We start from the raw sequence: 54,996 nt of genomic DNA on the forward strand, positions 1-54,996 counted from the left end.
TCCGGAGCCCGGAGCCCTACCCTGAGGCTCTTCGCGCCGCGCCCCTGTCGTCGGCGCCCCGCACCGGACATCCCGAGGAACGGCCGTGGCCCAACCGTCGAACGAACGCCGCCGCGTGATGCTGCTCACCGGCGCGAGCCGGGGCATCGGCCACGCCACCGTCAAGCGCTTCTCGGCGGCGGGCTGGCGCGTCATCACCTGCTCGCGCCACCCCTTCCCGGAGAACTGCCCGTGGGAGATGGGACCGGAGGACCACCTCCAGGTCGATCTCGCCGACCCGGAGGACACGGTCCGCGCCGTCAAGGAAGTGGCCGGGCGGCTCGAGGCCGAGGGCGGGCTGCTGCACGCGCTCGTCAACAATGCCGGCATCTCGCCGAAGGGGTCCGGGGGGGCGCGGCTCGGCTCGATCGACACCCCGTTCTCCGACTGGACGCGGGTGTTCCAGGTCAATTTCTTCGCCCCCATCCTGCTCGCCCGCGGCCTGTGCGAGGAGCTGACCCGGGCGCGCGGCTCGATCGTCAACGTGACGTCGATCGCGGGGTCGCGCGTCCATCCCTTCGCGGGGGCGGCCTACGCCACCTCGAAGGCCGCGCTCGCCGGCCTGACCCGCGAGATGGCCTCGGATTTCGGCCCGCTCGGCGTGCGGGTGAACGCGATCTCGCCGGGCGAGATCGACACCTCGATCCTGTCGCCGGGCACCGACAAGCTGGTGGCGCAGATCCCGCAGCGTCGCCTCGGCACGCCCGACGAGGTCGCCAAGGCGATCTACTTCCTGTGCACCGAGGCCTCGTCCTACGTGAACGGCGCCGAGTTGCACATCAACGGCGGCCAGCATGTCTGAGCGGCGGGCGCTCACCCTCCTGCTTCCTGCCGCCCTCGCCCTCCTGCTCACCGGCCCCGCCGCCGCCGCGCCGCGGGTCAGCCTCCTCGACCTGCCGTTCCGGGTGACGCAGTTGCGCGACGCGGGCAGCGAGGCGGCGCTCGCCGTCACCACCGCCGGGCTGCCGCAGCTGCCGCGCAAGGCCGGCCCGGTCGCCGTGGTGTGGGGCGAGAATGGTGCGGCGGTCCTCACCCTGTCGGGCGATACGGTCGCGGTCGTGCCGCTGCCCCTCGACGCGGTCGAGGGCCTCACCGCCGGCGAGACGCCGAAAGGCGCATTGCCGGGCACCCGCCGGGTGCTGGCCGGGCCGGTCAGCGCCTACCTGTCGGGCCCGAGCCGGGCCCCGGACGGGCGCCCGGGCGCCGCCGGCGTGACCGTGCGCGAGCGCCAGAAGGTGACGATGAGCGCCGATCCGAAGCCCGTCCCGGTGGCGACCGCGACGGTGCCGCCGGGGGCCGGCGCGGTGTTCGCCGCCGACACCCTGCGGCCGGTCGAGATCGACGGGTCGCTCCACCTGCTGGCGCTGGGCGAGCACCCGGAGGGCACCGGCCTCGCGCTGATCGGGCGCCAGGACGGCAATTGGCGGGTACGCGCCGAGACCCCGCCGGAGCCGGGTCCCCTCGCCCTCGCGGCCGACCTGCCGGGCCAGCCGCCCGCCGCATTGCTGGTGCGCGGCGAGGAGGGCCGGCTCGAGCACTGGAGCCTCGCCGGGGGTAAGCCCGCCCGGCAGGCGCAGGGCGCCGAAGGGTTCTCCGCCCCTGGTGCCGCCCTCGGGAGCGAGTGGGTGGTGGCGACCCGCGACCGCGCCGCCCTCGCCTACCTCTCCCTCAAGGACCTGTCCGAGCGGGCGCGGGCGACCCTGCCGGCGCCGGTCGGGCCCGGCCTCGCGGTGCTCGGCAACCGGATCGTGGTGGCGCTCGCCGACGGGCGGCTCGCCGTGGTGCAGGACGGGGATGCGCGGCCTTGAGCGCGGATGCCGAAAATCCTGCCTGCAAGGATGCGGCCTGGCGCCGCCGCTACCCGCTGCGTCCCTTCATCGCCGCCTCCGCGGCGGTGGTGCGGGACGGCCGGGTGCTGCTCGCCGCCCGCGGCCAGGCGCCGATGCGCGGGATCTACACCCTGCCGGGCGGACAGGTGGAGGTCGGCGAGACCCTGGCCGAGGCGGCCCTGCGCGAATTGCACGAGGAGGTCGGGGTGGTGGCCGAGGTGGTGGCCAACCTCGATCCCCTCGAGGTGATCGAGCGCGACGCCGACGGCGCGGTGATGTTCCACTTCGTGATCCATCCCCATGCGGCGCGCTGGCGCTCCGGCGAGCCGACGACCGGACCGGAGGCCCTCGACTTGCGCTGGGTGACGCCCGACGAGGCGCGCGACCTGCCGACCACGCGGGGGCTGCACGGGGTGATCGCCCAGGCCCTCGCGGTGTTCGGAGGCGAGAGGTGAGGCACGCCGTCATGCTGGCGGCCGCCTGCCTCCTCGCGGCGGCCCCCGCCCTCGCCCAGAGCCGGCCGAAGCCCGCCCCCAAGCCGGCCGAGAAGGAGGCCCCCGCCCCTCCCCCGCCGGCCGACACGCCGGCGCCCTACGACCGCGACCTCCTGCGCCTGTCGGAGATCATCGGCGCCCTGAGCTTCCTGCGCGAATTGTGCGGCAACCCGGACGCACCGGAATGGCCCGCCCGGATGAAATCCCTGCTCGATGCCGAGGGCACCAGCCAGGGCCGGCGCGACCGCCTCGCAGGAGCCTATAACCGCGGCTATGGCGGCTACGCCGTGACGTACCGGGTCTGCACCCCCTCGGCGGTCGAGGCCGCGACCCGCTACATCGGCGAGGGCGAGCGCCTGTCGGTGGCTCTGGCCGGAAGATTCGGCGGCTGACCGGCCCTCTGTTGCATGGACGCCACTCTGTGGCGTCCGTGTCGAAGAGAGAGGCATTCTCGTGGCGCCGTTAACCTCTTCGCAATTCCTTGCTGGCCCGCCGCCGGGCGAGGGCCTATGAATCGGGGCATCACACGAGGCCGCTGCGGATCCGAGACCGCCGTTCTCACCAGAGACCCGATCTCAAGGCTGTCGATGACCGAGTTCGAAACCCACGACCCCGCGCTCGAATCCGATCAGGATGCGAAGCGCGCCGCCCTGAGCTACGTCTCGGAGGCCTTCGCGGAAGGTTGCCTGGACGGGATCGACGGCGACTGCATGGCCCAGGCCGCCCTGTTCGCGGCCTTCCAGGAGCTGGTCCAGACCTACGGCGAGGAGGCCACCGCCCGCTACGCCGAGGGCTTTCCCGAGCGGATCCGCGGCGGCACCTACACGGTGCGGCCGCAAGGCCGGCATTAACGCCGTCGCGCTCCCTCGTTAACGATCGGGACCTGCCGAAGCGCCCGCGCGTTCGCCTGGCATGACATTCCACGATCCCGCTCCCGCCCGCGCGGCCCGCCTCTGGCGCCCGCGCCGGGTCGTCATCACCGCGGCGGCGCGGGAGCACGCCCATGGGCGGGCGATCGCGGCCCGCGCCGAGGCCCTCGGGCTCGCCGTCGAGGCTCTGCCCGGCAACCGCCTGACCGGCCTGCGCCACCCCGATCCGCGCCGGGCCTATATCGAGGCCAAGAACACCCTCGCGGTGGTGGTGGCCCCGCCGACCAAGCTGAAGCTGCAGCCGATCCCGCCGAGCGCCGACTGGCGCGTCGACCTCGCCGAGGGCTGCCCGGCCCATTGCCAGTACTGCTACCTCGCCGGTTCGCTCTCGGGGCCGCCGGTGACCCGGGTCTACGCCAACCTGCCCGAGATCCTGGACAACCTCGCCGCATACGTCGGCCTGGGCGGCGTCACCTCGACGAGCGCGGACCGCGCACACGAGGGCACCACCTTCGAGGCCTCGTGCTACACCGATCCCCTCGGCATCGAGCACCTGACCGGCTCGCTCTCGGCGGCGATCCGGCATTTCGGCGCCTGGGACGCCCCGGTGTCCTTGCGCGCCACCACCAAGTTCGCGGCGGTCGAGCCCCTGCTCGGCCTGGAGCACCGTCGCCGCACCCGGCTGCGCTTCTCGGTCAACGCCGCCTCGGCCGCCCGCTACGAGGGCGGCACCGCCCCCTTGCGCGACCGCCTCGCCGCGATGGGGGCTTTGGCCCGCGCCGGCTATCCGGTCGGGCTCACGGTCGCGCCGATTCTTCCCGTGCCGGAGTGGCGCGCGGCCTATGCCGACCTGTTCGCCCAGGCCGCCGACGCGCTCGACGGGGTGCGCGACCTCGACCTCGCCGCGGAGCTCATCACCCACCGCTTCACCCCCGGCTCGAAGGAGGTGCTGACGGGCTGGTATCCGGGCTCGGACCTGCCGATGCGGGAGGACGAGCGCAGCCGCAAGCTCACCAAGTTCGGCTCGGTGAAGTACGTGTTTCCGGCCGAGCTGATGCGGGACATGCGGCAGAGCCTGACGCAAGACCTGGCGGAGCGGCTGCCGGCGGCGCGGGTGCTGTATTGGACGTGATACCGAGGCAACATCGTCAAGATACTTACATCCCACCCACACCCTCATCCTGAGGTCGCGGGTGGGAGATGACCGACGAATCGGGCAGCACGCGATCGAGCGACTTTCGCCGCCCCCGGCGCCCCCACCATGACCGCCCGCTTCGCCTTGGTCGACGTGTTCCACGACGGCACCTTCACCGGCAATCCGCTCGCAGTGGTGAGCGGGCCCGAGCCCGACACCGCGACGATGCAGGCGATGACGCGGTGGTTCAACCTGTCGGAGACGGTGTTCCTGCTGCCGCCGACCGATCCGGGCGCCGATTACCGGGCGCGCATCTTCACCCTCGCCCACGAGTTGCCCTTCGCCGGCCACCCCACCCTCGGCGCCTGCCACGCCTGGCTGGCCCTCGGCGGGACGCCGCGGCAGCCCGGGCGCGTGGTGCAGGAATGCGGCGCCGGCCTGGTGCCGATCCGGCAGGATTCCGACCACCTCGCTTTCGCGGCGCCGCCGCTCCTGCGCGCAGGGCCGGTTGACGCGGCTACCTTGCGGGAGGTCGCGACGGTGCTGCGGATCGCGCCCGAGGCCATCGTCGAGGCGCGCTGGGCCGATAACGGTCCGGGCTGGATCGGGGTGATGCTGGGTTCCGCCGAGGCAGTGCTCGCGGTGGAGCCGGTGCGCCGCCACGAGGGCCGGATCGATATCGGCCTCGTCGGGGCGCATCCTCCCGACGCAGAGGTGGCCTGGGAGATCCGCACCCTGTTCAGCGACGGCGCCGGCGCCCTGGTCGAGGATCCGGTGACCGGCAGCTTCAACGCCGCCGTCGCCGGCTGGCTGCGCGAGACCGGCCGCGCCACCGGTCCCTACATCGCCGCTCAGGGCACGCGGCTCGGCCGCCGCGGCCAGATCTTCGTCGATTACGACGGCGCCGACTGGGTCGGCGGGCGTACCCTCACGGTGGCGGAGGGGACGATCCCCCTCGACCTCGCGTCGCTCGGGCCTCAATTGGCGTAGGTGAAGACCCCGTCGCGCCAGACGTAGAGCACGTAGCCCGGCGCCGTCACGTCGCCCTTCTGGTCGAACCCGACATTGCCGAGCACCAGGGTGAACCGCTCGGCATGCAGGGTCTCGGCGATGGCCTTCGGGTCGGTGGACTTGGCGAAGTTGCCGGCCTCGACGAGGGCCTGGAGCGCGGCGTAGCCGTAGAGGGTGAAGCCGGCGGGATCGATCCCGTCGGCCTGCAGCGCCTTCACGGCGGCGGCGGCCTCCGGCTTGCGGCGCAGGTCCGGGTTGAAGGTCATCAGCACGCCGTCGCTCGCAGGACCCGCCAGCGTTCCGAATTCCTTGGTGGCGATGCCCGAGGTGCCGAACCATTGCGGGCGGTAGCCGGCATCCGCCGCCTTGCGCACCAGCTTGCCCATCTCCTGGTAGTGGCCGCCGTAATAGACCACCTCGATCCCCGCCCCCTGCAGGCGCTTGATCAGCGCGGCGTCGTCGGTCTGGCCGGGGACGATTGCCGAGAACAGGGTCTCGTTCTGGCCGATCTTGTTCAGGTTGGCCTTGGTCGACTCGGCGAGGTTCCGCGACAGGGGCGTGTCGTCGTAGAGGATCGCGATCTTCTTGTCGCGAAACCGCTCGGCCAGGATCGTGGCCGAGAGGCGGCCCTGGTCGTCCTCGCGGCCGGAGACCCGGAAGATGGTCGGCAGGCCACGATCGGTCAGGCGCGCGGCGTTGGAGGCCGGGCTGATCATCACAGCGCCGGCCGCCGCGTAGACGTCCGAGGCGGCGAGCGAGGCGCTGGAGCAGACATGCCCGATCACCAGCCGCACGCCGGCGCGCACGAAGCGCTCGGCCACCGCCATCGCCTGGCCGGGGTCGCAGGCATCGTCCTGCACGTCGAGCACGATCGGCTCGCCAGCGATGCCGCCGCGGGCATTGGCGTCCCGGACGGCGGCCTGCACGCCCTGGAGCACCTGCTCGCCGATGCCGGCGACCGCGCCGGTGCGCGGCACCGCGACCCCGACGGTCACGTCGGCGCGGGCGGTCCCCGCCCCGGTCAGCAGCGCTCCGATCGCCAGCCACAGGGCGGCGACGGCCCTGGTGCGCGTCATCCCCGGCGCTCCCGCATCGTTCGAACCACTCCGACCTCCGGCCTCGCTCGTCCGGCCGCTTAGCACGGCCGCTGCCACCTGTCCGTGCGAAGCACGGCTATCAGTCCCTTCTCCGCGCGGACCCAGCGAGGCGCCCGCTCTATCGGGCGCGAGCCCACGGGGGCGCAAGGGGGGCGTGGCGCGTCAGGGTGCTGCGGCGAGCATAGCACGGACGCCTCGGCTGGAACGCCCGTCCGGCGCCGGATATGGAGGGATTCATACGATTTCCGACTGATCGCTTCGCAATGCGGAAATCGGCTTCGCTCAAGCATGTGGAGCCGGAGGCTCCACCGCGCAGGCTTGTCATACGATGGGCGGAAGTAATTTTCCGTCGATCGGATCAGGGAGGAAACCGCGTGACGACACACGATGACGGCATCCGGGTCGCGGTGCTCGACGATTACCAGGGCGTGGCCGCGGGGCTCGCCGCGTGGGGCGGCCTCGGCCCGGAGGTCGCGGTGGAGTTCTTCTCGGAGCCGGTGCCGCGGGCGGACGCCGCCGCGCGGCTGGCGCCCTACACCGTGCTCTGCCTGATGCGCGAGCGCATGCCGCTCGACGCCGAGTTGATCGCGGCCCTGCCCCATCTGAAGCTCGTGGTGTTCACCGGCGGGCGCAACCCGTCGGTCGACACCGCGGCGCTGACCGCCCGCGGCATCACGGTCTGCAACACCCGCAACGGCGAGGGCGGCATCGCCACTGCGGAACTCACTGTCGCGCTGATGCTGGCCTGTGCCCGCAACCTGCCGCGGGAATTCGCCAACATGGCGGCCGGGCGCTGGCAGGAGACGGTGGGCGAGGGTCTGGAGGGCCGCACCCTCGGGCTCCTCGGGCTCGGGCGCATCGGGGCCCGGGTCGCGGCGGTGGGCCGGGCCCTCGGCATGCGGCCGACGGCCTGGAGCCCCAACCTGACGCCGGAGCGGGCCGAGGCCGGCGGGGCGGCTCTCGTCACGCGCGAGGCGCTGTTCGCGGAGAGCGACGTGATCAGCCTGCACATGGTGCTGGCGCCCTCGACCCGCGGCATCGTCGGGGAGGCCGAGATCGCCCGGATGCGGAGAGGGGCGATCCTGATCAACACCTCCCGCGGCCCGCTGATCGACGAGGCGCCCCTGGTGGCGGCCCTGGCGGAGGGCCGGATCCGGGCCGGGCTCGACGTGTTCGATTGCGAGCCCCTGCCCGCCGACCACCCTTTGCGGCGCTTGGCCGGCGCGGTGCTGACCCCGCATCTCGGCTACGTCACGCAGAGCACGTTCCGGATGTTCTACGAGGACACCGTCGAGGCGATCGCGGCCTGGCGCCGGGGCGCTCCGGTGCGGGTGGTGACGCCCTGACACGAACGGGGCGCTCGGCGCCCCGTTCGCCCTTACCGCACGCCGGAATAGACCGAGGCGCCGGCCGCGACCGGTGCCGTGATGGTTGAGAACACGCTGAGCACCTTCTGGACCTCGGTGAAGGGCGCGTTCGAGACGTAGACGAGGTCGCGGTTGCGCATCCGGAACGCCTGGGAGACGAACAGGCTGTTGGGATCGCGCATGTTGATCCGGTAGACCACCGGCACGAAATTCGAGGTCAAGAGCGGGCTGGTCGGACGGATGCGGCGCACCACCGAGGCCGGCTCGAACCGGAACAGGAACACGCCGGCCGGGTCGGCCTGGACGTCCGAGAGGCCGCGGGCCTTGGCGAGCGCCTGGGCCAGCGTAATGCCCTCAGCGGCGAACGGGATCTCGGATTGCGCGCCGAGCGCGCCCACCGCCAGGAAGGTCTGGGGGTCGCGCACCAGGGTGAGGGTGTCGCCCGGACGCAGGAAGATGTTCTCGCGCGGGTTGGAGACGATCGCGGTCAGCGGCACCGTCGCGGTGGTCGAACCGCGCGACAGCCGCACGAAGGTCTCGGAGACCGGCGCGCGCACGCCGCCGGCGGAGGCGACCACGTCGAGCAGCCGGTCGCCCTTGGTCGAGAGCGGCAGGCGGGCGCCCGCCGTCACCTCGCCGGTCACCGTCACGGCGGTGCTGGTCGGCTGGACCACGGTGACGATCACCTGCGGCTCGATCGCCTTGCCGGCGAGCTCCTGCTCGATCTGGGTCTGGACGTCCTGGACGCGCTTGCCCGCCACCTGGATGCGGCCGGCATACGGCACCGTGATGGCGCCGTCGCGGGTGACGGTCTGGGGCGGGATGGTGGCCGATTTCGAGCCGGAGGAGAACCGGTCGACCGACAGGGAGCCGGAGAACAGGCCTCCGGTGCTGGCCTCGTAGATGGTCACCGCCACGGTGTCGCCGACGCCGATCACCGGCTCGACGGAGGGGCGGCGGTCGCCGAAGGAGGCGAGCAGGCTGTCGAGGGGACGGCCGCGCAGGGCCTCGACCACGGCGGCGTTGACGTCGACGATCTCGTAGCGGGCGAGCAGGCCCTGGTCGGTGGCGACGTCGGCGCCCGACGCGACCGCGCTGGCCGTCGGTCCGGCCGCCGGCAGGAAGTTGGAGCAGCCCGAGACCGCGAGCGCGGTGCAGAGGGCGATCGGGAGTGCGCGCATCGGCGAGATTGCTCGTCCTTACCTTGAGAGTGGTCCCTAGCCTGAGTCGGGTCCCCTGTCCGTGGCCCCCGTGTCACAGTGCCTTCGGGAGCCCTCCCCCGGCGCCGCCTTCCCCGTTAGACACAGGCCCGCGGAACCGGCGCGCGGCCTTCGGCGTGTCGTGAAAGCACGACAAGAGTTACCAAATCGCGGCGTCAGGATGGCACGGCGCGAATGATGGCGCGGATGACAGGGCAGAGATGACCACACAGATCGGCTACACGCCGCCCGACGCCGCCGCACAGGATCCAGGGCCCGTGCGCCGGCGGCACGTCGTCTACCTGCCGGGCTACGATCCGGAATCGAACAAGCGCTACAGGGCCTTGTTCGCCCGCGAATTCACCCGCTACGCCAAGCGCTTCGACATCGGCAGGAAGGCGATCACCCGCGCCGAGACGCGGCCCGACGGCCTGGTGCAGACCTGGACCGTGGAGACCGGGCAGCCCGGCCGGGAGACCCGCACCACCTACGAGGTGCTGCTGTGGGACGACCTCGTGCGGGCGGATTTCCGCCGGCCGCTGATCGCCTCGATGGCGCTCCTCACCGCCGGCATCCTGCACAGCCTCGTCACCGGCAAGCTCTTCCGGCTCTACGGCCTGAACTGGAAGTACGGCAACGTCATCCTCTACCCCTTCGGCATGACGCTGATCCTGGGGGCGCTCGCCGCCCTCCTCGGCACCGGGGTCGCGCGGCTCCTCGCCGGCTGGCTGCCGAATCTGGCCGCCGGCGCCCTCGGGGCGCTCGCAGGGATCGGCCTCGTGCTGGCCGCCACCCCGCTCCTCGACCGGATCTTTCTGCGCCAGCTCATCAACGACTGGGTGTTCAACTGGCAGCACAGCAACGGCTGGCGCCCCGACTACGAGGCGCGGCTGGCGCTCTTCGCCGACCACGTCGCGGAGATCTGCCGGGCGGGCGAGGTCGACGAGGTCCTGATCGTCGGCCATTCCTCGGGCGGCCTCACCGCCGCCGAGGTCGCCGCGCGGGTGCTGGAGCGGGATCTGCCGGCGACCCCGCGCCTGTCGCTCCTCACCCTCGGGGCCGGGCTGCCCCTCGTCACCATCAACCCGCGGGCGCAGCCGGTGCGGGCCGACGTGATGCGCCTCGTCGCGAGCGCGCGGCTGGTCTGGACCGACTACCAGGCGCCGCAGGACTGGATGAACTTCCCGGGCTTCAACCCCGCCCGCGACCTCGGCGAGACGCCCGCGGGGCCGGTGCGCAACCCGATGATCCGCTCGACGAAGTTTCGCGAGATCATCGTCCCGGACGTCTACCGGCGGATCTCGTTCCGGCCGTTCCGGATGCATTTCCAGTTCCTGATGGCCAACGACCTGCCGGGCGAGTACGACTTCTTCGCCCTGACGCTCGGACCGCAGCCCCTGCGCGAGCGGGTCCTGCACCCCGAGATCGTCCCGCTGCGGCCCGAGGCCGCCCCCGAGCCGGTACCGGTGCACCGGGAAATCTGATTCCGAGATCTGGCTCCGAGATCCGAGGAGGCCGCCCCTTGCCCACAGCTCCCATGTCCCTCGTGGTCACCGACGTCGACGGCACCCTCGTCACCGGCGACAAGCGGCTGACGGAGCGGGCGATCCGCGCCGTCGCGGCCCTGCGCGAGCGCGGCATCGCCTTCACGGTGGCGTCGAGCCGCCCGCCGGTCGGCCTGCGCCCCCTGGTCGCGCCGCTTGGGCTCACCCTGCCGATGGGCGCCTTCAACGGCTCCACGGTGGTGCGGCCCGACCTCTCGCTCGTCGACGAGACGCTGATCCCGGAGGCAGCGGCGCGGACGGCCGCCGCGCGCTTCTCCGCGGAAAAGATCGACCTCTGGGTCTTCGCGGACGGCGCGTGGCTCCTCACCGATCCGGACGGGCCCTATACCGACCTCGAGCGCCGCACCCTCCAGGCCGCGCCGCGCGTGGTCGACGACCCGGCGCCGTACCTCGCCCGCGCGGCGAAGCTCGTCGGCGTCTCCCGCGACCACGCCCTCCTCGCCGCCCTCGAACCGCGGCTGGCCGCCGAGATCGGCGACGGCGCGGCGGTCCACCGCTCGCAGGCCTACTACCTCGACGTCACCCCGCCCCACGTCGACAAGGGCCATTTCGTGGCTCGCCTCGCGGGCGAGCTGGGTGTCCCGCTCGATCGGGTGGCGGTGCTCGGCGACATGGCGAACGACACGGCGATGTTTTCCCGCGCCGGCCTGTCGATCGCGATGGGCAACGCCAGCGAGGCGGTGAAGCGGGCAGCGACCGAGGTGACGGGGACGAACGAGGCGGAGGGGTTCGCGGAGGCGATCGAGCGGTTCGTGCTGGTTTAGCGTGTCCCGATTTTGTTAGACATGAAGGCATCTTGTTCCCACCAGCGCTCGTTCTAAGGTCGCGGGTCGGATAGGCCGTCCAAGATGCGCTTTTGCTTGCCGTTGCCATCCACATGGCCAACGACCATACGCGTGTCGTTCACTACCGCAGCCGTCAGTGCAGCTCGATATGGTAGCGCACCCGCCGCACATCCCCCAGAGATCCGACCAGCTCGACCGCGAATTGATCGTCATCCGCCGCACCAGGGGGTGCGGCGTAGATCAGCCGAGTCGCCGGGACCTTGCGCTTGTTGCAAGCCGATCGCGGGTTCGCAGGGTGGAACCCAGGATATTCCAGCCCCTGCTCGATCATGATCTGTCCCTTGCCCGGCGGCTCAATCAGGTTCACAGTGATCGGACCCATCGAATGGCAGGTCGGATCGAGGGCCACGAACCATCCGATCTTCTGGGTGTGCCCGGGCTTGACGACTTTCTCGATAGTCGGCATCGGCTGCGGCCAAGCGAAGACGCCCGTCGGAACCAGGCAGAGCAACGCAGCGCCTAAAAGAATCGCATGACCACGCATCGATGATATCTCGCGTGCTGATCGCGTCGATGGTCGTTTACAGATCGGAAATGCCGCCGAGGTGACACTTATATGCAAACATCAGAGCATTTTCCGACGAAGTGGATACCGGTTCGTCTTAGAGAATGCGGCAAAATCAAAGACCTAGAGCGCCTCGCGATTGCAGCGCGATCGTGAAGCGCTCTAGACCACGCGAAACAACATTAGCTCTCGCGCCGACATGCCGCAAGGATAATCGAAGATACGACAGCCGACCCCGCGCGCTTCGAGGCAGCGGGTGGCCATGACACAGGCCGACTCAGGCCAGCGCCGCATCCACCTCTCGCCCTCGTCCCAACCCCCGCATCAGCTCGGCGAGGTGCGGCCGCACCCGCAGCTGCTCGGCATGGAGCCGCCGCACCGCCTCGGTCAGGCTGCCGTCGTAGCCCAGGGCCTCGTCCGCGAAGGCGATCATCCGGGCATTGGGCCAGGCCTTCTCGCGCAGATCGTGGACCTTGGTGACGACGGCCTGCGCGTCGAGGTCCGGATGGGCCTGGCCGAGCAGCATCGTCATCGCGGCGGTGGAGCGGGAGATGCCGGCATGGCAGTGGATCAGGAGATGCGTCTTGCGCCGCTTGGTCTCGGCGGCGAGCTCGTCGCCGAAGCGCAGAATCGCCTCGACGTCCCGGCGCTCGGGCAGGATCTGGCCCTCGACCGGCTCGATGATGTCGTGGAAGCGCAACGTAGTGCGGTGATGCGCGTCGTAGGTGCCGAAGGCCTCGGGCTCGGGCCAGGCCGGATCGAGGATCGACAGCACGTGGGTGACGCCACGGGTCGAGTGGTGGCCCAGTTCCTCCAGGCCGCAGACCGTGTGCAGGGAGATCGGTTCGGGCTTCACGGTCGGGTCGCGCTCCGGCAAGGGGCGGGGCGCCGGGCGCCGCCGCGGGATTGGTCCGGGGTAGCATAGCCCTCACCCCCGCACGAGCGGTTTCCCGGGCGGCAGGGCGCCGGCCCCGGTGCGCTTTCGCGGAAAGCGCGCTACCTGTGGTCCCGTGGGGAATCTGAAGCGGTGGGCATTCGCGCCGATGGGAAGAGCATGAAGCGTCGCGACATCCTGACGGCCGGCATTGGCCTCGCCGGCAGCGCCGCCGTGGCGGCCCCGGCCGTGGCGCAGGGCGCGCCCGAGCTGCGCTGGCGCCTGCACTCCGCCTTCCCGCGCAACCTCGACGCGCTCTATGGCGCCGCCGAGCTTTTTTCCCGCCTCGTCGCCGAGGCGACGGACAACCGCTTCCAGATCGAGGTCGCAGCGGCGCCCGCGGGCGAGTCCCCGGCATTGCTCGATTCCGTCGGGGCCGGCACCCTGGAGATGGCCTACTCGGCCGCCTATTACGAGGCCGGCCGCGACCCGACCTACGCGCTCGCCACCGCGATCCCCTTCGGCCTCAACGCCCGCCAGCAGAATGCCTGGATGCTGCAGGGCGGGGCGCTCGACCTGTTCAACGAGATCTTTTCCAAGAACAAGCTCTACGCCCTGCCCGGCGGCAACACCGGCACCCAGATGGGCGGCTGGTTCCGGCGCGAGGTGAAGTCGGTCGCCGACCTCCAGGGCCTGCGCTTCCGCATCGCCGGCCTCGGCGCGCAGGTGCTCGCCCGGCTCGGCGTCGCGACCCAGACGACGCCAGGCGCCGACCTCTACGCCGCCTTGGAGGCCAAGACCCTCGACGCCGCCGAGTGGATCGGCCCCTATGACGACGAGAAGCTCGGCCTCAACAAGGTGGCGCCGTTCTACTATTATCCGGGCTTCTGGGAGGGCGGCGCGATGCTGCACTTCTGGTTCAACGCCCAGAAATGGGCCGAACTGCCCAAGGCCTACCGGGCGATCGCGACGGCGGCGGCGGCGAGCGTCAACGGCGACCTGCAGGCCAAGTACGACGCGCGCAACCCGGCCGCCTTGCGGCGCCTCGTCGGCGGCGGCGCGCAGCTGCGCCCCTTCCCGCAGGAGGTGATGGAGGCCGCCCTCAAGGCGGCGAACGACTTCTACGCCGAGCTCGGCGCCAAGAACCCGGACTTCAAGCGCATCTACGACGCGCTGAAGACGTTTCGCAACGAGGAATATCTCTGGTTCCAGGTCGCCGAGTATACTTACGACAACTTCATGATCCGGGCGCGGGCCCGGGGCTGATCTGCACCGCGCCCGAGCTGGGCGAGCCTTATTCGGCCGCCTCCTCTCCCGGGAGGGTGCCGCGCCCCTCCTCGCGCATCAGCGCCCGCACCACGCTCGGCACCGCCTCCAGCGCGCCGGCGAGCGTCTCGTCGGCCACGAACAGGCTTTTGATCTCCGGGCTGGTGATGCAGACGAGGCCTTCCCCGCTCTCCTCGACCCGCAAAGTGAATTGCCGCATCGCTCGACCGCTCCCTCACGCTCGGCTCCGATCGCCCCGCGATGCACGAGGCGGGCCAGCACGTGGGAGGACAACGCGGAGCGCGGCTATTCGCTCCACCGGACGCAGAGGGACGCCGGAGAAATCTCTGCTGCGAGAGATGAGCCCAAGAAAAAAGGCCACCCTCGCGGGCGGCCCGAAGTCTAGGGAGGAAACGCCCAAGGAGGGCAACGGGAGCGCGACGCCATCGCGCTCCCGCACTGCAATAACATAAGTGTGCGCTGCCGGATGGCAAGGCGCGATTAGCGGCAGCGTTGCCGCTTTCGCGAGCAGCCCCGGCCCGCCGCTGGACCGCGCCCTGCCACGGCCTAGTTCTCCGCCCGTGACGGGGGTGCGGGCGATGGCGATTCAGGCGGGGCGGATCCGGGTTCTGAAGGACGAGGAGCCGCGGGACGGCGCCTACGTGCTCTACCTGATGCAGCAGGGCATGCGCAGCCGCGACAACCCGGCCCTCGAATACGCCGTGGAGGAGGCCAACCGCCTCGGGCTGCCGGTGGTGGCCGGATTCGGCCTCCTCGACGGCGGCGCCCACTTCCCCGAGGCCAATGCGCGCCACTACGCCTTCCTGCTGCAGGGGCTGGCCGACGCCAAGGCGGGCCTGGAGCGCCGCGGCATCGCCTTCGTGCTGCGCCGGGCCACCCCGGCCAAGGCTGCCCTGACTTTGGGCAAACAGGCCGCGATGCTGGTCCTCGACCGCGGCTACCTGACGATCCAGAAGAGCTGGTACGCCGAGATCGAGACAAAGTTCGACGGCCGCTTGGTCCAGGTCGAGGGCGACGTGGTGGTGCCGGTCGAGGTCGCGTCGGGCAAGCACGAATTCGCCGCCCGGACCCTGCGGCCGAAGCTGCACCGGACCTGGGAACCCTATCTCGCGCCGCTGCGGGCGCGGAAGGTCAAGCACCCGGCCGACGACCTGACCCTGAAGAGCGACATCGACGTCTCGGACCCCGACGCGGCGCTCGCCGCGATGACGCTCGACCAGGACGTGACGCCGGTGCGGCGCTTCCGCGGCGGCGAGACGGAGGCCTATCGCCGGTTGGAGGCCTACCTCGCCGGGCCGTTTTCCGATTACGGCACGGTGCGCAACCGGCCGGAAGCCGGCGCCGCCTCGCATCTGAGCCCCTACCTGCATTTCGGCCAGATCTCGCCGGTGGCCGCCGCCCTCAAGGTCCAGGCGGCCAAGACCGGCGGGCCGGAGGACCGGGCGGCGTTCCTGGAGGAGCTGATCGTCCGGCGCGAACTGGCGATGAACCACGTCCACACCAATCCGGGCTACGACACTTACGCGAAGGCGGTGCCGGACTGGGCCCGCAAGGCCTTGGCCGAGCACGAGGACGATCCCCGCCCGCACCTCTACGACGAGGAGGCGCTGGCGCAGGGGCGGACCCACGACGAGTACTGGAACGCCGCGATGCGCGAGATGCGCGTCACCGGCTACATGCACAACCACCTGCGCATGTACTGGGGCAAGAAGATCCTCGAATGGTCGCCCTCACCGGAGGAGGCCTTCACGGTGACCTTGGCGCTCAACAACCGCTACTTCCTCGACGGGCGCGACGCGAATTCCTTCACCAACGTCGCCTGGCTGTTCGGCCTGCACGACCGGCCGTGGGGCCGGCGCAAGGTGTTCGGCACCGTGCGCTATCTCGGGCAGAACACGCTCAAGAAGTTCGACGCGAAGGCGTACCTGAAGGCGGTCGACGAGTTGTGCGCGGCGGAGGAGGAGTGAGGCCGGAGCCGGGTCTCGCCTCAGGCCGCCGCCCGCCGCTCCGGATACAGCCCGAGCAACCCGTCCGGCGTCGCCTCCGCCACGCCGCGCTCGGTGATGATCCCGGTGACGAGCCGCGCCGGCGTCACGTCGAAGGCCGGATTGGCCACAGGGCTGCCGGGCGAGACCACCGCCACGGTGGCGAAGGCGCCGTCGTCGGTGCGGCCGGTGAGGTGGGTGACCTCACGGGCGTCGCGCTCCTCGATCGGTATGCCGGCGACGCCGTCGGTGAGCGTCCAGTCGATGGTCGAGAACGGCAGCGCGGCGTAGAACGGCACGCCGCAATCGCGGGCGGCCAGCGCCTTCAGGTAGGTGCCGATCTTGTTGCAGACGTCGCCGGTCGCGGTGGTGCGGTCCGAGCCGACGATGCAGAGATCGACCTTGCCGTGCTGCATCAGGTGGCCGCCGGCATTGTCGGCGATCACCGTGTGGGGCACGCCGTGGGCGTTGAGCTCGTAGGCGGTGAGCGCCGCGCCCTGGTTGCGCGGCCGGGTCTCGTCGACCCAGACGTGGACGGGCAGGCCGGCATCGTGCGCGACGTAGATGGGTGCGAGCGCCGTGCCCCAGTCGACCGTGGCGAGCCAGCCGGCGTTGCAATGCGTGAGCACGTTGACCGGCCCGGACTTCTTGGCGGCGATGTCCGCGATCAGCGCCGCGCCGTGCTCGCCGATCGCCCGGCAGCTCGCCACGTCCTCGTCGGCGATGCGGGCGGCCTCCGCGAAGGCGGCGGCCTCGCGCCCGGCCGGCGGGAGGGGCTGGAGCAGGCCCGCGACCCGATCGAGGGCCCAACGCAGGTTGATCGCGGTCGGCCGCGTCGCGGCGAGCCGGGCCCGCGCCCCATCGAGATTCCGGTCGGACGGGTCCTCGCGCATCGCCAGCGCCAGCCCGTAGGCCGCGGTGGCGCCGATGAGCGGCGCACCGCGCACGATCATCGTGCGGATCGCGACCGCTGCCTCCGCCTCGGTCCGGAGCGTCTTCGTCTCGAAGGCGAAGGGCAGGCGGGTCTGGTCGATCACGCAGATCCCCTCGCCGTCGGGCGCGGGGAAGATGGTGCGGTAGTGGCGGCCGTCGATCTTCATGGCGGAGGGTTTAGCACGAATGGCAGGAAGGTGGAGACCGGCACGTCAGGCTCAGCGCGTGTTGGCGCGCAGCCAAGCTGCCACCGCGGGCTCTCCGATCTCGCCCGCGGCGATGGATAACCAAGTCCTTACGACGTCGGTCTCCAATGCGGCAACGCAAGGACCATTCAACTGTAGAAATATCGCCGCGACGACAAAAGAAACGCGCTTGTTGCCGTCGACGAAGGGGTGGTTGCGGGCGATACCGAAAGCGTAGGCCGCGGCTAGATCGAACAGATCCGTCGAGCCGTATGCGGCTTGCTGGCGTGGTCGAGCAAGTGCCGAGTCGAGTAGAGCGTCATCACGCAGCCCTGGCAGCCCGCCATGCTCTGCGATTTGATTGGCGTGGATCGCGAGAACGACGTTTCGCGCGATCCAAATCGGCGCCGTCACGCCTTACTTCGCCAATTCCCGCAACGCGTTTCGATAGCGCTGCATCACGTCGCGCGCCACTTCCATCTGAAGCTCTTCCGAGGGGTCCTGCGGCGTGATCTGATAACCGTCAGGAGTTTCAGTAAGATGGAGCGTCGACCCATCTGTCAGAGCAAGACGCGTTCTCACATCGTCTGGCAGTACGACCGCGAGGGTGTCGCCGATTGCTTTGACCTTCAATGCAACCAAGATAGCCTCCCGACCGCCGAACGGACCTCTGGCCGAATCGGATATGCGGTTTCCTGGCAGCCTTGCAAGGGAGGAGTGGGCCGGCCCACCCCTCCCTCATACTCTCAGAACCGCACCGCCCGCGCCCGCTTCACCTGCGGGATCGCCTCGATCGCCCGCAGCAGGTCGGGCGAGACCGGCTCGTCGACGGCGGCAAAGCAGATCGCGTCGCCGCCCGGCCGGTCGCGGCCGAGGTGGAAGGTGGCGACGTTGACGCCGGCCTCGCCCATCAGCGTGCCGAAGCGGCCGATGAAGCCGGGCTGGTCGGCGTTGCGGATGTAGAGCATGTGCGGCGCCACCGCGGCTTCGAGGGCGATGCCGCGGATCTCGACGAAGCGCGGGCGGCCGTCGCCGAACACCGTGCCGGCAGCGTCGCGGGGCATGTCCTCGGCCTCGACCGTGACGTGGAGGCGCGAGGCGTAGGGGCCCTCGACGGTCGTGCGGGTCGCGGTCTCGACCTGGATGCCGCGGGCGCGGGCCACCTCGATCGCCGAGACCATGTTGACGCCCTCCAGGAACGGCCGCAGCGCGCCGGTCACCGCGGCGGCGGTCAGCGCCCGGGTGTTCAGCTCCGCCGCCTCGCCCTCGTAGACGAGGCGGATGCCGCGGATCGGCGCCTCGGTGAGCTGGCCGAGGAACGAGCCGAGCTGCTCGGCGAGGCTGACGTAGGGCCGCAGGCGCGGCGCCTCCTCGGCGGAGATCGACGGGAAGTTGACCGCGTTGCGGATCGCGCCGTTCAGCAGGTAATCGGCCATCTGCTCGGCGACCTGGAGCGCCACGTTCTCCTGCGCCTCGGTGGTCGAGGCGCCGAGATGCGGCGTGCAGACCATGTTCGGGTGGCCGAACAGCACGTTGTCCTTGGCCGGCTCCTCCGTGAACACGTCGAAGGCGGCGCCCGCGACGTGGCCGGAGTCGAGCGCGGCGCGCAGCGCCACCTCGTCGACGAGGCCGCCGCGGGCGCAGTTGACGATGCGCACGCCGGGCTTCGTACGCGCCAGCGCCTTGGCGGAGAGGATGTTGCGGGTCTTCTCCGTCAGCGGCACGTGCAGGGTGATGACGTCGGCCCGGCGCAGCAGCTCGTCGAGCTCGACCTTCTCGACGCCGAGCGCCACGGCGCGCTCGGGGGTCAGGAACGGGTCGTAGGCGATCACCCGCATCCGCAGGCCGATGCCGCGATCGGCGACGATCGCCCCGATATTGCCGCAGCCGATGACGCCGAGGGTCTTGGCGGTGAGCTCGATGCCGAGGAAGCGGTTCTTCTCCCAGCGCCCGGCTTGCGTCGAGGCGTCGGCCTGGGGGATCTGGCGGGCGAGCGACAGCATCAGCGCGATGGCGTGCTCGGCGGTGGTGACCGCGTTGCCGTGCGGCGTGTTCATCACGATCACGCCGCGGGACGTGGCGGCGGGCACGTCGATCGTGTCGACGCCGATGCCGGCCCGGCCGATCACCGTGAGGTTTTTCGCGCGCTCCAGCAGGGCGGCCGAGACCTTGGTGGTCGAGCGGACGGCGAGGCCGTCATACGCGCCGATGGCGGCGGCCAGCGCCTCCTTGTCCTTGCCGAGCTCCGGGCGGAGATCGGCCTGGATGCCGCGCTCGCGGAAGATCGCGACGGCGGCGGGCGAGAGGGTGTCGGAGATCAGGACTTTTTTGGGCGTGGTGGTGGGCATGGCGGCCTCGAACGGGGGTCGCGCCATCGCCCCGCGGGGGAGCGGGTCGGCCGGGGGCTGTCCAACACGGATCGCGGTGTCACACGTCTCCGCCCGCGCCGACCTTATCGAGGAAGCGCGCTTCCCCTCTCCCGTGTGGGAGAGGGGTCAGGGGTGAGGGTGCTACGGTTCTGATCGAAGCTCAGACCGTGGTGCTGGCAGCGGAACGGTTCAGCCTTCTTGCAGCACCGTCTCCACCCTCACCCCTACCCCTCTCCCACATCTTGCAGCGATACCGGGCAAGCCCGGCATCGCCAGGAGAGGGGATCCCGCGCTTGCCCGGCAAGCGTTCACGCGGATGGGAGATGTTGATCGAACGCGGCCCGTCGGGGAGTGAGGCCCGGCCGACGCCAGCCCTGCGGGGTTCCGGCGCCGATCATGACGACGATGGGTGCTCAGGCCGCCTGGGTCAGGCGGGCCTTCTCCTGGGCGAAGGCCCAGTCGAGCCACGGGGTCAGCGCTTCGAGGTCGGAGGCCTCGACGGTGGCGCCGCACCAGATCCGCAGGCCCGGGGGGGCGTCGCGGTACGCGCCGATGTCGAAGGCGACGCCCTCGCGGTCGAGCGTCGTGGCGATGCCCTTGGCGATTGCGGCCACGGCCTCGGGGCCGCGCCCGACCACGTCGGGATCGCTCACCACAAGGCAGACGCTGGTGTTGGAGGCGGTCGCCGGATCCTCGGCCAGGCTGGCGATCCAGGGGGTACGGGCGACCCAGTCGGCGATCACGCCGGCATTGCGGTCTGCGCGCGCCCGCAGGGCCGGCAGGCCGCCGATCCGCTCGGCCCAGAGCAGCGCGTCGATGTAGTCCTCGACCGCCAGCATCGAGGGCGTATTGATGGTCTCGCCCTGGAAGATGCCCTCGATCAGCTTGCCGCCCTTGGTCATGCGGAAGATCTTCGGCATCGGCCAGGCGGGGACGTAGGTCTCCAGCCGCGCGACGGCGCGAGGCGAGAGGATCAGCATGCCGTGCGCCGCCTCGCCGCCGAGCACCTTCTGCCAGGAGAAGGTGACGACATCGAGCTTGCCCCAGTCGAGGTCCTGCGCGAAGGCCGCCGAGGTGGCGTCGCAGAGCGTCAGGCCCTCGCGGTCGGCGGCGATCCAGTCGGCGTCCGGCACGCGCACGCCCGAGGTGGTGCCGTTCCAGGTGAACACCACGTCGCGGGTGCGGGTGTCGACGGTCGAGAGGTCGGGCAGGCGGCCGTAGGGCGCCTTGATCACGCGGGCATCGAGCTTGAGCTGCTTGACCGCGTCGGTGACCCAGGTCTCGCCGAAGGATTCCCAGGCGACCATGTCGACCGGGCGCGGGCCGAGCAGCGACCACATCGCCATCTCGACGGCGCCGGTGTCGGAGGCCGGCACGATGCCGATGCGGTAATCGGCCGGAACCTGCAGCACCGTGCGGGTGAGGTCGATGGCCTGCTTGAGCTTGGCCTTGCCGAGCTTCGCCCGGTGCGAGCGGCCGAGAGCCGCATCGGAGAGGGCCTCGGGCGTCCAGCCGGGGCGCTTGGCGCAGGGTCCGGACGAGAAGAAGGGCGCGCGCGGGCGCGCCGCGGGGCGGGTCGTCATGCTGGTGTCCATCCTTTCAGATGGGCGCCTCTCGGTGGGGAGAGGTGTCCCGCCGTCTCGCTTGCGCCAGGCCGGACGCGGCGTCAACCCTGCGGCTTCGGCATCAGGCGCGCGAGGTGGGTCCGATGAGTCTCCAGCGTCGCCTGGAACTCGGCGAGCAGCACCTCGGCCAGGGCGGCGGTCTCGCCGCCCGACCGCGCGAGGCGGGCCGCCAGGGCGCGCTGGCGCACCACCCGGCGCTCGCCTTCGACGACGTGGCGCAGGGCCATCTCGAGGTCCGTCTCTCGGAGCGGATGAGCCGCTGGCATGGCGGCGCCCTCCTCGACATCATTCGCCGAAGTGGTCCCCGGTTCGGCGACGAAAATGATGCAAAAACAAGAAGCCAAGCAGCGCTGCCCCTTGCAGCTCTGCTTGGCTCGGAGCCGACGGGCGCACCCGGGTGACCCAAGGCGCGCGAGCCGGCTCCTGCGAATGTCCGCCACTCTGGCACGGACCGGTCCGCCCGGATAGGACGGGCACGAGACGAGGGTGAGACGGGGGTGACATGGACGAGTTCGGGCGCGCCCTGGGTCTGGCGGTCGCGATGATCCTGCGGGCGGATGCCGATCTCGTCGCCATCGTCGGCCTGTCGCTGCGCGTCAGCCTGACCGCGGCCGGGCTCGGCTTCGTGCTGGGCGCCCCCCTCGGCGCGCTGCTCGCCGCGGCGCGCTTTCCCGGCCGGGCTGCGCTCCTCGTCCTCGTCAACGCGCTGCTCGGCCTGCCGCCGGTGGTGGTGGGGCTGGTGCTCTACCTGCTCGTCTCGCGCTCGGGGCCGCTCGGGGGGCTCGGCCTCCTGTTCACCCCCGGGGCGATGGTGATCGCGCAAGGCGCGCTCGCCCTGCCGATCGTCGCGGCGCTCTCGCACCGCACCTGCGAGGCTCTGTGGGCGGAGTACGGCGATGCCCTCCGGGTCGACGGGGTCGGCACGGGACACGCGGCCCTGATCCTGCTCGCGATGGCGCCCGCCCCCCTCGTCACCGCCTTCCTGGCGGCATTCGGGCGGGCGATCGCCGAGGTCGGCGCGATCCTGATGGTGGGGGGCAACATCCGCGGCTACACCCGCACCATGACGACCAGCATCGCGCTCGAGACGAGCCGCGGCGACCTCGCCCTGGCGCTGGGCCTCGGCCTCGTCCTCGTCAGCCTGACCCTGGTGGTGAGTGCCGCCGCCTTCGGGATCAACCGGGTGGCGGCCTCGCCGAGGACTTGATCGCACACAACGCCCATGCGGCTACGCGTACCGCCCGGGCTCATAGATCTTCGCAAGCCTCGCCCTTTCCCGGACGACTGGAACGAAGTGGAAGGAGATCCGGGAAAGGGAGAGTGGCCTGTTACGGATCGCCTACCAAGCATCATGCCCGCCATGGTAGTACACCATGACAGCAGACGAACCGGGACGATCATTGGCTCGGCGTCGTGCCGGCCGGGAAGAATAGCTGCTCGCCGTTGATCTTGAACGAGGCGATCGCCGCCCGGCCGCGCTCCGAGGTCAGCCATTCGTGCCAGATCTTCGCGTCGGCGGCGTGGATCTGCGGGAATTTGGCCGGATTGACCAGGATCGAGCCGTAGGGGTTGAACAAAGCCGGATCGCCCTGGACCAGGATCACGAGGTTCTGGCGGTTCTTGAAGCTCGCCCAGGTCGCCCGGTCGGTCAGGGTGTAGGCGTCCATCGCGGCCGCCGCGTTCAGGGTCGGGCCCATGCCCTGGCCGAGCTCGCGGTAGCCGCTTCCTAAGCTCCGCGCCTCGATCCCGGCCTTCTTCCACAGCCGCAATTCGGTGCGGTTGGTGCCGCTGTCGTCGCCGCGGCTGGCGAAGGGCGCCTTGGCGCGGGCGATGCGGGCGAGCGCCTCGGTCGCGTCGCGCCCGCCCTTGAGGCCGGCCGGGTCGGCGGCGGGGCCGACGATCACGAAGTCGTTCGCCATCACGTCGCGGCGGTCGAGGCCGTGGCCCTCGGCGACGAACTTGTCCTCGCCGGGCCGGTCGTGGACGAGGAGCGCGTCGGCGTCGCCCTTGGCGCCGATGGCGAGCGCCTGCCCGGTGCCGACCGCGACGACGCGGACGGTGATGCCGGTCTCGCGCTGGAAGATCGGCAGCAGGTGGCCGAACAGGCCCGATTGCTCGGTGGAGGTGGTCGAGGCCAGGGTGATCGCCCGTTCCTGCGCGGCGGCGGACCGGCCGAGGGCGGGCGCGACGGCGAGAAGCGCGAGGAGGACGAGGCGGCGCGGAATCAGGCGGCTCACGGGCTCAAGCTCCGGTGATCGGTTTACGGGCCAGCGATACCCCGCGCTGCGGGCCCGACACCAGGGTGCAGAGGCCGGCGCGGGCTCAACCCTTCGTCGCCGGCCCCGCCGCCGCGAGGCTGTTGGCGATGGTGGCGAGCATCGCGGCGGCCCGGGCCGCGACCGCCGGCTCGTGCCCGTCCTCGACCAGGCGCCGCTTGGTCTCGATCACGGTCTCCACCGCCTCGATCAGGTCGTCCGCCGGGACCACACCGCGCTCGACGAGGGCGAGCATCAGGCTCTCGACCAGCATCAGGGCGGCCTGACCGGCGGCGGCCTGGTCCTCGCCCATCCCGTCCCGGTCCGGTCCGTCGTCAGCGGCCGGCATCGGTACCACCTCTCCCCGCATCTCCGGCTTCCGGCTCGCGCCCTCCGACGAATTCGGGCCGGCCGCGCTCGGACAGGTCGAGGAGCGGGGCGGCGATCCGCACCAGGGCGTCGAGGTCGCCGATCGTCACCCGGCGCCCCCGCATGGTGACGATGCCGTCCTCCCGGAACGCCCGCAGCACCCGGTTGACGTGCACGTTCGAGATGCCGAGATGGTCGCCGATCTGCTCCTGGGTCATCGGCAGGTCGTAGGCCGTCGCGTCGGGCGGCAAAGCCCCCGAGCGGATCAGGCGGCCGCGCAGTTCGACCAGCAGCATGGCCAGGCGCTCGTCGGCGCTGCCGCGGCCGAGCCCCACGACCCAGTTGTGCAGCCGGCGCTCCTCCTCGATCACCTGCCACATGCAGCGGGTGGCGAGGTCGGAATCGCGCTCGTAGGCCTCGCGCAGGATGCGGTGGTCGACCTGCTCGACCAGCACCTCGGACAGGGCCTGCACCGCGTCCGGGCTGTGGGTGACGAACAGGCTCTTCACCGCGAAGAGGTCGCCGGGCAGGAAGATCAGGATGAACTGGCTGCGCCCGTCCTCCAGGGTGCGCAGGCGGCCGACCCAGCCCTTGCGCAGGCGGAAGATCGCGGTGTTCGGGCTGTCGGCCTCCACCAGCAGCCGGCCGGCCGGGTAGAGGCGGCCTGAGCCCTCCATCACCCGGTCGAGGGCCGCCTCGCCCCGGCGCAGAGACTCCAGGATTTCGGGCCTGTGCAACAGGTAGCGGGCGGAATCGGACATGGCGGGCGGGCGGAGATCCGAGGGAGGCGTCGCGGAAGGCGGCGCGAAGGGCGCCGGGCGACGACAAGCGGTCTAGGAAGGCCCGCCCCCTCGGACATTTACCTGGGTTGTCTTTTCGACATCCCGCCGCGGCCGGTCATCGATTCCGGTCCCGTGCCACGGGGTCGGCCCTCAGGCCTGCCGCGAGGTCCGGGCGCCGCTCGCGGGTGAGCCGGGCCGATTCCGCCGCCCGCCAGCGGGCGATCGCTGCGTGGTTGCCGCCGGTCAGCACCTCCGGGATCTCCCGCCCCTCCCAGTCCCGCGGCCTCGTGTAGTGCGGGTATTCGAGGGCGCCGCTCTCGAAGCTCTCCTCGACGCCGGAGGCGTGCTTGCCCATCGTGCCGGGCAGGAGGCGCACGCAGGCATCGAGCAGCACGAGCGCCGCCGGCTCGCCGCCCGACAGGACGTAGTCGCCGACCGAGACCTCCTCCAGGGCCCGGGCCCCGATCACCCGCTCGTCGACGCCCTCGAACCGGCCGCAGACGACGATGACGCCCGGCCCCTCGCTGAGCGCCCGGACCCGCGCCTGCGTGAGCGGCCGGCCGCGGGGGCTCATCAGCAGGCGCGGGCGGGCATCGTCCGCGGGCGCCGCCGCGTCGATCGCCGCGGCCAGCACGTCGCAGCGCAGCACCATCCCGGCGCCGCCGCCGGCCGGGGTGTCGTCCACCGCCCGGTGCCGGCCGAGGCCGTGGTCGCGGATGTTGCGCGCCTCCAGGCTCCAGGCGCCCCGCGCCAGCGCGTCGCCGGCGAGCGAGAGCCCGAGATGGCCGGGGAACATCTCGGGGTAGAGGGTCAGGATCGTGGCGCGCCAGGGCGAGAGGGGCGCGGGCGCGGGGGCGGTGGCGGAGGTCATGCGGGTTGATGGCCCCGGCGGGCCGGACCGGTCAACCGGGGGCCCGTGTCACCCGGCCCGGCTCGGCGCCAGCCAGGCCCCCGCGAAGCGGAAGACCGGCTCCCCGCGCTGGTTGGTGCCGGTCGCGGTGTGGCTGACGATGCCCCAGCCCGGCCGGGTGCGGGACGGCCGCGCCTCGGTCAGGGTGACGTCGTAGCGGATGACGTCGCCGTCATAGACGGGCTTCAGCCATTGCAGATCGCGAAAACCCGGCGAGGGACCGCCCTCGACGATCGGTTCACCGCGCTCCAGGGCCAGCGCCCGGCCGCGGTCGCGCGCCGCGACCATGCGCTTCATCCAGGCCGCGGCGGTGTGCCAGCCCGAGGCGCACAGGCCGCCGAAATGGGTTTGTTCCGCCGCCGCCTCGTCGACGTGGAAGGGCTGCGGGTCGAAGGCGCGGGCGAAGCGCAGGATGTCGTCGCGGGTGAAGAGATGCGCGCCGAGATCGAAGGTCCGGTCGAGCGGCATGTCCTCGAGATGGACCGAGGGCAGCGCCTCGCCCTCGGGCAGGTCGGCGGGGGCCGGCGCCTCCGGCGGGCGCGGCCGGGGCGGCAGCGGCGGCGTGCCGGCCTTGCCGAACATCGCCCAGAAATCCTGGGTCATCACCGGCTGGCCGGCGCCGTTCGCGATCTCCAGCAGGAACCGCACGAAGCCGCGGTCGGGCTTGCTGCCGGAGGGCCGGCTCTCGGTGACGCTCATGCGCATCGACAGGGCGTCGCCGGGGCGGACCGGGCGCAGCCAGCGCACCGCCTCGATGCCGGGCGAGCCCATCGAGCTCGATTGCAGGATGAAGCCGTCGGCGACGAGCCGCATGCCGAGCGCGCAGGTGTGCCAGCCCGACGCGATCAGCCCGCCGACGAAGCTCTCCTTCGCCGCTGCTTCATCGGTGTGGAAGGCTTGCGGATCGAATTCGCGGGCGAAGCCCACGATGTCGTCGCGGGAGACCGCCAGCGGCCCGAAATCGAGCCGGAGCCCGGGCGTGAGGTCCTCGAAGCAGTAGCGGGGCATGGGGCGCGTCCGGCGGCGGTGACGGGCCGCCGGGCTAGCACGGCGAAGGTCTGACGCGAAAGCGCCCGCGAGACGAAGAGCCTATCGGGGCCACCGGCCGGGGTCACACCCTCGATGTCATCCCGGGGCTCGCCGAAAGGCGAGAACCCGGGATCCATAACCGCCGACAGTTCAGGAAGAGGTGGACCGCTTCCCGCTTGGTCCGGCACCGTCAGCGGTCATGGATCCCGGGCTCCGCTACGCGGCCCCGGGATGACCCGGAGGGTTGCAGTTCGGTCCGCCGACTCGAACAGAAGGCCCTACGAAAACGCCCCCGCCGCCTTGTGGGCGAGGCGGATCGGCTCGGGCAACCGGAATTTCGGCGCGCAGGCGAGCACCAGGGCGACGCTCGTCGGGATGTCGGCGAGGTGGCCGGGCGAGATGAACAGCGGGTGCTTCCCCGTGCGCGTCCGGACGACCGCGCCGATGGTCTCGCCCTTGTCGATCAGCGGCTGGTGCGCGCCCTTCTCCTCGTCCAGCGGCGCGTTGCGGCCGCAGAGCCGGGTCTTGCCGACGCCGATCGTCGGGCGCTGCAGCCACAGGCCCATGTGGCTGGCGATGCCGATGCGGCGCGGATGCGCCGTGCCCATGCCGTCGAACAGGAAGACGTCCGGCTCGGCGGCGAGCCGCCCGAACGCCTCCTCCAGCACCGGGCCCTCGCGGAAGCTGAGCAGGCCCGGCACGTAGGGGAACGGCGTCGGCATCAGGGCCGTCACGGTCTCGACCACCCGGAAATCCGGATAGGTCGCGACCACGACCGCCGCGTGCGAGCGGTCGTTCTTCACGCTGACGTCGACGCCGGCGACGAGCCGCACGGCGTCGAGGTCCAGGGCTCGGTCGGCCACGACCTCCGTGGCGAGCCGGCGCTGGAGCGCGACGGCTTCCGTCGGCGTCAGGTCCCAGCCGTGGCGCCGGACGAGGTCCATCAGGTGTTGAAGCGGAAATGCAGCACGTCGCCGTCCTGCACCAGGTACTCCTTGCCCTCGAGCCGGAGCTTGCCGGCCTCGCGGGCTCCCGCCTCGCCCTTCAGCGCCGTGTAGTCGGCGTAGGCGATGGTCTCGGCGCGGATGAAGCCCTTCTCGAAGTCGGTGTGGATCACCCCGGCGGCGGCCGGGGCGCGGGTGCCCTTGGTGATCGTCCAGGCCCGGGCCTCCTTCGGCCCGACGGTGAAGTAGGTGATGAGGCCGAGCAGCTCGTAGCCGGCGCGGATCACCCGGTTGAGGCCCGGCTCGGTCAGGCCGACCGCCTCCAGGTACTCGACCTGGTCGGCCGGCGGCAGCACCGCGATCTCGCTCTCGATCTTGGCCGAGACCACGACCGCCTTGGCGCCTTCCTCCTTCGCGCGGGCGAAGACCGCGGCCGAGTGGGCGTTGCCGGAATCGGCCGAGCCTTCCTCGACGTTGCAGACGTAGAGCACGGGCTTGGCCGTCATCAGGCCGAGCTGCGAGAACAGGCGCTCCTCGTCCGGCTTGCGCTGGACGAGGCGGGCGGGCTTGCCGTCGCGCAGGAGCGGCAGCGCCCGCTGGACGAGGTCGAGGACCTCCTTGGCTTCCTTGTCGGCCCCCTTGGCCTTCTTCTCGAGCGCGACGACGCGCTTCTCGAGGCTGTCGAGATCGGCGAGCATCAGCTCGGTCTCGATCGTCTCGATGTCGGCGATCGGGTCGACCTTGCCCTCGACGTGGGTGACGTCGCCGTCCTCGAAGCAGCGCACGACGTGCGCGATGGCGTCGACCTCGCGGATGTTGGCGAGGAACTGGTTGCCGAGCCCCTCCCCCTTCGAGGCGCCGCGCACCAGGCCGGCGATGTCGACGAAGGTCAGCCGGGTCGGGATGATCTCCTTCGAGGAGGCGATCCGGGCGAGCGCGTCGAGGCGGTCGTCGGGCACGCCGACCTCACCCACGTTCGGCTCGATGGTGCAGAACGGGTAGTTCGCCGCCTGTGCCGCCGCGGTCTGCGTCAGCGCGTTGAAGAGCGTCGACTTGCCGACGTTCGGCAGGCCGACGATGCCGCATTTGAAGCCCATCAGATCGTTCCGTTCAGTTCAAAGCAGAGCGCCGGCCCGCGGCGTTGTCGGGTGGTTCGGGAGTCCGGGTCAAGCCGGCTTCTCGCCGACGCGCTTCACCTCGTCCCAGCCGCGGCCCGCCATCGCGACGTGGACCTTGTTCTGGAAGCGGGCATCCTCGCCCGCGGCCATCAGCTCGGCGGCGTCGGCCATCGCGTCGCACAGGTCCTCGACCCACGGCATCTCGGCCTTGGCGAAGTCGTTGAGGACGTAGGCGTGGACGAGGGCCTTGTCGCCCGGATGCCCGATGCCGAGGCGGGCGCGCCAGTACTCGTTGCCGCATTGCGCGGTGATCGAGCGCAGGCCGTTATGGCCGGCATTGCCGCCGCCCCTCTTCACCCGGAGCTTGGCGGGGCTAAGGTCGAGCTCGTCGTGGAACACCACCACGGCCTCGAGCGGGATCTTGTAGAAGCGCTGCGCCTCGGCCACCGCCCGGCCGGATTCGTTCATGAAGGTCAGCGGCTTCAGGAGCAGCACGCGCTCAGGCCCGATCACCGCCTCGGTGCAGTCGCCCTGGAACTTGCGCCGCCACGGCGCGGCGCGGTGGCGACGCGCGATCGCGTCGAGCGCCATGAAGCCGATATTGTGCCGGTTGCCCGCGTAGCGAGGCCCGGGATTGCCGAGGCCGACGAACAGACGCATGGCGAAATCAGGCTCCCCGAGAAAAGGGAAACGCCCCGGGTCTCGCGACCGGGGCGTCTCGTGGCTGTCGAGAGGTGAGCCGGTAGCGGCTCAGTCCTCCTTGGCCTCGTCGTCCTTGGCGGCCTCTTCGGCAGCCTCGGCCTCGGCCTCGGCGGCCGACTCGGCGCGGGCGGCCTCGGCCACCGCGGCCTCCTCGGCCTCGACCTCGGCGCCGAGCACCGTCGGCGGCACGACCGTGGCGACGACCTCGTCACCGGCGAGCGCGAAGGTGACGCCGGCCGGGGCGGGCAGGTCGGAGACGTGGACGGTGTCGCCGATCGCCTTGCCGGTCAGGTCGACGGTGATCGCGTCGGGGATCGACTCGGGGGCGACCTCGACCGTGACGGTGTGGTGCACGACGTTGAGTGTGCCGCCCTCCTGCTTGATGCCGGGGGCCGCGTCCTCGTTGGTGAAGTGCACCGGCACCTCGACCTCGATCGACTGGCCGGCGACGACGCGCAGGAAATCGACGTGCAGCGGCACGCCGGTGACCGGGTCGAGCTGGAAGTCGCGCGGGATCGCCCGGACCTTGCGGCCGCCGGCATCGATCTCGAACACGGTGGTGCGGAAACCGCCGGCGTAGATCAGGGTGCGGGTGCGGATGAGGTCGATGGCGATGGCCTGCGGCGGCTTGTTGCCCCCGTAGATGACGGCCGGCACCTGGCCCTGGCGACGAACGGCCCGGGCGGCCCCCTTGCCGACCCGGTCGCGTGCCACGGCCTCAAGCGGCTTCACGGCGCTCATGGCGTGATCCTTAAATCTCTGGTGTTACGGATGGCTCAAACGCCGAAGGCCGCCCCCTCGAGGACGGCCCTGTGAACCGGCGTCGCCACGCCCGTTCCCATGACGGGACGATCCGGCCTCCAAGGGTGTCCGGCGGGCGGGGGTGCAGCTAGCAGAGACCGGCCGCGATGGCAAGGTCGCGGTGCGGACGGGACAAGGACGAGGATACCCGCGGGTTCCGGGCATCGGTCCGACGGATCCTTAACCCCCGGGGCGCGAGCCTCGGGCCCGTCTTCCCCGATCCCGGAGATTGTTCGTGACGCGCCCGATCCTCTGGGCCCTCGGCGTGCTTGCCGGCGCCGCCGTCACCGGCGGGTCGATGACCGAGCGCTTCGCCCGGATCGGCCACGGCCAAACGCAGAGTCAAACCCAAGGCCAGACTCGAGCGCCGGTCCAGGCTCCGGCGCACACCCGCGCTCCCGCCGAGGCGCCCCGGCTCGCGTCGGGCTTCGACGCGAGCGTGACCCTGTCCCAGGACCCGTCCGGCCATTTCCGCGCCCACCCGCAGGTCGAGGGGCAGGTCCTGCGCATGCTGGTCGATACCGGCGCCACGCTCTGCGTCTTCACCCGCGAGGATGCGGACCGGATCGGGCTCGCCGTCGCCGAGCGCGACTTCACCGCGCAGGTCGGCACCGCCAACGGCACCGTGCCGGCGGCGCGCGTGCGGGTGCGCGAGATGCGCCTCGGCGGGATCGCGGTGCGGGACGTCGAGGCCCTGGTGCTGCCGCGGGGGCGCCTCGAGACCAGCCTGCTCGGCATGTCGTTCCTGCGCCGCCTGCGCGGGTTCGAGGTCGCGGCGGGCCGGATGATCCTGCGGGGGTGAGGCCGGTTCGTAACACGCCCTACCTGCTCGGGCAGGCCCCGCCGTTGCTGTTGGAGACGACGGTCGGCAGCACCACCTCCGGGCTCGCCGTGACCGAGGCATTGTAGACCTTGCCGTTGCGCACCGGCCAGATCACGGTCTCGGTCAGGGTGCCGAGGTTGAACCGCCGGGCGAAGCTGGCGGCGAAGACCGGCCGGTAGGCCATCGACAGTTCGACGACGACGTAGCGCGCGCCCGCCCTCTTGAAGACGTCCGGCACCGGCGGCAGGTCGGTCGGGCGGGTGGGTCCCGGCACGGCGGCGTTGCCGGCATCCACCGCGTAGGAGCAGACCCTGGCCCGGCCGCCCGCATCGTAGACCCCGACCGCCTTGGCGGCGATCCGTGCGCCGGCCCCGTCATAGGGTGCCAGCACCGCCCGCCCGGCCTTGACGATGAGGGCGAACTGGCTCGCCGGAATGTCGCCGCCCTCCCGCGCCACCAGATCGGCCATGGTGCGGGCCGCCAGCGTCACCTTCCGGTAATTGCTGATGTAGCCGGCCAGATCCGTCGTGCCGAAATAGAGCAGCAGCAGGAGCGGCAGCACCAGCGCGAATTCGACCGCGGCGACGCCGTCCTGCCCGCACCGGAAGCGCGCGAGCGCGTCACGCACAGGTTCCGAGCGCGCGAGCGCGTCACGCACGGATTGCGAGGGCGCGAGCCCGTGACGCCTCCATCCCGAGCGCGCGAGCCCGGGCCGGACGGCGCCCGGACGGCCCGGGGCCCGACGGGCGATCACTGGAACGGCTCGGTGCGGAAGGCCACGGTGCTCTGGAGCACCCGCCGGCCGTTCGCCAGCGTGTGCGGGTTGAGGAAGCCGAAGAAGACCGGGAACTCCGCCGCCGCCTGAACGATCACGATCTGGCTCGGCCCGGGCTTCTGGTACTTGGTGCCGAAGTCGCTCCGCCAGGACCGCGCGTGGGCGTCGACCGGGCTCGCCGGCGTGAAGCTGGCGCCGTCGGCCAGAGCCAGCACGTCGACCTTGAGGGTGCTGCACGAGAAGATCGCGACCCGGCTGGCGCAGATCGCGTCCCTGAACTTCCGCAGGGCGACCTGCTGGGTCGTGGCGTCGGGCGGCGGGGGCGGATCGGCCGCGCGGGCGGCCTGGAACTGCCCGGTATAGAGCTGGCGGGCCGCGCCCGAGACGGCGTTGTCGAGGACCTGGCCGGCGAAGAACGCGAGGGCGGTCTCGGTGATCGCCGCGATGAGCAGGAAGAACGGCAGCCCGATCAGCGCGAACTCCACCGCGGTCGCCCCCTCGCGGGCGGACGGGAAGCCGGCAATCCTCGAGCGGATCGCGGCGATCCTGCGTCGGATCGCGATGCTCCGGGACCGGAATCCCACCGGGGCGGTCCGCGGCGCGGGCGGGCGGCGACGGAGCATGGCGCGGCTCAGGTTCGGACCGGCGCTGCGGGCGGGGGCCGGGGCGGGCCGGCGACGGGCCCGGGACCCTGGACGGTCATGCGCAAAGCCGTCGCTCAGCGCGTCGGGGCCGTTCCGCCGGCCGTCGCGAGCGAGTTGCGCTGGCCGGCCTGTCCGCTCACCTCGGAGAAGTAGCGCTGCGCGTCGCCGAGCTGCACCGCCGGCTGGCAGGCGGGCGTGCAGGAATAGGATTCGCGTTCGAGCCCGCGCTGCACCGTGATCACCGACGGGTTGCCGGCCCGCACGCTGATCGCCGATTCGGCCAGCATCGTGCCGGCCGCGTCCAGGGCGATCAGGTTGGTGCTGCCGAAGCTCTTGCCGGTCAACACCACGATGCCGTTCCGCTGCAGCGACACGTCGGCGATGATCGGGTTGCCGACGATCACCGTCGCGGTGCGCTCGGGCAGGCGGATCACCTTGGCGTTGTCGACCGAGACGGTGACCGTGGCGCCGTCGCTCGCCGGCGCCGCGGCGGCCGGCAGCGCGAGGAGCAGGAGGCCCGCGGCGAGGCGCGCGGCGCGCGGGACGCTCGGGCGGCGGGGCGGGCTCATCGGCGCGGGCTCATCGGCGGAGAGGTCTTTCGGACGCGATCGGGGCTCCCGGCCATCAAGCGTCGGATGGGTTGACAAACCGCTAAGCCGGCTCGGCTGACCTGCCCTTGGGGAGGGCCGGCACGCGCCGCCGGCACACAGTCGTTAACCACGGCCGTGATTTCGGATCGGCAGCCCGGGATCCACGACCGTTTTAACCCAACCTCAACGGCCGCGGCCTAGCTTGTCGTCAGTCCCGATCGGCGCCAGTCGATTGTCGACGGACTAACCGATACCACTCAGGCGGGAACACAGTTATGATCACCAAGCTGAAGCGTTTCGTCAGCGACGAGTCGGGCGCCACCGCGATCGAGTACGGCCTGATCGCGACCCTCATCGCCATCGCGGTGATCGCCGCGGCGAGGGGCCTCGGCAACGGCCTGGGCGCGACGTTCAACAACATCGCCGGCAACCTGAAGTAAGACGCGCCGGGCCGACCCGCACCGGGCGGGTCGGCGCGCTCCTTATCGCGGCGCGGGGCATCGAACCGGCCTTCGCCTGGCGGCTCGGTCCGCGCGTCGCCGCACGGCTCGCAATCCGCGAAAACCGCCCGGCCGGTCTCCGCGCGCGCGCCGGAGCGGCCGCGGACGGCGGCTCCCGACGAGCCGGCCGACGGGCATCGCGCTCTTCGCCTGCCTGCCTCCCCGCCTGTGCCGCGAGCCCGCATGGTCAGCCTCTGCCTCCTCGTCGTGTTCCCGTTCCTGATGGCCTACGCGGCGGTCAGCGATATCCTGACGATGACGATTCCCAACCGCATCGGCCTCGCCCTGATCGCCGCCTTCGCGGTCCTGGCTCCGGCCTCCGGGCTCGGCTGGCTCGAAATCGCGAGCCATGTCGGCGCCGGCACGCTTGTGCTCGCGGTCGGCTTCGTCATCTACCTGCTGGGTGCGATGGGAGCCGGCGACGTCAAGCTGGCGGCGGCGACCACCCTGTGGCTCGGGATCGGGGCGGTACCCGACTACCTCGTCGTCACCGCCCTATTCGGCGGCCTGATGGCCCTTGGGCTGGTGCTGATGCGCGGTTACCCCCTCCCCGGTTTCGCGGCGACCTGGCCCTTCGCCCTGCGCCTGCATGACCAGCGCGTCGGCATTCCCTACGGCGTCGCCCTCGCAGCCTCCGCCCTCGTCACCTGCCCGTCCGCGCCGCTGTGGCGGCTGGTGCTGGCGGGCTGAACGCATCCGTCTCGTCGATATTGCCGGCCCGTCGACATGACGGCCGGGCCGATCCGCGGCAGGGCATGGGCTTGAGGCCTCCCGGCCGCGCGCGCGCGTCCGCGCCCCTGCTCCCGGTTGCGGTCGCGCGCCGCGTTTCCACCCAGGGGTAATCCGGACGCCCGCCCGGCCGGTACCGCTTCGTTAACCCTAAGGGCGATTAACCTTAATTTGAGGAATCCGTGGTGGAGTCCGGTCACGGGCGGCTTCCCGCCCTGCCGTTTCCACTCTTCTGGCGCCCCATGAAGTCCTCGCGCTTGCTCCTCATCAGCGTCGCCGCCGTGACCGGCGCAGGGGCCTTCATCGTGATGAGCGGCCGCGAGCCGCCGCCGCCCCCGCCGACCGAGCCGGTCGCCGCGCCCGCCCCCGCCATCGAGATGACGGAGGTGCTGGTCGCCGCCGCCGAGCTGCCGATGGGGCAGTCGCTCAAGCCGGCGGACCTGCGCTGGCAGCCCTGGCCGAAGGGCGCGGCGAGCGACAGCACGCTCCAGCGCGCCAGCGCGCCGACGGCGCTCGAGGACACGGTGGGGTCGATCGTGCGCAGCCCGTTCCTGTCCGGCGAGCCGATCCGGCGCGAGAAGCTGATCAAGGCCAACGGCAGCGGCTTCCTGTCGGCGATCCTGCCCGCGGGGATGCGCGCCGTCGCGATCTCGATCGATGCCCGCGGCTCGAACACCGCCGGCGGCTTCATCCTGCCGAACGACCGGGTCGACGTGCTGCGCATCGCCCGGGACGAGGACGCGGCCCGCGCCGGCGGCGGCGACGCCCAGACCGCCGAGACCATCCTGACCAACATCCGGGTCCTGGCGGTCGGCCAGACCGTGCAGGAGCGCAACGGCGAGCGGGTGGTCACCGGCGACACCGCGACGCTCGAGCTCACCCCGGCCCAGGCCGAGGCCGTGACCCTGGCCCAGAAGGTCGGCCAGCTCTCCCTCACCCTGCGCAGCCTCGCCGATGCCGGGCAGGTCGCCCAGGCCGTGCCGGAGCAGCCGGCCGAATCCGGCCTCACGATCGTGCGCTACGGCGTCACCAAGCAGATGCCCCGCCGATGAGCCCGCGCCCGTCCCGCCTCGACCGCCCGAGCGGTTCCCGCCCCGCGAGCCCCCGTTCCATGACGCACTCCGAGCCTCCCCCGGCGATCCAGCGGGCCGCCGCCGCCCTCCGCGCCGCCCTGTGCTCGGCCTTGATCGCCATCCCGATGGCCGGGCCCGCCGCCGCGATCGAGGGCTTGGGTCTGCGCGGGACGGTCCAGCGCGGCGGCCTCGCGCCGGCGCCGGTGGTGAATGTCGGGCCCAACGAGGCCGACGTGTCGCGCCGCATCGACCTCACCATGGGCCGGTCGCTGGTGATCGACCTGCCGCGGGACGCCAAGGAGGTGTTCGTCGCCAACCCCAAGGTGGCGAACGCCGTGGTGCGCTCGACCCGCAAGGTGTTCATCATCGGCATCGAGAACGGCGCCACCTCGATCTTCGTGATGGACGGCGACGGGCGCCAGATCGCCGCCCTCGACGTCACGGTCGGGCGCGACCTCAACGTGCTGCGCCAGACCCTGGCCGCCAGCCTCCCGAACGGGCGCTTCGACGTGCGGCCGGCGGGCGATTCGGTGCTGCTCACGGGCTCGGTCGCCTCGGCGGCGGAGGCCCAGCAGGCCATCGACATCGCCAACGCCTTCGTGGGCACGGGCGGGGCGGGGGGTGGAAGCGGCGCGCCGGCCCGCGGCGCGGTGATCAACAACCTGACGATCCGCGGCAAGGACCAGGTGATGCTGCGCGTCACCGTGGTCGAGGTGTCGCGCCAGGTCCTCAAGCAGTTCGGCGTCAACCTGAACGCCAGCTGGAGCACGATGAACTTCGTCAACGGCGTGCCGTTCCCGCTCACCGGCGGCTCCTTCCCGGCGGGCAACGGGATCAGCGGCAAGGCCACCTCCGGCGGCTTCTCGCTGCAGGCCAACCTGCGCGCCTTCGAGCAGGCCGGGGTGTCGCGGATCCTGGCCGAGCCGACCCTGACGGCGATCTCCGGCGAGGCGGCGAACTTCACCGCCGGCGGCGAGATCCCGGTCCCGACCAGCCAGAGCTGCTCGGCGGTGCTCGCCTCGAACTCCTCGAACTGCTCGGTCGGCATCGAGTACAAGCCCTACGGCGTCGCGCTGAACTTCACCCCCGTGGTCCAGTCCGAGAACCGGATCTCGATCCGGGTCGGCACCAACGTCACCGAGATCGATCCGCAGAACGCGGTGCCGGTCTCCAACGGCAACAACACCATCTCGGTGCCGGGCCTCACGGTGCGCAAGTCGGAGACGACGATCGAGCTGCCCTCGGGCGGGACGATGATGATCGCGGGCCTGATCCAGCAGCGCAACCGCCAGGCGATCAGCGGCCTGCCGGGCCTGCTCAACCTGCCGGTCCTCGGCGCCCTGTTCCGCTCCCGCGACTACCAGCGCCAGGAGACGGAGCTGATGATCATGGTCACGCCCTACATCGCCAAGCCGATGGATCAGGCCCAGGTCAGGAAGCCCGACGACGGCTTCACCGAGTCGACCGATGCCCAAGCGGTCGTGCTCGGGCGCCTGAACCGCCTCTACGGCACGGTCGGCGGCGCGCCCCTCGCCTCCGGCTACCGCGGCCGGGTCGGCTTCATCACCGACTGACGGCAGCGCGCCCCCGGGCCGCCGGGGAGACATCGCCGAGACCTGAAGACTTCGTCGAGACCATGCCCGCGATGACCCGCATTGCCCTCCGCCTGACGCTCCTCGCCGCCACGGCCGGCCTCGCGGCCTGCGCCGCCGACCGCCGGCTGACCACGGGCTCGACCTACCCGGCGACGGTTCCCGAGCGGCACCCGATCGTCCTGTCGGATTCGCCCCGCAACCTCGACGTGTTCGTGACCGGCACCGGGCACATCGACCCGCGCCAGGCCGACGACGTCGACGCGTTCCTGACCGAGTACCGCCGCTACGGCCGCGGCGTGCTGGTCCTCGAGGTGCCGCGCGGCTCGCAGGTGCCCGGCGGCGCGGTGGAGCGCACCCTCGAGCGGGTCCGCGCCCGGGCGATCACCTTCGGCGTCGGCGCGCGGGAGATCGTCGTCGCGCCCTATCCGGTCGCCAACGTCGCGGTGAGTGCCCCCTTGCGCATCAGCTTCCAGCGCATGCAGGCCAAGGTGGCGGGGTCGTGCGGGCTGTGGCCGCAGGATCTCGGCGTCACGAATGCGGGCTTCAACGCCCGCAACGAATCCTACTGGAACTTCGGCTGCGCCACCCAGGCGAACGTCGCGAGCCAGATCGTCGACCCGGTCGACCTCGTGCGCGGCCGCCAGGAGGGCCGGATCGACACGGTGATCCGGACCCAGAACCTGACCGACCTGCGCACCGGAAAGGATCCATCAACCAGTTGGAAGCAGGATGGTCGCGCGAGCGTGAAGAATTAGGTGGGACTGTGATGACGACGCGCCTGACGAGAGTCGCAGCCGCGACGGGGCGCACCGGCGCCGACCGGGTCCGCTCCGGCGAGGGACGGCCTTCCGCCTCGGGAGCCGCCCCGAGGGGAGCGACGCGCCATGTCTGAGCCGGGCGAACCCACCGGCCGGGTCATCACCCCGGTTCCCCGCATCACCGTGCAGGCCTTCTGCGAGACCGGAGAGGTCGCGGCCGTGATCGAGGCGGCCGCCGGCGACAGGCGGATGCAGAAGGCGCATACGCGCGTCCAGATGGGCGGCGCACCCGCCGCCGTCGAGGCCTATCGCGGCGCGCCGACCCCGAACGTCCTGATGGTGGAGCTCGGCGCGTCCAGGGGCGGCCCGCTCGCCGCCCTCGATAGCCTGGCCGAGGTCTGCGACTCCGGCACCAAGGTGGTGGTGGTCGGCCACGTCAACGACGTGGTGCTCTATCGCGAGTTCATCCGCCGCGGCGTGAGCGAGTACCTGATCGCACCGGTCGATCCCGTGACGGTGATCGCGGCGATCTCCGAGCTGTTCTGCGATCCCGCCGCCGAGCCCCTGGGGCGGACCATCGCGGTGGTCGGCGCGAAGGGCGGCGTCGGCGCCTCGACGCTCGCCCACAACATCGCCTGGTCGGTGGCCCGCGACTACGCCACCGCGACGGTGATCGCCGACCTCGACATCGCCTTCGGCACCGCCGGCCTCAACTTCAACCAGGACCCGCCGCAGGGGGTGGCCGAGGCGGTGTTCGCGCCCGACCGGGTCGACGCGAACTTCGTCGACCGGCTCCTGTCGAAATGCACCGACAACCTGAGCCTGCTCGCCGCACCCGCGACCCTCGACCGCCCGACCGACTTCGTCGAGGGCGCCTTCGACGGGGTGATCGACGTGCTGCGGACGAGCGTGCCCTGCATCGTGCTCGACGTGCCGCATGCCTGGTCGGCCTGGTGCCGGCGGATGCTGATCGGCGCCGACGAGATCGTGGTGGTGGCCGGCCCCGACCTCACCTCGCTGCGCAACGCCCGCAACCTGTTCGAGGTGCTGCGGCAGTCGCGGCCCCACGACCGCATGCCGCGCCTCGTCCTCAACGGGGTCGGGATGCCCAAGCGCCCCGAGATCGCCGTGGCGGAATTCGCCAAGGCCCTCGACGCGCCGGTGGCCGCCACGGTCCCGTTCGAGCCGGCCCTGTTCGGCACCGCGGCCAATAACGGCCAGATGCTGGCCGAGGTGCAGCCCGGCGCCAAGGTCACGGAGATCCTGAACGAGCTCGCCGGTTCCCTCACCGGCCGTGCCGAGATCCGCCGCGGCCGCGGGAACATCCTGGAACCGCTGCTGGCCCGGCTCGCCCGCCGCAAGGCGTCGTGAGCCCCTTCCCTCCCGCCCCGTCCCGTCGCCCGTTTCCGAGAAGGTGTCGCTGATCCATGTTCGGCAGGAGACCCGGAGCGACCGCGCAGAAGGCGCCGGCCCCGCGCCCCGCCGGCCCCGCCCCGGTGCTCACCGAGGCGGCCGCGCCGGTCTTCCAGGACGGCAGGCGGGCCGAGACCGCCCCGCTGAACGTCTCCCTCGCGGTCTCCCGCGAGGCCCCGGTGCCCGTGGAGAGCGGCCGCTCCGACGAGTATTACCGCACGAAGAGCATGATCTTCGGCGCGCTCATCGAGGCGATCGACCTCACCCAGCTCGCCCGGCTCGAGCCGGACGCGGCGCGGGAGGAGATCCGCGACATCGTCATAGAGATCATCGGCCTCAAGAACGTCGTGATGTCGATCGCCGAGCAGGAGGAGCTGCTCGACGACATCTGCAACGACGTGCTCGGCTATGGGCCGCTGGAGCCGCTGCTCGCCCGCGACGACATCGCCGACGTGATGGTGAACGGCGCCAACCGGACCTACATCGAGGTCGGCGGCAAGATCCAGATGACGTCGGTGCGGTTCCGCGACAACCAGCAATTGATGAACATCTGCCAGCGGATCGTCAGCCAGGTCGGCCGCCGGGTCGACGAATCCTCGCCGATCTGCGACGCCCGCCTGCCGGACGGCTCGCGCGTCAACGTGATCGCGCCGCCGCTCGCCATCGACGGCCCGGCGCTCACCATCCGCAAGTTCAAGAAGGACAAGCTCACCCTCGACCAGCTCGTGCGCTTCGGCTCGATCTCGCCCGAGGGCGCCAAGATCCTGCAGATCATCGGGCGGGTGCGCTGCAACGTCGTGGTCTCGGGCGGCACCGGCTCGGGCAAGACCACGCTGCTGAACTGCCTCACCCGCTACATCGACGACGACGAGCGCATCATCACCTGCGAGGACGCGGCCGAGCTGCAATTGCAGCAGCCGCACGTCGTACGCCTCGAGACGCGGCCGCCGAACCTCGAGGGCCAGGGCGCGGTCTCGATGCGCGACCTGATCAAGAACTGCCTGCGCATGCGGCCCGAGCGGATCATCGTCGGCGAGGTGCGCGGGCCGGAGGCCTTCGACCTCCTCCAGGCGATGAATACCGGCCATGACGGCTCGATGGGCACGCTGCACGCCAACTCGCCGCGCGAGTGCCTGGGGCGCATCGAGTCGATGATCTCGATGGGCGGCTACAACCTGCCCTCCAGGACCCTGCGCGAGATGATCGCCGGATCGATCGACGTCGTCGTCCAGGCCGCCCGCCTGCGCGACGGGTCGCGGCGCATCACCCACATCACCGAGGTGATGGGGATGGAGGGCGACGTCATCATCACCCAGGACCTGTTCGTCTACGACGTCGTCGGCGAGGACCAGAACGGCAAGCTGATCGGCCGCCACCGCTCGACCGGCATCGGCCGGCCGCGCTTCTGGGACCGGGCGCGCTACTACGGCGAGGACCGGGCGCTCGCCGCCGCCCTCGACGCCGCCGAGCTGCGCGTGGAGGAGACGGCATGACGTCCCGCGGCGCGGTGGCCCTCGTTCATGCGGGCGCGGGAGGGCGCGGGTGATGGATGTCGAGGCGGTGATCGCGGCGGGCCTGCTCGCGGCGAGCGCGGCGGCGCTCGCCTCCGCCGTGGTGGTGCCGCTCCTGCCGAGCGAGGCCCGGGCCGCCAAGCGCCAGCAATCCCTGGTCGGCCAGCGCCAGGCTGTCGAGCGCGTCCAGGCGGTGAGCCGGCGCGACCAGGTGGCCAAGAGCCTGAAGGAGATCGAGGACAAGGAGAAGAAGAGCCGCGTCAGCCTCGACTTGCGGCTGACCCAGGCCGGGCTGTCGATCTCCAAGGTCCAGTTCTGCGTGTTCAGTGCGCTCGGCGGCCTCTTCGTCGGCGTCTTCGGTCTGCTGATGAGCGGCGACCTGCTGATGGCGGCCGGCCTCGCCTTCGCGGCGGGCCTCGGCGTGCCGCGCTGGCTGCTCTCCTACCTGCGCCAGCGCCGGATGACCCGCTTCATCCTCGAACTGCCCAACGCCATGGACGTGATCGTGCGCGGCATCCGCTCCGGCCTCCCCGTCGGCGACTGCCTGCGCATCATCGCCCGCGAGGCCCGGGAGCCGGTCAAGAGCGAGTTCCGGGCGATGATCGAGGCCCAGGCGCTGGGCATCTCGCTGGGCGACGCGGTCGGGCGCCTCTACGAGCGGATGCCGGTGCCGGAGGCCAACTTCTTCGCCATCGTGATCGGCATCCAGCAGAAATCCGGCGGCAACCTGTCGGAGGCTTTGGGCAACCTCTCTCGGGTGCTGCGCGACCGGCGCAAGATGGCCAACAAGGTCAAGGCGGTGAGCATGGAGGCCAAGGCCTCGGCGGCGATCATCGCCTCGCTGCCCTTCGTCGTCGGCATCCTCGCCTACATCACCAGCCCCGACTACATCTCGCTGCTCTGGACCACCACGATCGGCCACGTGGCGCTGGCCTGTTCCGGCGTGTGGATGCTCATCGGCGTGTTCGTGATGAGCAAGATGATCCGCTTCGACATCTGAGCGCGGTGCCGGTCCGGACCTGCGCTCCCGACACTTCAGACATCCCCGACGCTCCAGGAGGCGGCGCGTGCAGTTCCTGTATCAGCTGACCGACCCCTATTTCCTCGGCGCGGCCCTCGCCGCCGTGGCGGCGGCGGCCACGGTCATCACCCTGATCCAGCCGTTGCTGGAGCCCGACCGGCTCCGTCACCGCCTCAAGGGGGTGGGCAAGGAGCGCGACCGCATCCGCCTGCGCGAGCGCGAGCGCCTGAACCAGAAGGCGTCCCTGCGTCAGGAGCCCAAGGCCTACATGAAGCGCGTGGTCGAGCGCCTGCGCCTCGACGACTGGCTCGGCACCGAGAATGCCAAGAACAGCCTGATGATGGCGGGCTATCGCGGCCCGCAGGCCGAGATCGCCTTCCTGTTCTTCCGCCTGGTGATGCCGATCGCCTTCTTCGTCCTGTCGGTGTTCTACCTGTTCGTGCTGGAGGTGCTGGACCAGCCGGCGCTGATCCGCTTCGGCATGGTGGTGGTGGCGGTCTATCTCGGCATCAAGGCGCCGGAGGTCTTCCTGCGCAACCAGACCTCCAAGCGCCGGGCGGTGATCCAGCGCAACTGGCCCGACACGCTCGACCTCCTGCTGATCTGCGTCGAATCCGGCATGGCGATCGAGGCGGCGTTCCGGCGCGTCGGCGTCGAGATCGCCAACCAGTGCATGACGCTGGCCGAGGAGATGGCGCTCACCACCGCCGAACTGGCCTACCTCACCGACCGGCGCGTCGCCTACGAGAACCTCGCCAACCGCACCGGCCTCGAATCGGTCAAGAACGTCACCACGGCGCTGATCCAGGCCGAGCGCTACGGCACCCCGATCGGCCAGGCCCTGCGGGTGCTGGCCCAGGAGAGCCGCGACCAGCGCATGAGCGAGGCCGAGAAGAAAGCCGCCGCCCTGCCGCCGAAGCTCACCGTGCCGATGATCCTGTTCTTCCTGCCGGTGCTGTTCGTGGTGATCCTCACGCCCGCCATGGTGCAGGTGTTCAGCTCGAAGTAGATCTCACCCGCCTGCCCCGGAGAAGAACCGGTTCTCCGGCCGCGGCAGGCCGAGATGCTCGCGCAGGGTCGTGCCCTCGTACTCGGTGCGGAACAGGCCGCGGCGCTGGAGCTCCGGCACCACCTTGCGGGTGACGTCCTCGAGCCCCTGCGGCACGTCCGAGACCATGACGTTGAAGCCGTCGCTCGCCCCGGCCTCGATCCAGGCCTGCATCTCGTCGGCGATGGTCTCGGGCGTGCCGACCATCGCGAGGCCGGCATAGCCGCCGAGGCGCTGCGCCAGCTGGCGGACGCTCAAGGACTCGCGGCGCGCCAGCGTGATCGCCCGCTCGCGCCCGGTCTTCGACTGGTTGCTCTCCGGGATCTCCGGCAGCGGCCCGTCGGGATCGAAGGCCGAGGCATCGACGCCGAGCGCGATCGACAGGGCGGCGATGGCGCTCGCCTCGTGCACCAGGCCGTCGAGATGCGCGCGTTTCGCCCGCGCCTCCTCCACCGTGTCGCCGACCACCACGAAGCAGGCGGGCAGGATCTTGAGGTGGTCGGGGTTCCGGCCCACCGCGACCATGCGGCCGCGCACGTCCTCGGCGAAACGCCGCCCGTCCTCGAGGCTGGCGGCCGCCCCGAAGATCACCTCGGCGGTCTCGGCGGCGAGCTGGCGCCCGGCCTCCGACGCGCCCGCCTGCACGATCACCGGCCAGCCCTGGACCGGCCGGGCGACGTTCAGGGGTCCGCGCACCGAGAGGTGGGGCCCCTGGTGGTCGAGCACGTGCATCCTGTCGGGGTCGAAGAAGATCCCGCTCGCGACGTCGCGCAGGAAGGCGTCGTCGGCGAAGGAATCCCACAGCCCCTTCACCACCGTGACGAATTCGTGCGCCCGGTCGTAGCGGTCGGCGTGCTCGGGATGGTGCTCAAGGCCGAAATTCTTCGCGGCATCCGGGTTCGAGGTCGTCACCACGTTCCAGCCGGCGCGGCCGTCGCTCAGGTGATCGAGCGAGGCGAAGCGCCGGGCGACGTGGAACGGCTGGTCGTAGGTGGTCGAGGCTGTGGCGACGAGCCCGATCCGTTCGGTGACCACGGCGAGCGCCGGCAGCAGCGTCGCGGGATCGAACGAGGTCACGGTGGCCGAGCGCTTGAGCGCCTCGACCGGCATGTTCAGCACCGCGAGGTGATCGGCCATGAAGAAGGCGTCGAACTTCGCCGCCTCCAGCTCCTGGGCGAACCGGGCGAGATGGCGGAAATTGAAGTTGGCGTCGGGCAGCCCGCCCGGATAGCGCCACCAGGCGGTGTGGATGCCGACCGGGCGCATGAAGGCGCCGAGATGAAGCCTGCGGTGTCGCGCCATGTCGGGCTCCCCGTGCCGGCCTCCAGGGCCGCGCCGCCCCGATCTGGGATCGCCGCCCTGGTTAGTCAATGAATTCCGTGTACTACTCCGCCAAGGTACTATTCTGCCAAGGGCGGCGGGAACGGACGAGGATCGCATGAGCGGGACGGGACGGGGCGACGCCCTGAGGGCGCGGTACGGCGCGGAAACGGCCCTCGACATCGCCTGGAACGAGGTCATCGCGGGCCTCCTCGCCCATCGCACCGTGCGGGCGTTCCGGTCCGACCCGCTCCCCGACGGCACCCTGGAGGCGCTCGTCGCCGCGGCGCAATCGGCGCCGAGCTCGTCGAATCTCCAGACCTGGAGCGTCGTCGCGGTCGAGGATCCGGCATCGAAGCGCCGCCTGTCCGAGGTGGCGCGCGGCCAGCGCCACGTCGTCGAGGCGCCGCTCGTCCTGGTCTGGCTCGCCGACCTGTCGCGCCTCGGCGCGCTCGGGCGCGACCGCGACGCGCCGACGGAGGGGCTCGACTACCTCGAGATGCTGATGGTCGGCGTGGTCGATGCCGCGCTCGCGGCCCAGAACGCCACCGTGGCGCTCGAATCCCTCGGCCTCGGCTCGGTCTATATCGGGGCCCTGCGCAACGACCCTGAGGCGGTGGCCGCCCTCCTCGGCCTGCCGCCGAACGTGCTGGCGGTGTTCGGCCACTGCGTCGGCTTCCCCGATCCGGAGCGGCCGGCCGCCGTCAAGCCGCGCCTGCCGCAAGGTGTGGTGCTGCATCGCGGCCGCTACGATCCCGCCCTCGCGGCCGGTCCGATCGCTGCCTACGACACCGCGATGGTGGGCTTCCAGGCCGGGCAGCGGATGCCGGAAACCGGCTGGAGCGGGGCCGCGCTCGAGCGGGTGCGCGGGCCCGGCTCGCTCAGCGGCCGCGACCGCCTGCGCGGCATCCTGGAGCGCCGCGGCTTCGGGCTGAAATAACACTGCGGTCCGTCGCTCCGAACGCTTTTTCGTTGATCGTCCGTTTCGTTCTTCATAAAGAACGAAACGGACGCAGCGTACGAGCGGGGGAGAGCGACGTGCCCGATCAGGACTTGGCGAACGAGCACAGGCGGGCGGAGACGATCGCCGCCGCGAACGGGATCGGGACGGACACGGCCTTCGGCGCGGTGACCCCTCCGCTCTACCTCTCGACGACCTACACCTTCGCGGAGTTCGAGAAGGCCCGGGCCTACGACTATGCCCGCCTCGGCAACCCGACCCGCGACCAGCTCGCCGACACGCTGGCGAAGCTGGAGGGTGGCGCCCGCGCGGTGGTGGTGTCGAGCGGCATGGCGGCCCTCGACCTCGCCCTTTCCCCCTTGCGCCCCGGCGACCTCCTGGTGGCGCCGCACGATTGTTACGGCGGCACCCACCGGCTGCTGTCGATGCGCGCGGCGCGGGGTCATTACCGCGTCGCCTTCGTCGACCAGACCGACGAGGCCGCGCTGACGGCCGCGCTCGGTGAAGGCGCCCGGATCGTCCTCACCGAGACGCCCAGCAACCCGCTGATGCGCATCACGGATGTCCGCCGCGTGGCCGCGCTCGCCAAGGCGGCGGGCGCGCTGTTCGTCGTCGACAACACCTTCCTGTCTCCGGCTTTGCAGCAGCCGCTGGCGCTCGGGGCCGACCTCGTCGTCCACTCGACCACCAAGTTCATCAACGGCCATTCGGACGTGATCGGCGGTGCGGTGATCGCCGCCGACGCCGCGCTCGGGGACGAGCTCGCCGCCTGGGCCAACACCGTCGGGGTCACCGGCTCGCCCTTCGACGCCTACCTCACCTTGCGCGGCGTGCGCACGCTGTTTCCCCGCATCGAGCGCCAGAGCCGCAACGCGTCCGCCGTCGCCGCCTTCCTCGACGCGCATCCGGCGATCGCCCGCGTCTACTATCCGGGCCTGGAGGGCCATCCCGGCCACGCCGTCGCCAAGGGCCAGCAGCGCGGCTTCGGGGCGATGCTGAGCGCCGAGCTCGCCGGCGGGCGCGAGGCTGTGCGCCGGCTCGTCGGGGCGCTCCGGGTCTTCAGCCTGGCCGAGTCCCTCGGCGGGGTCGAGAGCCTGATTGCCCACCCGGTGACCATGACCCACGCGGCGATGGACCCGGAGGCGCGGGAGCGGGCCGGCGTCGGCGACGGGCTGGTGCGGCTCTCGGTCGGGCTGGAGGCGGAAGAGGATCTTCTGGGAGACCTCGCCCGGGCGCTCGACGCGGTCGCGCGAGGGTGAGACTGTTCGATCGGCTCCAACGAATCTGACACCCTCCGCGTCATTCCGGGGCCGCGAAAGCGGAGCCCGGAATCCAGACACTCGGTTGGTGCAGAACGAGGCGAAACGCTCTCCGCCTTATCCTGGACTCCCTGCGGTTCTGGATTCCGGGCTCCGCTGCGCGGCCCCGGAATGACGCAGAGAGCGTCATTACCGGTGAACGAGTCGAACAGCCTCGGACGGGCCGCGCTCGCTCGGTGCGCTAGATCCGACACCATCCGTCCCACCATCCCGAGGGAGCGATGACTCAAGGCACGATGCGCCTCGGCGCGTTCTTCTACGCCACCGGCCACCACGTCGCCGGCTGGCGCCACCCGTCGAGCGAGGCCGATGGCGGGATCAATCTCGACCGGTACGTCGGCTGGGCGAAGCGGGCGGAAGCCGCGACGTTCGACCTGATCTTCCTCGAGGACGGCACCGGCATCCGCGACGCCGACCTGCGCTCGAGCGAGCGCACCGCCCGGTCAGGCCATTTCGAGCCCGTCACCCTGCTCTCGGCGCTGGCCGCCGTGACGAGCCGGATCGGTCTCGTCGCCACCACCTCGACGAGCTTCAACGAGCCCTACAACGTCGCCCGCCGCTTCGCCTCCCTCGACCACCTCAGCGGCGGCCGGGCCGGCTGGAACCTCGTGACCTCCGCCACCGACCTGGAGGCGGCGAATTTCGGCAACGACAAGATCGCGCGCCATGCCGACCGCTACGAGCGGGCGGAAGAGTTCGTGGATGTGGTCTTAGGGTTGTGGAATACCTGGGACGACGACGCGGTCGTGATCGACAAGGCGTCGGGCCAGTTCTCGAAGCCCGACGGCTTCCGGCCCCTCGACCATCACGGCAGGCACTTCGAAGTGCGCGGCCCGCTCAACATCCCGCGCACGCCGCAAGGCCAGCCGGTGCTGGTCCAGGCCGGCTCGTCGGGACCCGGCAAGGATCTGGCGGCGCGCACCGCCGAGATCGTGTTCACGGCCAACCAGACCCTCGACGAGGCGGTGGACTTCGCCCGCGACCTGAAAGGCCGCATGGCCCGCTTCGGCCGCTCCCCCGACGACCTCAAGGTGATGCCGGGCCTCTTCCCGGTCGTCGGCCGCACCGAGTCGGAGGCCCGGGACAAGTTCGAGGAATTGCAGGCGCTGATCGACCCGGTGGTGGGGCTGGCGCTCTTGAGCCGCATGGTCGGGCACGACCTCTCGGGCTTCGATCCCGAGGGCCCGGTGCCGGAGCTGCCCGCGACCGAGGGGGGCAAGTCGCGCCAGCAGCTGATGATGGATCTCGCCCGCCGCGAGGGCCTGACGCTCCGCCAGCTCTACCTGCGCATCGCCGGGGCGCGGGGCCACTCGCAGATCGTCGGCACGCCGGCGCAGATCGTCGACGAGATGGAGGCGCGGTTCCGGGCCGGGGGCGCCGACGGCTTCAACATCATGCCGCCGACCCTGCCGGGCGGGCTCGACGACTTCATCGAGCTGGTCCTGCCGGAGCTCCGCCGCCGCGGCCTGTTCCGCACTGAGTACGAGGGCCGCACCCTGCGCTCCCATCTCGGCTCGCGCCCGCCGGCAGGCTACGGGCCGGGGCGGACGACCTCAGGGTAAACATACTCCCCGGGACCCGGTCGGAGTTCCGCTGCGTTACCCGAACCCTCGCCCTGCGGGAGAGGGTTCGGGCGCCGGGCTCATCCGCCGATGCGAGACGGCTCCCGCCCGCTCCGCCGGGCCGCCGCCAGCGCGCTCCCGCCGATCAGCCCGGCCGCGGCGATCAACCCGATATGCAGCCACATCGGATCCGCCGCGACGACGCTCCCCTTCGCCCGGTCGTCGAACCGCCCGTGGGCGCCGTGGTCGCGCCGGGCATCGACCGGCTCGAACAGGTTGTCGGGCCGGCCGCGTTCGGCGGCCTGCGCGGTCATCTCGCCACGATAGCCGTGGCGGGCGAGGTAGTGGTCGCTGAAGGCCGGTGCGGCCTGCGCGCCGAAGATCGCGAGCCAGGACGGGGTGCCGATCCAGAGTTCCCGCGGCGCGTCGTGGGCGGCGCGCACGATCTCCTCGGCGATCGCCTCGGGCTGGAAGATCGGCGGCACGGGCTCCAGCTTGCGCGGCAGGCGCGAGCGGGCCCAGTCGAATTGCGGCGTGTTCACCGCCGGCAGCTGCACCATGGTCAGCCGGATCCGGCTGCGGTGGTGCAGCAACTCGGTGCGCAGGCTGTCGACGAAGCCGCGCACCGCCGACTTGGCGGCGCAATAGGCCGCTTGCAGCGGGATCGACCGGTAGGCGAGCGCCGACCCGACATGCACGATGGTGCCGCGATCCGACGCCTTCATGTGGCGGAGCGCCGCGAGCGTGCCGTGGACCTGACCGAGATAGGTGACCTCGGTGACGCGCCGGAACTCTTCCGGGCTCGTATCCGCCACCTCGGCGTAGACCGTCACCATCGCGTTGTTGACCCAGACGTCGATGCCGCCGAATTCCTGCGCGAAGGCATCCGCCGCCCGGTCGAGCGCCGCCGGGTCGGCGACATCGGCGCGGTAGCCCAGCGCCTGGCCGCCGACCGCCCGCACCTCCTCGACCGCCGCCTCGATCCCGGCCCGGCCCCGCGCGACGATCCCGACGTTCCAGCCCCGGCGCCCGAAGGCGACCGCGACGGCGCGCCCGACGCCGGCGCTGCCGCCGGTCACCACGACGGTGGGGCGCGTTGTTCCGCTCATGCGACTGCTCCTGCTGACACCTGCGTCAGCCCCGACAACGCGCGCGGCGGCGTTCGGGTGCAGCGACGGAAACCGCAGGGGATGTGCCGGATCGGCGGGCAGGCTGCCCGCTATTATGTCTATACACAAAGGCTGGGCGACGGTACGAAAGGCGAGGCTCAGGCGGGAGGGGACGATGAGGGCGGTTGCCGCAGGTTTGGTGGGAGCGGTCGCGCTGGCGCTGACGGCGCAGGCCCAAGTGGCGCAGGCCCAAGTGGCGCAGGCTCAAGAGACGAAGGTGACGGTCGGCCTCAGCGGCTGGACCGGCTTCGCGCCCCTGACGCTCGCCAAGGAAGCCGGCATCTTCAAGAAGAACGGCCTCGACGTCTCCCTGAAGAAGATCCCGCAGGCGAGCCGCCACCTCGCCATCCGCTCCGGCGACGTGCAATGCGCCGCCACCACGGTCGAGACCTGGGTGGTGTGGAACGCCAACGGCGTGCCGACGAAGCAGATCTTCCAGCTCGACAAGTCCTACGGCGCCGACGGGCTCGCCGTCCGCAACGACGTGGCGACGATCAAGGACCTGAAGGGCAAGACCGTGGCGGCCTCGGTGCCCGGCACCGCGCCGTATTTCGGCCTCGCCTGGATCCTCAAGGCCAACGGCCTGTCGCTCAAGGACGTGAAAGTCGTCAACCTTGAGCCCGGCCCGGCCGCGCAGGCCTTCATCGCCGGCCAGAACGACGCCGCGATGACCTACGAGCCCTATCTCTCCTCGGTGCGCGCCGCGCCGCAGGCCGGCAAGATCATCGCCACCACCCTCGACTACCCGATGGTGATGGACACCTTCGGCTGCACGCCCGAGTTCCTCGACCAGAACCCGAAGGCCGCGAAGGCGCTCGCCGACAGCTACTTCGAGGCGCTCGACATGATCGCCAAGGATCCCCAGAAGTCCTACGAGATCATGGGCGCCGACGTGAAGCAGACCGGCGAGGCCTTCGGCAACTCGGCAAAGTTCCTGCGCTGGCAGGACCGCGCCGCCAACAAGGCGTTCTTCAACGGCGAGATCCAGAAGTTCTCCGAGCAGGCGGCCGACCTCTTGCTCGAGATCGGGGTGATCCGGCAGAAGCCCGACATCGCCGGGCTCTCCGACGGCCGCTACGTGCAGTGAGACACTTGCGTCCGCTGCAGCCGGTCGGGGGATCGGCGAAGGTCGTCCTCGGCCTGAGCTTCTTCGTGCTGTTCGTGGCGGCCTGGGCCGCCGCGACCCTCGGGGGACTCGTACCCAAAACCTTCCTGGCCGATCCGGTGACGATGGTCCAGGACGGCTGGCTGCTGCTGACCCGGTTCGACTTCCTGTCGGATATCGGCGTCACGGTGTGGCGGGTGGTCGGCGGCTTCCTGCTCGCCTGCCTGGTGGCGGTGCCGCTCGGCGTGATGATGGGGGCCTACAAGCCGGTCGAGGCGTTCTTCGAGCCCTTCGTGTCCTTCGCCCGCTACCTGCCGGCCTCGGCCTTCGTGCCGCTCCTGATCCTGTGGGCCGGCATCGGCGAGACGCAGAAGCTCCTCGTGATCTTCATCGGCTCGGTGTTCCAGCTGATCCTGATGATCGCGGTCGCGGTCGGCAACGTCCGGCGCGACCTCGTCGAGGCGGCCTACACGCTGGGGGCCAGCGACACCGGCATCATCCGCCGGGTGCTGATTCCCGCGACCGCCCCGGAGATCGCCGAGATCCTGCGCCTCGTCCTCGGCTGGGCCTGGACCTACGTCATCGTCGCCGAGCTGATCGGCTCCTCGTCGGGCATCGGCCACATGATCATCGAGAGCCAGGCGCTGCTCGCGACCGGCCAGATCATCTTCGGCATCATCGTCATCGGGCTGATCGGCCTCGTCTCGGACTTCCTGTTCAAGGCGGCCAACCGGCTCCTGTTTCCCTGGAAGCTCGCCTGATGCGGGACAGTATCGAGGTCGCGGTCGAGGGCGTGTCGCGCACCTTCCCCGGCCACCGCGGCGCCAAGCCCGTGCAGGCCCTCAGCCCCACCGACCTCACGGTGGCCAAGAACGACTTCATCACCATCCTCGGGCCCTCGGGCTGCGGGAAGTCGACGCTGCTCCGCATCGTCGCCGGGCTCGACCGGCCGAGCGCCGGCCGCGTCCTGGTCGAGGGGCGCGAGGTGCGCGGGCCCGGCCCCGACCGGGGCATGGTGTTCCAGTCCTACACCCTGTTTCCGTGGCTCACCGTCGCCGAGAATATCGGCTTCGGCCTGCGCGAGCGCGGCGTGCCGATCGGTCAGCGCCGCGAGATCGTCGCGGCCTATCTCGACAAGGTGGGCCTGCGCGGCTTCGAGGGGCACTACCCCAAGCAGCTCTCCGGCGGCATGCAGCAGCGCACCGCCATCGCCCGGGCGCTCGCCAACGATCCCGCCATCCTGCTCCTCGACGAGCCGTTCGGGGCGCTCGACAACCAGACCCGCGGGCTGATGCAGGAATTGCTGCTCGGCATCTGGGAGCGCGAGCGCAAGACCGTGATCTTCGTCACCCACGACATCGAGGAGGCGATCTTCATGGCCTCGCGAGTGATCGTGATGACCGCCCGCCCGGGGCGGATCAAGGCCGACGTGCCGGTCGATCTCGGCCACCCGCGCCACTACACGATCAAGACGAGCCCCGAGTTCTCGCGGCTGAAGGCGCAGCTCACCGAGGAGATCCGGGCCGAGGCGGTGCTGGCGGCGCGGGAGCATTGAGGGCTCAAGCCTGGCGGTCTCGTCCGACCTCATTCGGCTGCGTCAGGCCAGGGCTGTCGAGACTCTTCCGAACATAGGCCGGAGCAAAACCCTCCCCCTTTCCCGGACGACTGAAGCGAAGCGGAAGGAGATCCGGGATCCAGCGCGAAAAGTCGCGAAGCGTCTTTGTGTCTGCAACGGTGCAGCCTAAAGAGCCGCTTCGCGGCACTTCTTTCGCTGGATCCCGGATCTCCTTCCGCTGACGCTCCACTCGTCCGGGAAAGGGCGGTGGCTCATGATGCGTGGTCAAGCCATTTGGCTTGGCGCCCCCCTCAAAATCCCCCCGCCCCGCTCGAATCCCCTGCCGCATGTTCTAACTGCACCCCCTCACCGAACCCCGCCGCCCGCAAGGCGGCGCGACCGGCCAGGTGGACAGAATGCAGGAGGACAGCATGAAGGCCTTCGTCGTCCGCACACCCGGCGGCCTCGACCGGCTCGAGATCGCCGAGCGGCCCGATCCCGGCGCGCCGGGCCCCGGCGAGATCCGGGTGGCGATCCGCGCGACCTCGCTCAACTTCCACGACCTGCTGGTGGCGAGCGGGCGCTTTCCGGCCGAGGACGGCCGCGTCCTGATGTCGGACGGGGCCGGCACCGTCGAGGCGGTGGGCGCGGGCGTCACCGAGTTCGCGCCCGGCGACGCGGTGGTCTCGTGCTTCTTCCCGCACTGGGCCGACGGGCTGCCGCAGGCACCAGTCGGCAATTTCGCGCAGGTGCCCGGCGACGGGGTCGACGGCTTCGCCCTGAGCGCTGCGGTCCGGCCGGCCGGCGCCTTCACCCGAGCGCCGCGCGGCTGGAGCCCCACTGAGGCCGCCACCATCACCACCGCCGGGCTCACCGCCTGGCGCGCCCTCGTCGGCGACGGCGGGCTGAAGGCCGGCGACACGGTGCTGGTGCTCGGCACCGGCGGCGTCTCGATCGCGGCCCTGCAGATCGCCAGGGCGATGGGCGCCGCGGTGATCGTCACCTCCTCCTCCGACGAGAAGCTGGAGCGGGTGCGGGCACTCGGCGCCGACCACACCCTCAACTATCGCACGAATCCTGACTGGGGCCGGCGCGTGCGCGATTGGACCGGGGGCGTCGGCGTCGACCACGTCGTCGAGGTCGGCGGGCCCGGAACCCTGGCGCAGTCGATCGAGGCGGTCCGCGTCGGCGGCCACATCGCGCTGATCGGCGTGCTCACCGGGCGAGCCGGCGAGGTGCCGACCTCTTCCCTGATGGCGAAGCAGGCCCGTCTCCAGGGCCTGATCGTCGGCAGCCGGCGCCAGCAGCAGGACTACGTCGCGGCCCTCGACCGGACCGGGATCCGCCCGGTGATCGACCGGACCTACGCGTTCGAGGAGTTGCCCGAGGCGTTCCGCCACCAGGAGGGCGGGAGCCATTTCGGCAAGCTCTGCGTCGCCTGGTAGCGCCCGAGCGCGCGGCAGCGCTTAAGCTCGACGCCGCCGCGTCTTCCGGGCTATGTCCTGCCGATGAACGGAATCGTGGTGGTCGGTGCCGGCCAGGCCGGCTTTCAGCTCGGGGCCTCCTTACGGGAGAGTGGCTATGCCGGGCCGGTGACGCTCGTCGGCGAGGAGGCCGGCCTGCCCTACGGCCGCCCGCCCCTGTCGAAGGCCTACATGCTCGGCAAGACCGACGCGGCGGGTCTCGCCCTGCGGCCGGAGGCCTACTTCGCCGAGCACCGGCTGACCGTGCGGGCGGGGGAGCGGGCGGTCGCGATCGATCGGCCGGCGCGCCGCCTCCGGCTCGCCTCCGGGGAGGCGCTGCCCTACGACCACCTCGTCCTGGCGACCGGCTCGCGGAACCGGCCGCTGCCGGTGCCGGGCGCCGATCTGCCGGGGGTGCACCAGCTGCGGACCCTCGCCGAGGCCGAGGCCCTGAAGGCGGCGCTCGCCGGGGCGCGCGCGGTCGCGGTGGTGGGCGCCGGCTTCATCGGGCTCGAATTCGCGGCGGTCTGCGCGCAGCAGGGCCTGCCCGTCACGGTGATCGAGGGGCTGGAGCGCCCCCTCGCCCGCTCGGTCTCGCCCGGCATGGCGGCGCTGATCGAGGCCTCGCATGTCAGGGCCGGCACGCGCTTCCTGTTCGGCAGCGGCGTTTCCGGGCTGGTCGGGGATACCTGCGTCCGGGCGGTGGCTCTCGCCGACGGCCGCGAGGTCGCGGCCGACCTCGTCCTCGTCGGCATCGGGATCCTGCCGAACGACGACCTCGCGACGGCGGCGGGGCTGCGGATCGAGAACGGGATCGCCGTCGACGCGATGCTCGCGACCGAGGATCCGGCGATCTCGGCGATCGGCGATTGCGCCAGCTTCCCCTCGCCCCACGCCGCCGGCGCGCGGGTGCGGATCGAATCGGTGCAGAACGCCGTCGACGGCGCCCGCTGCGTCGCCGCCCGCCTCACCGGGCGCCCCGCCGCCTTCGCGGCGGTGCCGTGGTTCTGGAGCGACCAGGGCCCGCTCAAGCTCCAGATCGCCGGCCTGTGCCAGCCGCACGACCTCGCTTTGCGCCGGGGCGACCCGGATTCGGGCGCCGTCTCGGTGTTCTGCTACCGCGGGGACCGCCTCGCCGGGGTCGAATCGCTCAACCGCCCGGCCGACCACATGATCGCCCGGCGCCTGCTCCAGGCGGGACGGAGCCCGACGCCCGGGCAGGCGGCCGATCCCGCCTTCGACCTGAAGGCCCTCGCGCTCGGCTGAAGGCCCGAGCCCCTGCCCTCACCCGGCCGTGTCCGGCCTTCGCGCCACGGCGATCATGGATTTCGCCAGTGGCGGAAGACGGCCGACCCGCCGGAAGGTGATGTCCACGAAGCCCGCCTCGTGCAGCAGCGCCGTGAGCGTCTTCATCGACCAGAATTTGATATGCCCGTGATCCCACAACGCCGTGAAATGCGCATCCATCTTGCCTGACAGGGCGAGCAGCAGGTTCTTCGCGTAGCCATGATAGGGCGTGGAGAGCACGAGGGTGCCGCCCGGATCCAGTAACGAGAACACGGTCCGCGCGTACGACCGCGGATCATAGACGTGCTCGACCACCTCGAGACTGAGGACGAGCGGAAATCGTCCATATCGTTCCGCCAGATTGTCGTAGGCGGATCCCACCTCGAGCTTCAGGGATGGAAATCTCGTCCTGGCGACGCCGATCCCGTCGGCCGACGGATCGACGCCGGTCACGCAATAGCCCTTCTCGGTCAAGTGAGCAGCGAGACTTCCGTTGCCGCATCCAAGCTCGAAGATCTTGTCCGGGCGCCTGTCGTCGATGATCTGCATCACGGGCGCGAGAAGATAAGAGTAATGGTGGCCCAGGTCGCCGTCGTCGCCGTAATGATAGCCCGATGCGTCCGCCATGTCGCGTGCCCTCGTCTCCAGGATT

57 protein-coding genes are annotated in these 54,996 nt (G+C 71.3%); 31 read left to right on the plus strand and 26 right to left on the minus strand.

Annotation, left to right across the window (positions count from 1 at the left end; genetic code table 11):
• The first annotated feature begins 118 nt into the window (after positions 1–118).
• From BM430_RS12525 to BM430_RS12555, 7 genes are all read left to right on the plus strand, one after another.
• On the plus strand, positions 119–841 hold the full coding sequence (locus tag BM430_RS12525) for an SDR family NAD(P)-dependent oxidoreductase (RefSeq protein ID WP_093567658.1): 723 nt from the start codon (positions 119–121) through the stop codon (positions 839–841).
• On the plus strand, positions 834–1,847 hold the full coding sequence (locus tag BM430_RS12530) for a hypothetical protein (protein WP_093567587.1): 1,014 nt from the start codon (positions 834–836) through the stop codon (positions 1,845–1,847). Before BM430_RS12525 ends, BM430_RS12530 begins: the two co-directional genes overlap by 8 nt.
• Positions 1,844–2,323 carry an NUDIX hydrolase gene (locus tag BM430_RS12535; protein WP_093567588.1) on the plus strand — a complete coding sequence of 160 codons (480 nt, stop codon included), beginning with the start codon at positions 1,844–1,846 and terminating at the stop codon, positions 2,321–2,323. The genes BM430_RS12530 and BM430_RS12535 overlap by 4 nt, the downstream gene beginning before the upstream one ends.
• A gap of 11 nt (positions 2,324–2,334) precedes the next feature.
• A complete protein-coding gene (locus tag BM430_RS12540) occupies positions 2,335–2,754 on the plus strand; it encodes a TIGR02301 family protein (RefSeq protein WP_093567589.1) in 420 nt (139 codons plus the stop codon).
• Between the two features lie 195 nt (positions 2,755–2,949).
• On the plus strand, positions 2,950–3,213 hold the full coding sequence (locus BM430_RS12545) for a hypothetical protein (protein WP_093567590.1): 264 nt from the start codon (positions 2,950–2,952) through the stop codon (positions 3,211–3,213).
• A 61-nt stretch (positions 3,214–3,274) separates the two neighbouring features.
• Entirely contained in the window at positions 3,275–4,363 is a 1,089-nt protein-coding gene (locus BM430_RS12550) for an SPL family radical SAM protein (RefSeq protein ID WP_093567591.1), read from the plus strand.
• A gap of 129 nt (positions 4,364–4,492) precedes the next feature.
• Positions 4,493–5,356, plus strand: coding sequence for a PhzF family phenazine biosynthesis protein (locus BM430_RS12555; RefSeq protein ID WP_093567592.1), 864 nt, complete (start codon positions 4,493–4,495; stop codon positions 5,354–5,356).
• Here the strand turns inward: BM430_RS12555 and BM430_RS12560 are convergent.
• Positions 5,344–6,453: a branched-chain amino acid ABC transporter substrate-binding protein gene (locus tag BM430_RS12560; RefSeq protein ID WP_177303029.1), complete on the minus strand. Its 1,110-nt coding sequence runs from the start codon at positions 6,451–6,453 to the stop codon at positions 5,344–5,346. The two genes, BM430_RS12555 and BM430_RS12560, sit on opposite strands and share 13 nt — an antisense overlap.
• 395 nt (positions 6,454–6,848) lie before the next feature.
• Between BM430_RS12560 and BM430_RS12565 the strand changes: the two genes are divergently transcribed.
• Positions 6,849–7,820 (plus strand): D-2-hydroxyacid dehydrogenase family protein, encoded by a 972-nt coding sequence (locus tag BM430_RS12565; RefSeq protein ID WP_244539465.1) that lies wholly within the window; start codon positions 6,849–6,851, stop codon positions 7,818–7,820.
• A gap of 32 nt (positions 7,821–7,852) precedes the next feature.
• On the opposite strand, the gene BM430_RS12570 is transcribed toward BM430_RS12565, so the two are convergent.
• The gene (locus BM430_RS12570) at positions 7,853–9,022 is read right to left on the minus strand and encodes a polysaccharide biosynthesis/export family protein (protein ID WP_093567594.1); all 1,170 of its coding nucleotides are present in this window, start codon (positions 9,020–9,022) and stop codon (positions 7,853–7,855) included.
• 239 nt (positions 9,023–9,261) lie between these two features.
• Here BM430_RS12570 and BM430_RS12575 point away from each other — a divergent pair, with 239 nt between their 5' ends.
• Together BM430_RS12575 and BM430_RS12580 are read left to right on the plus strand one after the other, a co-directional pair.
• Positions 9,262–10,524 (plus strand): alpha/beta fold hydrolase, encoded by a 1,263-nt coding sequence (locus tag BM430_RS12575; RefSeq protein ID WP_093567595.1) that lies wholly within the window; start codon positions 9,262–9,264, stop codon positions 10,522–10,524.
• Between the two features lie 53 nt (positions 10,525–10,577).
• Entirely contained in the window at positions 10,578–11,369 is a 792-nt protein-coding gene (locus tag BM430_RS12580) for a Cof-type HAD-IIB family hydrolase (protein ID WP_093567596.1), read from the plus strand.
• A gap of 154 nt (positions 11,370–11,523) precedes the next feature.
• Here the strand turns inward: BM430_RS12580 and BM430_RS12585 are convergent, their stop codons facing one another.
• Positions 11,524–11,934 (minus strand): hypothetical protein, encoded by a 411-nt coding sequence (locus BM430_RS12585; protein WP_143132016.1) that lies wholly within the window; start codon positions 11,932–11,934, stop codon positions 11,524–11,526.
• A 298-nt stretch (positions 11,935–12,232) separates the two neighbouring features.
• Positions 12,233–12,811: a tyrosine phosphatase family protein gene (locus BM430_RS12590; protein WP_093567660.1), complete on the minus strand. Its 579-nt coding sequence runs from the start codon at positions 12,809–12,811 to the stop codon at positions 12,233–12,235.
• A 198-nt stretch (positions 12,812–13,009) separates the two neighbouring features.
• On the opposite strand from BM430_RS12590, the gene BM430_RS12595 reads away from it, so the two are divergent.
• A complete protein-coding gene (locus tag BM430_RS12595; RefSeq protein ID WP_093567598.1) occupies positions 13,010–14,095 on the plus strand; it encodes a TRAP transporter substrate-binding protein in 1,086 nt (361 codons plus the stop codon).
• Positions 14,096–14,123: 28 nt separating this feature from the next.
• Here the strand turns inward: BM430_RS12595 and BM430_RS12600 are convergent, their stop codons facing one another.
• Positions 14,124–14,315, minus strand: coding sequence for a hypothetical protein (locus BM430_RS12600; protein ID WP_048429329.1), 192 nt, complete (start codon positions 14,313–14,315; stop codon positions 14,124–14,126).
• Positions 14,316–14,694: 379 nt separating this feature from the next.
• Between BM430_RS12600 and BM430_RS12605 the strand changes: the two genes are divergently transcribed.
• Positions 14,695–16,083: a deoxyribodipyrimidine photo-lyase gene (locus BM430_RS12605; protein ID WP_093567599.1), complete on the plus strand. Its 1,389-nt coding sequence runs from the start codon at positions 14,695–14,697 to the stop codon at positions 16,081–16,083.
• A 20-nt stretch (positions 16,084–16,103) separates the two neighbouring features.
• On the opposite strand, the gene mtnA is transcribed toward BM430_RS12605, so the two are convergent.
• The 6 genes from mtnA to BM430_RS12635 form a co-directional block, all read right to left on the minus strand.
• The gene (mtnA, locus tag BM430_RS12610; RefSeq protein ID WP_093567600.1) at positions 16,104–17,201 is read right to left on the minus strand and encodes an S-methyl-5-thioribose-1-phosphate isomerase; all 1,098 of its coding nucleotides are present in this window, start codon (positions 17,199–17,201) and stop codon (positions 16,104–16,106) included.
• 51 nt (positions 17,202–17,252) lie between these two features.
• Entirely contained in the window at positions 17,253–17,633 is a 381-nt protein-coding gene (locus BM430_RS12615) for a type II toxin-antitoxin system death-on-curing family toxin (protein WP_093567601.1), read from the minus strand.
• 3 nt (positions 17,634–17,636) lie between these two features.
• The gene (locus BM430_RS12620; RefSeq protein WP_093567602.1) at positions 17,637–17,861 is read right to left on the minus strand and encodes an AbrB/MazE/SpoVT family DNA-binding domain-containing protein; all 225 of its coding nucleotides are present in this window, start codon (positions 17,859–17,861) and stop codon (positions 17,637–17,639) included.
• 104 nt (positions 17,862–17,965) lie between these two features.
• The gene (serA, locus tag BM430_RS12625; protein ID WP_093567661.1) at positions 17,966–19,567 is read right to left on the minus strand and encodes a phosphoglycerate dehydrogenase; all 1,602 of its coding nucleotides are present in this window, start codon (positions 19,565–19,567) and stop codon (positions 17,966–17,968) included.
• A 434-nt stretch (positions 19,568–20,001) separates the two neighbouring features.
• The gene (locus BM430_RS12630; RefSeq protein ID WP_093567662.1) at positions 20,002–21,171 is read right to left on the minus strand and encodes a phosphoserine transaminase; all 1,170 of its coding nucleotides are present in this window, start codon (positions 21,169–21,171) and stop codon (positions 20,002–20,004) included.
• Between the two features lie 83 nt (positions 21,172–21,254).
• Positions 21,255–21,479 (minus strand): hypothetical protein, encoded by a 225-nt coding sequence (locus BM430_RS12635; RefSeq protein ID WP_093567603.1) that lies wholly within the window; start codon positions 21,477–21,479, stop codon positions 21,255–21,257.
• A gap of 236 nt (positions 21,480–21,715) precedes the next feature.
• Here BM430_RS12635 and BM430_RS12640 point away from each other — a divergent pair, with 236 nt between their 5' ends.
• A complete protein-coding gene (locus BM430_RS12640; RefSeq protein ID WP_093567604.1) occupies positions 21,716–22,420 on the plus strand; it encodes an ABC transporter permease in 705 nt (234 codons plus the stop codon).
• Between the two features lie 190 nt (positions 22,421–22,610).
• Here BM430_RS12640 and BM430_RS12645 read toward each other — a convergent pair whose 3' ends face one another.
• From BM430_RS12645 to BM430_RS12685, 9 genes are all read right to left on the minus strand, one after another.
• Entirely contained in the window at positions 22,611–23,438 is an 828-nt protein-coding gene (locus BM430_RS12645; protein WP_244539474.1) for an ABC transporter substrate-binding protein, read from the minus strand.
• 97 nt (positions 23,439–23,535) lie between these two features.
• Positions 23,536–23,817, minus strand: a complete 282-nt coding sequence (locus BM430_RS12650) for a hypothetical protein (protein ID WP_093567605.1) — start codon at positions 23,815–23,817, stop codon at positions 23,536–23,538.
• Complete coding sequence (locus BM430_RS12655; protein ID WP_093567606.1) at positions 23,804–24,598, minus strand: Crp/Fnr family transcriptional regulator; 795 nt, start codon at positions 24,596–24,598, stop codon at positions 23,804–23,806. Before BM430_RS12655 ends, BM430_RS12650 begins: the two co-directional genes overlap by 14 nt.
• 136 nt (positions 24,599–24,734) lie before the next feature.
• Entirely contained in the window at positions 24,735–25,490 is a 756-nt protein-coding gene (trmD, locus tag BM430_RS12660; RefSeq protein ID WP_093567607.1) for a tRNA (guanosine(37)-N1)-methyltransferase TrmD, read from the minus strand.
• 48 nt (positions 25,491–25,538) lie between these two features.
• On the minus strand, positions 25,539–26,537 hold the full coding sequence (locus BM430_RS12665) for a MaoC family dehydratase (RefSeq protein ID WP_093567608.1): 999 nt from the start codon (positions 26,535–26,537) through the stop codon (positions 25,539–25,541).
• A 299-nt stretch (positions 26,538–26,836) separates the two neighbouring features.
• Positions 26,837–27,502 carry a deoxyribonuclease V gene (gene nfi, locus BM430_RS12670; protein ID WP_093567609.1) on the minus strand — a complete coding sequence of 222 codons (666 nt, stop codon included), beginning with the start codon at positions 27,500–27,502 and terminating at the stop codon, positions 26,837–26,839.
• Positions 27,502–28,599: a redox-regulated ATPase YchF gene (gene ychF, locus BM430_RS12675; protein WP_093567610.1), complete on the minus strand. Its 1,098-nt coding sequence runs from the start codon at positions 28,597–28,599 to the stop codon at positions 27,502–27,504. Before ychF ends, nfi begins: the two co-directional genes overlap by 1 nt.
• Before the next feature lie 69 nt (positions 28,600–28,668).
• Positions 28,669–29,280 (minus strand): aminoacyl-tRNA hydrolase, encoded by a 612-nt coding sequence (gene pth, locus BM430_RS12680; protein WP_093567611.1) that lies wholly within the window; start codon positions 29,278–29,280, stop codon positions 28,669–28,671.
• Positions 29,281–29,370: 90 nt separating this feature from the next.
• Positions 29,371–30,063 carry a 50S ribosomal protein L25/general stress protein Ctc gene (locus BM430_RS12685; RefSeq protein WP_093567612.1) on the minus strand — a complete coding sequence of 231 codons (693 nt, stop codon included), beginning with the start codon at positions 30,061–30,063 and terminating at the stop codon, positions 29,371–29,373.
• 295 nt (positions 30,064–30,358) lie between these two features.
• On the opposite strand from BM430_RS12685, the gene BM430_RS12690 reads away from it, so the two are divergent.
• Complete coding sequence (locus BM430_RS12690) at positions 30,359–30,925, plus strand: retropepsin-like aspartic protease family protein (RefSeq protein WP_093567664.1); 567 nt, start codon at positions 30,359–30,361, stop codon at positions 30,923–30,925.
• Positions 30,926–30,944: 19 nt separating this feature from the next.
• Here the strand turns inward: BM430_RS12690 and BM430_RS12695 are convergent, their stop codons facing one another.
• From BM430_RS12695 to BM430_RS12705, 3 genes are all read right to left on the minus strand, one after another.
• The gene (locus BM430_RS12695) at positions 30,945–31,574 is read right to left on the minus strand and encodes a TadE/TadG family type IV pilus assembly protein (protein ID WP_244539466.1); all 630 of its coding nucleotides are present in this window, start codon (positions 31,572–31,574) and stop codon (positions 30,945–30,947) included.
• 122 nt (positions 31,575–31,696) lie between these two features.
• Positions 31,697–32,344: a TadE/TadG family type IV pilus assembly protein gene (locus BM430_RS12700; RefSeq protein ID WP_093567614.1), complete on the minus strand. Its 648-nt coding sequence runs from the start codon at positions 32,342–32,344 to the stop codon at positions 31,697–31,699.
• Positions 32,345–32,439: 95 nt separating this feature from the next.
• The gene (locus BM430_RS12705; RefSeq protein WP_093567615.1) at positions 32,440–32,934 is read right to left on the minus strand and encodes a pilus assembly protein N-terminal domain-containing protein; all 495 of its coding nucleotides are present in this window, start codon (positions 32,932–32,934) and stop codon (positions 32,440–32,442) included.
• Positions 32,935–33,230: 296 nt separating this feature from the next.
• On the opposite strand from BM430_RS12705, the gene BM430_RS12710 reads away from it, so the two are divergent.
• The 9 genes from BM430_RS12710 to BM430_RS12750 all read left to right on the plus strand — a co-directional run bounded on the left by BM430_RS12710 (position 33,231) and on the right by BM430_RS12750 (position 42,564).
• Entirely contained in the window at positions 33,231–33,395 is a 165-nt protein-coding gene (locus BM430_RS12710) for a Flp family type IVb pilin (RefSeq protein WP_093567616.1), read from the plus strand.
• A gap of 243 nt (positions 33,396–33,638) precedes the next feature.
• The gene (locus BM430_RS12715) at positions 33,639–34,145 is read left to right on the plus strand and encodes an A24 family peptidase (protein ID WP_093567617.1); all 507 of its coding nucleotides are present in this window, start codon (positions 33,639–33,641) and stop codon (positions 34,143–34,145) included.
• Between the two features lie 281 nt (positions 34,146–34,426).
• The gene (gene cpaB, locus BM430_RS12720) at positions 34,427–35,236 is read left to right on the plus strand and encodes a Flp pilus assembly protein CpaB (protein ID WP_093567665.1); all 810 of its coding nucleotides are present in this window, start codon (positions 34,427–34,429) and stop codon (positions 35,234–35,236) included.
• Positions 35,237–35,382: 146 nt separating this feature from the next.
• A complete protein-coding gene (locus BM430_RS12725; protein ID WP_244539475.1) occupies positions 35,383–36,831 on the plus strand; it encodes a type II and III secretion system protein family protein in 1,449 nt (482 codons plus the stop codon).
• Positions 36,832–36,902: 71 nt separating this feature from the next.
• Positions 36,903–37,607, plus strand: coding sequence for a CpaD family pilus assembly protein (locus BM430_RS12730; protein ID WP_244539467.1), 705 nt, complete (start codon positions 36,903–36,905; stop codon positions 37,605–37,607).
• Between the two features lie 129 nt (positions 37,608–37,736).
• Complete coding sequence (locus BM430_RS12735) at positions 37,737–38,981, plus strand: CpaE/TadZ family protein (RefSeq protein WP_093567620.1); 1,245 nt, start codon at positions 37,737–37,739, stop codon at positions 38,979–38,981.
• 56 nt (positions 38,982–39,037) lie between these two features.
• The gene (locus BM430_RS12740) at positions 39,038–40,516 is read left to right on the plus strand and encodes a TadA family conjugal transfer-associated ATPase (protein WP_093567621.1); all 1,479 of its coding nucleotides are present in this window, start codon (positions 39,038–39,040) and stop codon (positions 40,514–40,516) included.
• Between the two features lie 52 nt (positions 40,517–40,568).
• Positions 40,569–41,534: a type II secretion system F family protein gene (locus BM430_RS12745; protein ID WP_093567622.1), complete on the plus strand. Its 966-nt coding sequence runs from the start codon at positions 40,569–40,571 to the stop codon at positions 41,532–41,534.
• Between the two features lie 67 nt (positions 41,535–41,601).
• Positions 41,602–42,564 carry a type II secretion system F family protein gene (locus BM430_RS12750; protein ID WP_093567623.1) on the plus strand — a complete coding sequence of 321 codons (963 nt, stop codon included), beginning with the start codon at positions 41,602–41,604 and terminating at the stop codon, positions 42,562–42,564.
• Positions 42,565–42,567: 3 nt separating this feature from the next.
• Here BM430_RS12750 and BM430_RS12755 read toward each other — a convergent pair whose 3' ends face one another.
• A complete protein-coding gene (locus BM430_RS12755; protein ID WP_093567624.1) occupies positions 42,568–43,905 on the minus strand; it encodes an LLM class flavin-dependent oxidoreductase in 1,338 nt (445 codons plus the stop codon).
• Between the two features lie 136 nt (positions 43,906–44,041).
• On the opposite strand from BM430_RS12755, the gene BM430_RS12760 reads away from it, so the two are divergent.
• The 3 genes from BM430_RS12760 (at position 44,042) to BM430_RS12770 (ending at position 47,765) form a co-directional block, all read left to right on the plus strand.
• Entirely contained in the window at positions 44,042–44,863 is an 822-nt protein-coding gene (locus BM430_RS12760) for an NADPH-dependent oxidoreductase (protein ID WP_093567625.1), read from the plus strand.
• A gap of 113 nt (positions 44,864–44,976) precedes the next feature.
• Positions 44,977–46,143, plus strand: a complete 1,167-nt coding sequence (metB, locus tag BM430_RS12765) for a cystathionine gamma-synthase (protein WP_093567666.1) — start codon at positions 44,977–44,979, stop codon at positions 46,141–46,143.
• A 281-nt stretch (positions 46,144–46,424) separates the two neighbouring features.
• Positions 46,425–47,765: an LLM class flavin-dependent oxidoreductase gene (locus BM430_RS12770; RefSeq protein WP_093567626.1), complete on the plus strand. Its 1,341-nt coding sequence runs from the start codon at positions 46,425–46,427 to the stop codon at positions 47,763–47,765.
• An 80-nt stretch (positions 47,766–47,845) separates the two neighbouring features.
• Here BM430_RS12770 and BM430_RS12775 read toward each other — a convergent pair whose 3' ends face one another.
• Complete coding sequence (locus BM430_RS12775; protein ID WP_093567627.1) at positions 47,846–48,874, minus strand: SDR family oxidoreductase; 1,029 nt, start codon at positions 48,872–48,874, stop codon at positions 47,846–47,848.
• Between the two features lie 175 nt (positions 48,875–49,049).
• Between BM430_RS12775 and BM430_RS12780 the strand changes: the two genes are divergently transcribed.
• From BM430_RS12780 to BM430_RS12800, 5 genes are all read left to right on the plus strand, one after another.
• Positions 49,050–50,021 (plus strand): ABC transporter substrate-binding protein, encoded by a 972-nt coding sequence (locus BM430_RS12780; RefSeq protein WP_093567628.1) that lies wholly within the window; start codon positions 49,050–49,052, stop codon positions 50,019–50,021.
• A gap of 5 nt (positions 50,022–50,026) precedes the next feature.
• Positions 50,027–50,800, plus strand: coding sequence for an ABC transporter permease (locus tag BM430_RS12785; RefSeq protein ID WP_093567629.1), 774 nt, complete (start codon positions 50,027–50,029; stop codon positions 50,798–50,800).
• Positions 50,800–51,594: an ABC transporter ATP-binding protein gene (locus BM430_RS12790; RefSeq protein WP_093567630.1), complete on the plus strand. Its 795-nt coding sequence runs from the start codon at positions 50,800–50,802 to the stop codon at positions 51,592–51,594. The genes BM430_RS12785 and BM430_RS12790 overlap by 1 nt, the downstream gene beginning before the upstream one ends.
• Positions 51,595–52,025: 431 nt before the next feature.
• A complete protein-coding gene (locus BM430_RS12795; RefSeq protein ID WP_093567631.1) occupies positions 52,026–53,039 on the plus strand; it encodes a zinc-dependent alcohol dehydrogenase family protein in 1,014 nt (337 codons plus the stop codon).
• A 63-nt stretch (positions 53,040–53,102) separates the two neighbouring features.
• Positions 53,103–54,323, plus strand: coding sequence for an NAD(P)/FAD-dependent oxidoreductase (locus BM430_RS12800; protein WP_093567632.1), 1,221 nt, complete (start codon positions 53,103–53,105; stop codon positions 54,321–54,323).
• A gap of 18 nt (positions 54,324–54,341) precedes the next feature.
• Here BM430_RS12800 and BM430_RS12805 read toward each other — a convergent pair whose 3' ends face one another.
• Positions 54,342–54,971, minus strand: a complete 630-nt coding sequence (locus BM430_RS12805; RefSeq protein WP_093567633.1) for a class I SAM-dependent methyltransferase — start codon at positions 54,969–54,971, stop codon at positions 54,342–54,344.
• Positions 54,972–54,996 lie beyond the last annotated feature (25 nt).

Origin of the sequence: Methylobacterium sp. 174MFSha1.1 (assembly GCF_900116815.1) — a bacterium.
Lineage (GTDB): Bacteria > Pseudomonadota > Alphaproteobacteria > Rhizobiales > Beijerinckiaceae > Methylobacterium.

Bases quoted from the DNA above. Each gene is read 5' to 3' on its own strand.
- BM430_RS12650 (WP_093567605.1), bottom strand. From the start codon at position 23,817: ATGCCGGCCGCTGACGACGGACCGGACCGGGACGGGATGGGCGAGGAC.
- BM430_RS12550 (WP_093567591.1), top strand. From the start codon at position 3,275: ATGACATTCCACGATCCCGCTCCCGCCCGCGCGGCCCGCCTCTGGCGC.
- serA (WP_093567661.1), bottom strand. From the start codon at position 19,567: ATGCCCACCACCACGCCCAAAAAAGTCCTGATCTCCGACACCCTCTCG.
- mtnA (WP_093567600.1), bottom strand. From the start codon at position 17,201: ATGAAGATCGACGGCCGCCACTACCGCACCATCTTCCCCGCGCCCGAC.
- BM430_RS12530 (WP_093567587.1), top strand. From the start codon at position 834: ATGTCTGAGCGGCGGGCGCTCACCCTCCTGCTTCCTGCCGCCCTCGCC.
- cpaB (WP_093567665.1), top strand. From the start codon at position 34,427: ATGAAGTCCTCGCGCTTGCTCCTCATCAGCGTCGCCGCCGTGACCGGC.
- BM430_RS12605 (WP_093567599.1), top strand. From the start codon at position 14,695: ATGGCGATTCAGGCGGGGCGGATCCGGGTTCTGAAGGACGAGGAGCCG.
- BM430_RS12595 (WP_093567598.1), top strand. From the start codon at position 13,010: ATGAAGCGTCGCGACATCCTGACGGCCGGCATTGGCCTCGCCGGCAGC.
- BM430_RS12735 (WP_093567620.1), top strand. From the start codon at position 37,737: ATGTCTGAGCCGGGCGAACCCACCGGCCGGGTCATCACCCCGGTTCCC.
- BM430_RS12525 (WP_093567658.1), top strand. From the start codon at position 119: ATGCTGCTCACCGGCGCGAGCCGGGGCATCGGCCACGCCACCGTCAAG.
- BM430_RS12730 (WP_244539467.1), top strand. From the start codon at position 36,903: ATGACCCGCATTGCCCTCCGCCTGACGCTCCTCGCCGCCACGGCCGGC.
- BM430_RS12580 (WP_093567596.1), top strand. From the start codon at position 10,578: ATGTCCCTCGTGGTCACCGACGTCGACGGCACCCTCGTCACCGGCGAC.
- BM430_RS12800 (WP_093567632.1), top strand. From the start codon at position 53,103: ATGAACGGAATCGTGGTGGTCGGTGCCGGCCAGGCCGGCTTTCAGCTC.
- BM430_RS12715 (WP_093567617.1), top strand. From the start codon at position 33,639: ATGGTCAGCCTCTGCCTCCTCGTCGTGTTCCCGTTCCTGATGGCCTAC.
- BM430_RS12710 (WP_093567616.1), top strand. From the start codon at position 33,231: ATGATCACCAAGCTGAAGCGTTTCGTCAGCGACGAGTCGGGCGCCACC.
- BM430_RS12740 (WP_093567621.1), top strand. From the start codon at position 39,038: ATGTTCGGCAGGAGACCCGGAGCGACCGCGCAGAAGGCGCCGGCCCCG.
- BM430_RS12705 (WP_093567615.1), bottom strand. From the start codon at position 32,934: ATGAGCCCGCCCCGCCGCCCGAGCGTCCCGCGCGCCGCGCGCCTCGCC.
- BM430_RS12755 (WP_093567624.1), bottom strand. From the start codon at position 43,905: ATGGCGCGACACCGCAGGCTTCATCTCGGCGCCTTCATGCGCCCGGTC.
- BM430_RS12725 (WP_244539475.1), top strand. From the start codon at position 35,383: ATGGCCGGGCCCGCCGCCGCGATCGAGGGCTTGGGTCTGCGCGGGACG.
- BM430_RS12805 (WP_093567633.1), bottom strand. From the start codon at position 54,971: ATGGCGGACGCATCGGGCTATCATTACGGCGACGACGGCGACCTGGGC.
- BM430_RS12560 (WP_177303029.1), bottom strand. From the start codon at position 6,453: ATGACGCGCACCAGGGCCGTCGCCGCCCTGTGGCTGGCGATCGGAGCG.
- ychF (WP_093567610.1), bottom strand. From the start codon at position 28,599: ATGGGCTTCAAATGCGGCATCGTCGGCCTGCCGAACGTCGGCAAGTCG.
- BM430_RS12665 (WP_093567608.1), bottom strand. From the start codon at position 26,537: ATGCCCCGCTACTGCTTCGAGGACCTCACGCCCGGGCTCCGGCTCGAT.
- BM430_RS12685 (WP_093567612.1), bottom strand. From the start codon at position 30,063: ATGAGCGCCGTGAAGCCGCTTGAGGCCGTGGCACGCGACCGGGTCGGC.
- BM430_RS12570 (WP_093567594.1), bottom strand. From the start codon at position 9,022: ATGCGCGCACTCCCGATCGCCCTCTGCACCGCGCTCGCGGTCTCGGGC.
- BM430_RS12555 (WP_093567592.1), top strand. From the start codon at position 4,493: ATGACCGCCCGCTTCGCCTTGGTCGACGTGTTCCACGACGGCACCTTC.
- nfi (WP_093567609.1), bottom strand. From the start codon at position 27,502: ATGGACCTCGTCCGGCGCCACGGCTGGGACCTGACGCCGACGGAAGCC.
- BM430_RS12780 (WP_093567628.1), top strand. From the start codon at position 49,050: ATGAGGGCGGTTGCCGCAGGTTTGGTGGGAGCGGTCGCGCTGGCGCTG.
- BM430_RS12700 (WP_093567614.1), bottom strand. From the start codon at position 32,344: ATGCTCCGTCGCCGCCCGCCCGCGCCGCGGACCGCCCCGGTGGGATTC.
- BM430_RS12790 (WP_093567630.1), top strand. From the start codon at position 50,800: ATGCGGGACAGTATCGAGGTCGCGGTCGAGGGCGTGTCGCGCACCTTC.
- BM430_RS12760 (WP_093567625.1), top strand. From the start codon at position 44,042: ATGAGCGGGACGGGACGGGGCGACGCCCTGAGGGCGCGGTACGGCGCG.
- BM430_RS12575 (WP_093567595.1), top strand. From the start codon at position 9,262: ATGACCACACAGATCGGCTACACGCCGCCCGACGCCGCCGCACAGGAT.
- BM430_RS12600 (WP_048429329.1), bottom strand. From the start codon at position 14,315: ATGCGGCAATTCACTTTGCGGGTCGAGGAGAGCGGGGAAGGCCTCGTC.
- BM430_RS12630 (WP_093567662.1), bottom strand. From the start codon at position 21,171: ATGACGACCCGCCCCGCGGCGCGCCCGCGCGCGCCCTTCTTCTCGTCC.
- BM430_RS12635 (WP_093567603.1), bottom strand. From the start codon at position 21,479: ATGCCAGCGGCTCATCCGCTCCGAGAGACGGACCTCGAGATGGCCCTG.
- BM430_RS12745 (WP_093567622.1), top strand. From the start codon at position 40,569: ATGGATGTCGAGGCGGTGATCGCGGCGGGCCTGCTCGCGGCGAGCGCG.
- trmD (WP_093567607.1), bottom strand. From the start codon at position 25,490: ATGACCTCCGCCACCGCCCCCGCGCCCGCGCCCCTCTCGCCCTGGCGC.
- BM430_RS12640 (WP_093567604.1), top strand. From the start codon at position 21,716: ATGGACGAGTTCGGGCGCGCCCTGGGTCTGGCGGTCGCGATGATCCTG.
- BM430_RS12545 (WP_093567590.1), top strand. From the start codon at position 2,950: ATGACCGAGTTCGAAACCCACGACCCCGCGCTCGAATCCGATCAGGAT.
- pth (WP_093567611.1), bottom strand. From the start codon at position 29,280: ATGCGTCTGTTCGTCGGCCTCGGCAATCCCGGGCCTCGCTACGCGGGC.
- BM430_RS12775 (WP_093567627.1), bottom strand. From the start codon at position 48,874: ATGAGCGGAACAACGCGCCCCACCGTCGTGGTGACCGGCGGCAGCGCC.
- BM430_RS12540 (WP_093567589.1), top strand. From the start codon at position 2,335: ATGCTGGCGGCCGCCTGCCTCCTCGCGGCGGCCCCCGCCCTCGCCCAG.
- BM430_RS12585 (WP_143132016.1), bottom strand. From the start codon at position 11,934: ATGCGTGGTCATGCGATTCTTTTAGGCGCTGCGTTGCTCTGCCTGGTT.
- BM430_RS12795 (WP_093567631.1), top strand. From the start codon at position 52,026: ATGAAGGCCTTCGTCGTCCGCACACCCGGCGGCCTCGACCGGCTCGAG.
- BM430_RS12655 (WP_093567606.1), bottom strand. From the start codon at position 24,598: ATGTCCGATTCCGCCCGCTACCTGTTGCACAGGCCCGAAATCCTGGAG.
- BM430_RS12770 (WP_093567626.1), top strand. From the start codon at position 46,425: ATGACTCAAGGCACGATGCGCCTCGGCGCGTTCTTCTACGCCACCGGC.